Source organism: Roseateles toxinivorans (assembly GCF_004362525.1).
GTDB lineage: Bacteria > Pseudomonadota > Gammaproteobacteria > Burkholderiales > Burkholderiaceae_C > Paucibacter > Paucibacter toxinivorans.
In genome coordinates, this window is the sequence record NZ_SNXS01000018.1 from 1 (window position 1) to 56,217 (window position 56,217).

Annotated in this window: 49 protein-coding genes (1 of these 49 only partly in view); 26 read left to right on the forward strand and 23 right to left on the reverse strand. The window is 66.9% G+C overall.

Annotation, left to right across the window (positions count from 1 at the left end; genetic code table 11):
- Positions 1-91: 91 nt before the first annotated feature.
- Positions 92-1,531 carry an aminotransferase-like domain-containing protein gene (locus tag DES47_RS27855; protein ID WP_133704058.1) on the reverse strand — a complete coding sequence of 480 codons (1,440 nt, stop codon included), beginning with the start codon at positions 1,529-1,531 and terminating at the stop codon, positions 92-94.
- Between the two features lie 9 nt (positions 1,532-1,540).
- The gene (locus DES47_RS27860) at positions 1,541-2,125 is read right to left on the reverse strand and encodes a LysE family translocator (protein WP_133704059.1); all 585 of its coding nucleotides are present in this window, start codon (positions 2,123-2,125) and stop codon (positions 1,541-1,543) included.
- A 185-nt stretch (positions 2,126-2,310) separates the two neighbouring features.
- Here DES47_RS27860 and DES47_RS27865 point away from each other — a divergent pair, with 185 nt between their 5' ends.
- Positions 2,311-3,114: a PEP-CTERM sorting domain-containing protein gene (locus DES47_RS27865; protein WP_133704060.1), complete on the forward strand. Its 804-nt coding sequence runs from the start codon at positions 2,311-2,313 to the stop codon at positions 3,112-3,114.
- Here DES47_RS27865 and cueR read toward each other — a convergent pair.
- Positions 3,092-3,508: a Cu(I)-responsive transcriptional regulator gene (gene cueR, locus DES47_RS27870; RefSeq protein ID WP_208115144.1), complete on the reverse strand. Its 417-nt coding sequence runs from the start codon at positions 3,506-3,508 to the stop codon at positions 3,092-3,094. The genes DES47_RS27865 and cueR overlap by 23 nt on opposite strands.
- Before the next feature lie 19 nt (positions 3,509-3,527).
- Positions 3,528-5,774 (reverse strand): heavy metal translocating P-type ATPase, encoded by a 2,247-nt coding sequence (locus DES47_RS27875; protein ID WP_133704062.1) that lies wholly within the window; start codon positions 5,772-5,774, stop codon positions 3,528-3,530.
- Positions 5,775-5,946: 172 nt separating this feature from the next.
- Here DES47_RS27875 and DES47_RS27880 point away from each other — a divergent pair, with 172 nt between their 5' ends.
- From DES47_RS27880 to DES47_RS27925, 10 genes are all read left to right on the forward strand, one after another.
- Positions 5,947-6,147, forward strand: coding sequence for a heavy-metal-associated domain-containing protein (locus DES47_RS27880; protein WP_133704063.1), 201 nt, complete (start codon positions 5,947-5,949; stop codon positions 6,145-6,147).
- A gap of 157 nt (positions 6,148-6,304) precedes the next feature.
- On the forward strand, positions 6,305-7,420 hold the full coding sequence (ald, locus tag DES47_RS27885) for an alanine dehydrogenase (protein WP_133704064.1): 1,116 nt from the start codon (positions 6,305-6,307) through the stop codon (positions 7,418-7,420).
- 94 nt (positions 7,421-7,514) lie between these two features.
- Complete coding sequence (gene purU, locus DES47_RS27890) at positions 7,515-8,384, forward strand: formyltetrahydrofolate deformylase (protein ID WP_133704065.1); 870 nt, start codon at positions 7,515-7,517, stop codon at positions 8,382-8,384.
- On the forward strand, positions 8,384-9,196 hold the full coding sequence (locus DES47_RS27895) for a TatD family hydrolase (protein WP_133704066.1): 813 nt from the start codon (positions 8,384-8,386) through the stop codon (positions 9,194-9,196). Before purU ends, DES47_RS27895 begins: the two co-directional genes overlap by 1 nt.
- Positions 9,196-9,699 carry a DNA-deoxyinosine glycosylase gene (locus DES47_RS27900; protein WP_133704067.1) on the forward strand — a complete coding sequence of 168 codons (504 nt, stop codon included), beginning with the start codon at positions 9,196-9,198 and terminating at the stop codon, positions 9,697-9,699. The genes DES47_RS27895 and DES47_RS27900 overlap by 1 nt, the downstream gene beginning before the upstream one ends.
- 43 nt (positions 9,700-9,742) lie before the next feature.
- On the forward strand, positions 9,743-10,522 hold the full coding sequence (locus DES47_RS27905; RefSeq protein ID WP_133704068.1) for a spermine/spermidine synthase domain-containing protein: 780 nt from the start codon (positions 9,743-9,745) through the stop codon (positions 10,520-10,522).
- 18 nt (positions 10,523-10,540) lie between these two features.
- On the forward strand, positions 10,541-12,331 hold the full coding sequence (gene tfpB, locus DES47_RS27910; RefSeq protein WP_243748491.1) for a type IV pilus assembly ATPase TfpB: 1,791 nt from the start codon (positions 10,541-10,543) through the stop codon (positions 12,329-12,331).
- A gap of 108 nt (positions 12,332-12,439) precedes the next feature.
- The gene (locus DES47_RS27915; RefSeq protein WP_133704069.1) at positions 12,440-12,910 is read left to right on the forward strand and encodes a tripartite tricarboxylate transporter TctB family protein; all 471 of its coding nucleotides are present in this window, start codon (positions 12,440-12,442) and stop codon (positions 12,908-12,910) included.
- 10 nt (positions 12,911-12,920) lie between these two features.
- Positions 12,921-14,432: a tripartite tricarboxylate transporter permease gene (locus DES47_RS27920; protein WP_133704070.1), complete on the forward strand. Its 1,512-nt coding sequence runs from the start codon at positions 12,921-12,923 to the stop codon at positions 14,430-14,432.
- A 339-nt stretch (positions 14,433-14,771) separates the two neighbouring features.
- Positions 14,772-16,490 carry a 2-isopropylmalate synthase gene (locus DES47_RS27925; protein ID WP_133704109.1) on the forward strand — a complete coding sequence of 573 codons (1,719 nt, stop codon included), beginning with the start codon at positions 14,772-14,774 and terminating at the stop codon, positions 16,488-16,490.
- On the opposite strand, the gene DES47_RS27930 is transcribed toward DES47_RS27925, so the two are convergent.
- The 4 genes from DES47_RS27930 to DES47_RS27945 form a co-directional block, all read right to left on the reverse strand.
- Entirely contained in the window at positions 16,464-17,252 is a 789-nt protein-coding gene (locus DES47_RS27930; RefSeq protein ID WP_133704071.1) for a crotonase/enoyl-CoA hydratase family protein, read from the reverse strand. The genes DES47_RS27925 and DES47_RS27930 overlap by 27 nt on opposite strands.
- Positions 17,253-17,262: 10 nt before the next feature.
- On the reverse strand, positions 17,263-17,643 hold the full coding sequence (locus tag DES47_RS27935; RefSeq protein ID WP_133704072.1) for an AtuA-related protein: 381 nt from the start codon (positions 17,641-17,643) through the stop codon (positions 17,263-17,265).
- Positions 17,640-19,031, reverse strand: coding sequence for an acyclic terpene utilization AtuA family protein (locus DES47_RS27940; protein WP_133704073.1), 1,392 nt, complete (start codon positions 19,029-19,031; stop codon positions 17,640-17,642). Before DES47_RS27940 ends, DES47_RS27935 begins: the two co-directional genes overlap by 4 nt.
- Positions 19,032-19,437: 406 nt before the next feature.
- Complete coding sequence (locus DES47_RS27945; RefSeq protein WP_133704074.1) at positions 19,438-20,061, reverse strand: TetR/AcrR family transcriptional regulator; 624 nt, start codon at positions 20,059-20,061, stop codon at positions 19,438-19,440.
- Positions 20,062-20,234: 173 nt separating this feature from the next.
- On the opposite strand from DES47_RS27945, the gene DES47_RS27950 reads away from it, so the two are divergent.
- The 6 genes from DES47_RS27950 to DES47_RS27975 all read left to right on the forward strand — a co-directional run bounded on the left by DES47_RS27950 (position 20,235) and on the right by DES47_RS27975 (position 27,113).
- On the forward strand, positions 20,235-21,113 hold the full coding sequence (locus DES47_RS27950) for a branched-chain amino acid ABC transporter permease (RefSeq protein ID WP_133704075.1): 879 nt from the start codon (positions 20,235-20,237) through the stop codon (positions 21,111-21,113).
- Entirely contained in the window at positions 21,113-22,189 is a 1,077-nt protein-coding gene (locus DES47_RS27955; protein ID WP_133704076.1) for a branched-chain amino acid ABC transporter permease, read from the forward strand. The genes DES47_RS27950 and DES47_RS27955 overlap by 1 nt, the downstream gene beginning before the upstream one ends.
- A gap of 280 nt (positions 22,190-22,469) precedes the next feature.
- On the forward strand, positions 22,470-23,270 hold the full coding sequence (locus tag DES47_RS27960) for an ABC transporter ATP-binding protein (protein ID WP_133704077.1): 801 nt from the start codon (positions 22,470-22,472) through the stop codon (positions 23,268-23,270).
- A complete protein-coding gene (locus DES47_RS27965) occupies positions 23,267-24,040 on the forward strand; it encodes an ABC transporter ATP-binding protein (RefSeq protein WP_133704078.1) in 774 nt (257 codons plus the stop codon). The genes DES47_RS27960 and DES47_RS27965 overlap by 4 nt, the downstream gene beginning before the upstream one ends.
- A 7-nt stretch (positions 24,041-24,047) precedes the next feature.
- The gene (locus DES47_RS27970) at positions 24,048-25,910 is read left to right on the forward strand and encodes an AMP-dependent synthetase/ligase (protein WP_133704079.1); all 1,863 of its coding nucleotides are present in this window, start codon (positions 24,048-24,050) and stop codon (positions 25,908-25,910) included.
- Positions 25,911-25,937: 27 nt separating this feature from the next.
- The gene (locus DES47_RS27975) at positions 25,938-27,113 is read left to right on the forward strand and encodes an ABC transporter substrate-binding protein (protein WP_133704080.1); all 1,176 of its coding nucleotides are present in this window, start codon (positions 25,938-25,940) and stop codon (positions 27,111-27,113) included.
- 252 nt (positions 27,114-27,365) lie between these two features.
- Here DES47_RS27975 and DES47_RS27980 read toward each other — a convergent pair whose 3' ends face one another.
- Complete coding sequence (locus tag DES47_RS27980; protein WP_133704081.1) at positions 27,366-28,583, reverse strand: WD40/YVTN/BNR-like repeat-containing protein; 1,218 nt, start codon at positions 28,581-28,583, stop codon at positions 27,366-27,368.
- A gap of 91 nt (positions 28,584-28,674) precedes the next feature.
- Entirely contained in the window at positions 28,675-29,289 is a 615-nt protein-coding gene (locus tag DES47_RS27985; protein ID WP_133704082.1) for a LysE family transporter, read from the reverse strand.
- Between the two features lie 105 nt (positions 29,290-29,394).
- Between DES47_RS27985 and DES47_RS27990 the strand changes: the two genes are divergently transcribed.
- Genes DES47_RS27990 through DES47_RS28000 form a run of 3 tightly spaced genes read left to right on the forward strand, consistent with a single transcriptional unit; the run spans position 29,395 to position 30,874 of the window.
- A complete protein-coding gene (locus DES47_RS27990; RefSeq protein ID WP_133704083.1) occupies positions 29,395-29,784 on the forward strand; it encodes an ArsR/SmtB family transcription factor in 390 nt (129 codons plus the stop codon).
- Complete coding sequence (locus DES47_RS27995) at positions 29,777-30,295, forward strand: SRPBCC domain-containing protein (protein WP_133704084.1); 519 nt, start codon at positions 29,777-29,779, stop codon at positions 30,293-30,295. The genes DES47_RS27990 and DES47_RS27995 overlap by 8 nt, the downstream gene beginning before the upstream one ends.
- A 24-nt stretch (positions 30,296-30,319) precedes the next feature.
- The gene (locus tag DES47_RS28000) at positions 30,320-30,874 is read left to right on the forward strand and encodes a DUF5655 domain-containing protein (protein ID WP_133704085.1); all 555 of its coding nucleotides are present in this window, start codon (positions 30,320-30,322) and stop codon (positions 30,872-30,874) included.
- 4 nt (positions 30,875-30,878) lie between these two features.
- Here the strand turns inward: DES47_RS28000 and DES47_RS28005 are convergent, their stop codons facing one another.
- The 3 genes from DES47_RS28005 to DES47_RS28015 form a co-directional block, all read right to left on the reverse strand.
- Positions 30,879-34,337, reverse strand: coding sequence for a PAS domain-containing hybrid sensor histidine kinase/response regulator (locus DES47_RS28005; protein ID WP_133704086.1), 3,459 nt, complete (start codon positions 34,335-34,337; stop codon positions 30,879-30,881).
- Positions 34,334-35,206, reverse strand: coding sequence for a transporter substrate-binding domain-containing protein (locus DES47_RS28010; RefSeq protein ID WP_133704087.1), 873 nt, complete (start codon positions 35,204-35,206; stop codon positions 34,334-34,336). The genes DES47_RS28005 and DES47_RS28010 overlap by 4 nt, the downstream gene beginning before the upstream one ends.
- A gap of 153 nt (positions 35,207-35,359) precedes the next feature.
- Positions 35,360-36,316, reverse strand: a complete 957-nt coding sequence (locus tag DES47_RS28015) for a Kelch repeat-containing protein (RefSeq protein WP_166652227.1) — start codon at positions 36,314-36,316, stop codon at positions 35,360-35,362.
- A gap of 130 nt (positions 36,317-36,446) precedes the next feature.
- Here DES47_RS28015 and cuyA point away from each other — a divergent pair, with 130 nt between their 5' ends.
- The 3 genes from cuyA to DES47_RS28030 all read left to right on the forward strand — a co-directional run bounded on the left by cuyA (position 36,447) and on the right by DES47_RS28030 (position 39,104).
- Positions 36,447-37,469, forward strand: a complete 1,023-nt coding sequence (gene cuyA / locus DES47_RS28020; RefSeq protein WP_243748492.1) for a D-cysteate sulfo-lyase — start codon at positions 36,447-36,449, stop codon at positions 37,467-37,469.
- Between the two features lie 95 nt (positions 37,470-37,564).
- The gene (locus DES47_RS28025) at positions 37,565-38,644 is read left to right on the forward strand and encodes a glycerophosphodiester phosphodiesterase family protein (RefSeq protein ID WP_133704089.1); all 1,080 of its coding nucleotides are present in this window, start codon (positions 37,565-37,567) and stop codon (positions 38,642-38,644) included.
- A 97-nt stretch (positions 38,645-38,741) separates the two neighbouring features.
- Entirely contained in the window at positions 38,742-39,104 is a 363-nt protein-coding gene (locus DES47_RS28030) for a PilZ domain-containing protein (RefSeq protein WP_133704090.1), read from the forward strand.
- 90 nt (positions 39,105-39,194) lie between these two features.
- Here the strand turns inward: DES47_RS28030 and DES47_RS28035 are convergent, their stop codons facing one another.
- Together DES47_RS28035 and DES47_RS28040 are read right to left on the reverse strand one after the other, a co-directional pair.
- The gene (locus DES47_RS28035; protein WP_133704091.1) at positions 39,195-39,836 is read right to left on the reverse strand and encodes a DsbA family oxidoreductase; all 642 of its coding nucleotides are present in this window, start codon (positions 39,834-39,836) and stop codon (positions 39,195-39,197) included.
- 35 nt (positions 39,837-39,871) lie between these two features.
- A complete protein-coding gene (locus DES47_RS28040) occupies positions 39,872-40,678 on the reverse strand; it encodes a M90 family metallopeptidase (protein ID WP_133704092.1) in 807 nt (268 codons plus the stop codon).
- Between the two features lie 227 nt (positions 40,679-40,905).
- On the opposite strand from DES47_RS28040, the gene DES47_RS28045 reads away from it, so the two are divergent.
- Together DES47_RS28045 and DES47_RS28050 are read left to right on the forward strand one after the other, a co-directional pair.
- The gene (locus DES47_RS28045; RefSeq protein WP_133704093.1) at positions 40,906-42,045 is read left to right on the forward strand and encodes an efflux RND transporter periplasmic adaptor subunit; all 1,140 of its coding nucleotides are present in this window, start codon (positions 40,906-40,908) and stop codon (positions 42,043-42,045) included.
- A 1-nt stretch (position 42,046) separates the two neighbouring features.
- Positions 42,047-45,271 (forward strand): efflux RND transporter permease subunit, encoded by a 3,225-nt coding sequence (locus tag DES47_RS28050; RefSeq protein WP_133704094.1) that lies wholly within the window; start codon positions 42,047-42,049, stop codon positions 45,269-45,271.
- A gap of 19 nt (positions 45,272-45,290) precedes the next feature.
- Here the strand turns inward: DES47_RS28050 and DES47_RS28055 are convergent, their stop codons facing one another.
- From DES47_RS28055 to DES47_RS28090, 8 genes are all read right to left on the reverse strand, one after another.
- Positions 45,291-47,522 carry a sensor domain-containing protein gene (locus DES47_RS28055; RefSeq protein WP_133704095.1) on the reverse strand — a complete coding sequence of 744 codons (2,232 nt, stop codon included), beginning with the start codon at positions 47,520-47,522 and terminating at the stop codon, positions 45,291-45,293.
- Positions 47,523-47,685: 163 nt separating this feature from the next.
- Positions 47,686-48,159 (reverse strand): thioesterase family protein, encoded by a 474-nt coding sequence (locus tag DES47_RS28060; protein ID WP_133704096.1) that lies wholly within the window; start codon positions 48,157-48,159, stop codon positions 47,686-47,688.
- Between the two features lie 14 nt (positions 48,160-48,173).
- Positions 48,174-49,316, reverse strand: coding sequence for an acyl-CoA dehydrogenase family protein (locus tag DES47_RS28065; RefSeq protein ID WP_133704097.1), 1,143 nt, complete (start codon positions 49,314-49,316; stop codon positions 48,174-48,176).
- On the reverse strand, positions 49,313-51,271 hold the full coding sequence (locus tag DES47_RS28070) for an acetyl/propionyl/methylcrotonyl-CoA carboxylase subunit alpha (protein ID WP_133704098.1): 1,959 nt from the start codon (positions 51,269-51,271) through the stop codon (positions 49,313-49,315). Before DES47_RS28070 ends, DES47_RS28065 begins: the two co-directional genes overlap by 4 nt.
- Positions 51,268-52,062: an enoyl-CoA hydratase/isomerase family protein gene (locus DES47_RS28075; protein ID WP_133704099.1), complete on the reverse strand. Its 795-nt coding sequence runs from the start codon at positions 52,060-52,062 to the stop codon at positions 51,268-51,270. Before DES47_RS28075 ends, DES47_RS28070 begins: the two co-directional genes overlap by 4 nt.
- Entirely contained in the window at positions 52,059-53,213 is a 1,155-nt protein-coding gene (locus tag DES47_RS28080; protein ID WP_133704100.1) for an acyl-CoA dehydrogenase family protein, read from the reverse strand. Before DES47_RS28080 ends, DES47_RS28075 begins: the two co-directional genes overlap by 4 nt.
- Positions 53,214-53,233: 20 nt before the next feature.
- On the reverse strand, positions 53,234-54,850 hold the full coding sequence (locus DES47_RS28085; RefSeq protein WP_133704101.1) for an acyl-CoA carboxylase subunit beta: 1,617 nt from the start codon (positions 54,848-54,850) through the stop codon (positions 53,234-53,236).
- Positions 54,837-55,709, reverse strand: a complete 873-nt coding sequence (locus DES47_RS28090; RefSeq protein ID WP_133704102.1) for an SDR family oxidoreductase — start codon at positions 55,707-55,709, stop codon at positions 54,837-54,839. Before DES47_RS28090 ends, DES47_RS28085 begins: the two co-directional genes overlap by 14 nt.
- 105 nt (positions 55,710-55,814) lie before the next feature.
- Between DES47_RS28090 and DES47_RS28095 the strand changes: the two genes are divergently transcribed.
- Positions 55,815-56,217 carry the 5' end (the start) of an acetyl-CoA C-acetyltransferase gene (locus DES47_RS28095; RefSeq protein ID WP_133704103.1) on the forward strand. Its footprint extends 803 nt past the window's final position, so the window shows 403 of its 1,206 coding nt (coding positions 1-403); its start codon is at positions 55,815-55,817; its stop codon lies beyond the right edge, outside the window.

Sequence of the window (56,217 nt, forward strand, 5' to 3'; positions counted from 1 at the left end):
CAAACTCCTGCGCATCGCTTTCGCCGTCTGGACTTCAAAGAGCAGTTTTGATCCTCAACGCCTTCGCGGGGCTTGCGCTGCTCCATAGAATCTACGAACCCGAAACCACCCTTGCCAGCGCTGCACGGGCCCCCGCCAGCGCCTGCAACCGCTCCCGCAGATAGTCCGCCAGTCGCGGCTGCTGGCTGAACACGACGTTGAAGCGCAGATGCGTGCTGGCCTGCGCACTGGCCGAGAAGGTGGCGCCACGGGCCAGCAGGATCTGGTTGCGGTAGGCGTCCTGCACCAGCAGGTCCAGATCCATACCCACGGGCACCTCGCCCCATAGGAACAGGCCGCCCTCGCCGGGATGGTCGAGTCGGACGCCGGCTGCGCTGAGCTGGCGGGCGCTGACATTGCGCGCGCTCAGCAGCTTGGCATTGAGCCGCTCCAGATGCTTGCGCCAGCGGCCGGCCATCAGCACCTCCAGCAGCACGTACTCGTTCAGCGCCGGCGTCGTCAGCACCGAGTAGATCTTGGCCCGCAGCAGCGTTTTGAGCAGGGCCGGGTCGGCGGCCATATAGCCGATACGCAGGGCCGGACTCAGCGCCTTGCAGAAGCTGGAGTAGTAGATCACCCGGTCCAGGCCCGACAGGGCCGCCAGCCGTGTCGCGTGACCGGGGTGGAAGTGGCCCTGCACATCGTCTTCGGCGATCAGAAAGCCATGCTGGTGGGCCAGCATCAGCACCTTGTGCAGATTGGCCGGGCTGCTGCTCCAGCCGGTGGGGTTGTGCAGCACAGGCTGGATGAAGAGCAGGCGGGGCCGGTGCTCGCGGCAGGCGGCTTCGAGACCTTCGAGATCCAGGCCGTCCGGGCGGCGCTTGATCGCGATGATGCGCAGGCCGTCCTGGCGCAGGCGGTCGAACATCAGGAAGTAACCCGGGTCTTCGACCAGCACCGTGTCACCGGGTTGCAAAAAGGCGCGGCAGATCAGGTCGATGGCGTGCGTCCCGCCATAGGTGGTGAGGATGCGGCCGGCGTCAACCGCGATGCCGACGCCCCGCAGCATCAGCGCCAGACGTTCGCGCAGCTCCGGCAGGCCCTGAGGCGGACAGCGCGTGGCCATGCCGGCGGTGCTGCGGGCGAGGCCACGCTGCACGGCGGCCGCGGGCACGGCGTCTTCCAGCCAGGCGGGGGGCAGGGCACCGCTGCTGGCCAGCAGCATGCCGGCGCGCTGGTCGTTGGCCTGCTGGGCCAGCCAGATGCCCTCCTGCTCCTCTCCGGCCTCCAGCGCCACCGCATCGGGCACGGCGCCGCGCGATTCGCAGACGAAGAAACCGGCCGTGCCGCGCGAGTCGATCAGGCCGGCGGCGACGAGGCGGTCATAGGCCGCCACCACGGTGTTGGGGCTGACAGCAAGCTGGGCGGCCAGCTGGCGTATCGACGGCAGCCGCGCGCCGGCGGGCAGTCGGCCCGCGACGATCAACTCGCGCAGGCGTGCCTCGATCTGGTCGGCAAGGGCCGTGGATGAGGAGCGGTCTAGGGCAAACACCGGATCAGCTTAGCGCAGAAACATCAAGGCCAGCAGCACCAGCGCGGCGCCCATGGCGAGGTTGAATATGCGCTGCTTGCGCGGGTCGGTCAGCAGCCGGCGTATCGCCACGCCGAACAGCGCCCACATCGAAATGCAGGGAAAGCCCACCATCAGGCTGACCACGGCCACCAGCAGTGCGCCCGGCACCGGTTCCATGCCCGGCGGCATGAACACCGAGGCAATGGTGATGGCACGCACCCAGCTCTTCGGATTGATGGCCTGGAACAGCGCGCCCTGCAGATAGGTGGCCGGGCGCGGCGCCCGGGCCTCGCCGATGCGGGCGCCGCTGAGCTGCCAGGCCAGGAAGATCAGGTACAGCGCGCCGGCCACACGGAGCACGCTGTGTGCCATCGGATAGGCGGCGAACACGCTGCCCAGGCCCAGGCAGGTGAGCAGGGTCTGCACGAACACGCCGCTGCTGATGCCCAGGATCTGCGGCAAGGCGCCGCGGTAGCCGAAGTTGGCACCCGAGGCGGTGAGCATCATATTGTTGGGGCCGGGCGTGCCGGACATCACCATGCAGTAGGTCATCAGGGGCAGCAATTCGGTCATCACGGCGGGCTCCAGGGGGATGGCAGCCGAGCGTACGGGCCGCCGCTCCGGGCGCAAAGACACAGACCCGGCCGCTCGGCGCTGCGCTGTATCAGCGAGGCGATGACTACAGCGATATTAGGTGTTTGCATTCTGCCGGCGCTGGACTATCGTTTTCGCTGCTTTGCTGGCCAAGAGGGGACGATATGAAGCTCTTGAATCGGGTTCGCGGCGCGGCGCTGGCCGCTTCTGTCATGGTCTGCGGTGCGCCGATGGCTGCCACGGTCGATCTGGGCACCACGACGATGGGCTCGGTCACCGGCCTGTTCGGCTTCAGCAATCTGTCACCGGGCACGCTGGCATCCCAGGCCGGTGTCGTCGAGCTGGTCAACGGGCCCATGGGTATTGGCGGGTTCAAGGCCTACAGCCGCCTCTATCTGAGCTTCGACCTGAGCGGTGTGACCGACCCGGTCACCGGCGCCACGCTGAGGTTGCGCAACGGCACCTACACCTCGAAAGGGCCGAGCACCACCTTCCCGTTCACGGTCCTGACCCATGTCTCGGAGCTGTTCAACGTCTTTGATGTCAGCACCTCCTACGCGGCGCTGCAGTCACCGTTCATCAATGCCTGCGCCTGCTTTCCGCCGACCCCCAATGTGGCTGGTCTGGCCGCCTTTGCCGATCTGGGCACGGGCAGTGTCTATGGCGGCTATACGGCGACCTTGGCGAATGTCGGCGTCGATGTGGACATCGTGCTGTCGGCACAGGCCATCGCGGACATCAATGCCGCCAGCGGCGGGGGCTTCACGGTGGGCATTGCCTTCGCGGGAGTCGAGTTCAACGGCTTTGGTGGCCAGCTCGGCGCGCCCCTGGTGCAGCAGACCATAGACCTGGTGCAGGACAACACCAAGCAGCGCCTGATACTGACCACCACGCCGGTGCCCGAGCCGGCCAGCGCGGTGCTGCTGCTGGCGGGCCTGGGGCTGCTCAGGTGGGCGCGTCGCCGCTGAGATCCGGCCGTCCCGACAGCTGATCGAGGATCGGGCAGTCGGGCCTCTCGTCGCCATGGCAGCAGTGCGCCAGATGGGCCAGCGTGGCCTTCATCGCCAGCAGCTCCTGGATCTTCTGCTCCAGCTCCTTGATATGGGCCTGGGCCAGCGCCTTGACCTGGCGGCTGGGGCGCTTGCGGTCCTGCCACAGGCCGACCAGCTCGCCGATCTGGGCGATCGAGAAGCCGAGGTCGCGGGCCTGGCGTATGAAACGAAGCACATGCACCTCGGCCGGCGTGAACAGCCGGTAGCCGGACTCGCTGCGCGTCGGGCCCGGCAGCAGGCCGACCTGCTCGTAGTGGCGGATCATCTTGGCCGACACGCCCGAGGCCTTGGATGCCGCGCCTATGGTGATGGCTTGCATGCTTCGCTCCTCAATCGCTGTTGTCTGATTCGGGCTTCCAGCGCTTGAGCAGCAGCGCATTGCTGACCACGCTGACGCTGCTGAAGGCCATCGCCGCGCCGGCGATCACCGGGCTCAGCAGGCCCAGGGCGGCCAGCGGTATGCCCACCACGTTGTAGGCAAAGGCCCAGAACAGGTTCTGCTTGATCTTGGCGTAGGTGCGGCGCGAGACGTGGATGGCCTCGGCCACCAGGCGCGGGTCGCCGCGCATCAGCGTGATGGCGGCGGTTTCCATCGCCACATCGGTGCCGCTGGCCATGGCGATGCCCACATCGGCGGCGGCCAGGGCCGGCGCGTCATTGATGCCGTCACCCACCATGGCCACCACCTGGCCCTGCGCGCGCAGCGCCTGCACGGCGGCGGCCTTGTCGGCCGGCAGGACCGGGGCGTGCACCGTCTGTATGCCCAGCTGACGGGCCACGGCGCTGGCCGCGCCGAGGTTGTCGCCGCTCAACATCACCGTGGCAATGCCCAGCGCATGCAGACGGGCCACGGCCTTGGCGGCGCTGGGCTTGAGGGTGTCGCCAAAGGCGAGCAGGCCGAGGATGGACTGGCCACCGGCGGCCTGCTCGATCAGCCAGGAGACGCTTTGACCCTGTTCCTGCAGCCGCCCGGCGGCCTCGGCCAGCGCTGCGGCAGGTGTGGCGTGCAGCTCCTGCGCCAATCGGTCGCTGCCCAGGCTCAGCAGGCGGCCGTCGACCCGCCCCTGCAGTCCGCGGCCGGGCAGGGCTTGCAGATCCTGGGCCTCGGGGGCCTGCAGGCCATCGGCCTGGGCGCGTGTGGTCACGGCGCGGGCGAGCGGGTGTTCGCTCTGGCGCTGCAGCGCGGCGGCCAGGGTCAGCAGCTCGCGCTCGCTGGTGCCGTCGGCCGCCTGCAGATGGCTCAAGCGCGGATGGCCCTCGGTCAGGGTGCCGGTCTTGTCGAAGGCGACCGTTGTCACGCCGTGGGCCAGCTCCAGCGCCTGGGCGTCCTTGATCAGGATGCCGTGGCTGGCGGCCACGCCGGTGCCCACCATGATGGCCGTCGGTGTGGCCAGGCCCAGTGCACAGGGGCAGGCGATCACCAGCACCGAGACGGCATTGACCAGGGCCTGCTCCCAGTCGCCGTTGTAGAAGATCCAGCCCAGCAGCGTCAGCAGGGCCAGGCCCAGCACCACGGGCACGAAGATGGCGCTGACGCGGTCGACGATGCGCTGTATCGGCGCCTTGGCCGCCTGGGCCGACTCGACCAGCCGGATGATGCGGCCCAGCGTCGTCTCGGCACCAATGGCCAGGGTCTTGACCAGCAGCGCGCCTTCGCCGTTCAACGCACCGCCGCTGACCCGGGCGCCGACCTCCTTGGCCACCGGCAGGCTCTCTCCGGTGATCAGGGCCTCGTCCACATGGCTGCGGCCCTCCAGCACCTGGCCATCGACGGCAATGCGTTCGCCCGGGCGCACCACGACCTGGTCGCCGATGCGCACCTGGGCGATGGGCAGGTCCAGTTCCTGCCCGTCGCGGCGCACCCGGGCGGTGCTGGGGCGCAGCGCATTCAGCGCGCGCAGCGCGGCGGTGGTCTGGCGCTTGGCGCGGGCCTCCAGCCATTTGCCCAGCAGCACCAGGGTGATCACGGCGGCCGAGGCCTCGAAGTAGAGATGCATCATGCCGTGCCCGGCATGGCGCAGCAGCAGGTAGATCGACAGGCCATAGGCTGCCGAGGTGCCCAGCGCGACCAGCAGGTCCATATTGCCGGCCCCGGCGCGCGCTGCCTTGAATCCGGCGATATAGAAGCGCGCGCCGAGCCAGAACTGCACGGGCGTGGCCAGGGCCAGCTGCCACCAGCCGCCGAGCATCCATTCGATGCCCAGAGGGGCCAGCAGCATCGGCAGCATCAGCGGCAGGGTCAGCGCGCCGGCCAGTGCAACATGCCACCATTCGGGCAGGTGCAACGCGTCATCGGCTGGCGCTTCGCTGCCCTCGACCGCGGGCGCGCTGTCCTGGTAGACGCTGGCCTCATAGCCGGCCTTGGCAATGGCCGCCGTCAGCGCATCGAGAGCCACCTCGGGCCCGGCCTGCACAGTGGCCCTTTCGGTCGCCAAATTGACGCTGGCCGCGGCCACGCCGGGCACCTTGAGCAGGGCCTTTTCCACCCGCAGCACGCAGGAGGCACAGGTCATGCCGCCGATCTGCAGCTGGATGTCGGGCGCATGGGTGAGGGCGTTGGCAAGTGCGGTGCTCATGGGGACCTCGGGGAAGTGATCGGTTCGGTGATCGTGAAGCTTGCCATCATGGGAGGGTCAAGCGGCGCTGGCGATTGGCATCACCGGCTGTGTGGGCATCCTGCGCGAGCTCTTGACCTTAACCGCATGTCAAACTCGACGCTTGAGGCTTGTCAAACCCTCGGAGCCTCCGATGATTGCATTTCAAATCAAGGACCTGCGCTGTGGGCATTGCGCCAGCAAGACCAACCGCGCTCTGCGCGATGCCGATCCGCAGGCCCGCGTGTACTTCGATGTGCCCGCGCTGCGGGTCGAGATCGACGCTGGCTATGCCGACACCGCCGAGCTGAGCGAGGCCATCACCGCGGCGGGTTACACGCCGGTGCCGGTCTGAGCATCGACGCCCCAACTCGGTGCGGATCAGATATTCTCGTTGGCATGCTGCAGGGGTCTCGATCAGGCCCTGGCGGCATGGCCGAGCGAAGGCTGGGGCTTGCGCATGAATGGTGCGTCCGCGGCCCGGCACCCATCACGATCAAGGAGACAACCAGATGCTGATAGGCGTACCCAAGGAAATCAAGAACCACGAATACCGCGTCGGCATGACGCCGGGCTCGGTGCGGGAGGCGGTGACCCATGGCCATGAGGTGCTGGTGCAGACCGTGGCAGGTGCCGGCATCGGTGCCAGCGATGCCGACTACCGCGCCGCCGGCGCGCGCATTGCAGATACCGCCGCCGAGGTCTGGGCGCAGGCGCAGATGATCGTCAAGGTCAAGGAGCCGCAGGCGGTGGAGCGGGCCCAGCTGCGCGCCGGCCAGACCCTGTTCACCTACCTTCACCTGGCCCCGGACCCGGAGCAGACCAAGGACCTGGTGGCCAGCGGCGCCACCTGCATTGCCTACGAGACCGTCACCGCGGCCAATGGCGGCCTGCCGCTGCTGGCGCCGATGTCCGAGGTGGCAGGCCGTATGTCGATACAGGCCGGGGCCTCCTGCCTGGAGCGCTCCAAGGGCGGGCGCGGCCTGCTGCTGGGTGGCGTGCCGGGCGTGGAGGCCGGCAAGGTGCTGATACTGGGCGGCGGCGTGGTCGGCAGCAATGCCGCGATCATGGCCATAGGCCTGGGCGCCCAGGTGGTCGTCATCGACCGCTCGGTCGATGTGCTGCGCCGCCTGGTGGCGCAGTTCGGCACGAGCATTCAGACGGCGGTGTCCACCCGCGACAGTATCGAGCGCCATCTGGCCGACAGCGATCTGGTCATCGGCGGCGTGCTGATTCCGGGCGCCTCGGCGCCCAAGCTGGTCAGCAAGGCGATGCTCAAGCTGATGCGGCCCGGCGCGGTGATCGTCGATGTGGCCATAGACCAGGGCGGCTGCTTCGAGACCTCGCGGGCCACCACGCACGCCGAGCCGACCTACGAGGTCGATGGCATCGTCCACTACTGCGTGGCCAATATGCCCGGCGGCGTGCCGCGCACCTCGACGATGGCCCTGAACAATGTCACTCTGCCCTTCATCCTGGAGCTGGCCAACAAGGGCGCGCGCCAGGCCCTGCTGGACAACCTGCATCTGCGCGCCGGCCTGAATGTGGCCGGTGGCAAGGTGACGAATGCCGAGGTGGCCCATGCCTTGGGCTATGAGGCGGTTGATCCGCTGACCTGGTTGAAGTAGCCCGGATGGAATCCGGGGCACGGCGGCGTGGCCCCCGGATTTCATCCGGGCTACGCGGGCTTGTAGGATGCGTGCAGGAACTCCCTTGCCCAAAATGACCACCAAGCCCCGCTTCATCCTCAAACTCAGCTGCCCCGACCAGGCGGGCATCGTCCATGCCGTCAGCGCCTATCTCCTTGAGCGCGGCGGCAACATCATCACCTCGGCCCAGCATGGCGACCCGGACCACCAGCGTTTCTTCATGCGCATCGAGTTCGAATGTGCCGATGCGTCGCAGGACGCGGCCAGCCTGAAGCAGGGTTTCGAGTCACTGGCCGCGCGGCTGCAGATGGACTGGACCCTGGTCGCCAAGGAAGCCAAGGCGCGGGTGGTGATCATGGTGTCCAAGCTGGGCCACTGCCTCAACGATCTGCTGTTCCGCTGGCAGACCGGGCACCTGCCGGTGGAGATCGTGGCCATCATCTCCAACCACCGCGACTTCTACCAGCTCGCCGCCTCGCACAATATTCCCTTCCACCACCTGCCGCTGCTGAACAGCACGGCCGAGCAGAAGGCGGCCCAGGAGGCCAAGGTGCGGGAGGTGCTCACCGAGCAGCAGGTGGACCTGGTGGTGCTGGCGCGATACATGCAAGTGCTGTCCCAGGAGCTGTGTCAGTTCCTGGCCGGCCGGGCGATCAATATCCACCACTCCTTCCTGCCCAGCTTCAAGGGGGCCAAGCCCTACCACCAGGCCCATGAGCGGGGCGTCAAACTGATCGGCGCCACGGCCCACTACGTGACCTCTGACCTCGACGAGGGCCCCATCATCGAGCAGGAGGTGGCCCGCATCGACCACAGCATGGCGCCCGAGCAGCTGGTCTCCATAGGCCGCGACACCGAGTGCGTGACCCTGGCTCGGGCGATCCAGTGGCATGCCGAGCACCGGGTGCTGATGAACGGCAAAAGGACCGTGGTCTTTCGTTGATGTTCACCGACAGCCACGTTCACCTCGACGCGCCGGAGTTCGATGCCGACCGCGACGAGGTGGTGCGGCGTGCCGTGCAGGCCGGCGTGACGCAGATGGTGATTCCGGCCGTGGAGCGCAGCAACTTCGACACCGTGCGCGAGCTGGCCCACCGCCATGGCCTGAGCTATGCGCTGGGCATACATCCGCTGTACACCGGCCGCGCGACCGATGACGATCTGGTGCAGCTGGAGGCGGCCCTGCTGGCACATCGCCATGACCCGCGGCTGGTGGCCGTCGGCGAGATCGGCCTCGACTACTTCGTGCCGGGCCTGGACCCCGGCCGCCAGGAGCGCTTCTACGCGACGCAACTGCAGCTGGCCAAGCGCTTTGAGCTGCCGGTGATCCTGCATGTGCGGCGCAGCGCCGATCAGCTGCTCAAGCATCTGCGGCGCATCAAGGTGACCGGCGGCATTGCCCATGCGTTCAATGGCAGCGATCAGCAGGCCCAGGCCTTTGTCGAGCTGGGCTTCAAGCTGGGCTTTGGGGGCACCCTGACCTTCGAGCGCTCGCTGCAGATCCGCCGCTTGGCCAAAGACCTGCTCGAGACGGCCCTGGTGCTGGAGACCGATGCGCCCGACATCCCGCCGCACTGGCTCTATAAAACCGCCGAGCAGCGCGCTGCAGGTGAGGGCAGCCGCAACGAGCCGGCCGAGCTGCCGCGCATAGGTCAGCAGCTCGCCGAGCTGCGCGGCTGGAGCCTGGCTCAGACCGCTGCCATCACCAGCGCCAATGTGCAGGCGGCGCTGCCGAGGCTGGCGGCCCTGGCTTGATGAACGAGGTGACCCTGCAGCAAGGCCTGGCCCCGGTCGCCGGCCCGGACACCCGGCTGCTGGTGCTGGGCAGCTTTCCCGGCGTGGCCTCGCTCCAGGCGCAGCAGTATTACGGCCATCCGCGCAACCACTTCTGGCGCCTGATGGGCGAAGTGCTGGGTGAGCCGCTGTACGAGTTGCCCTATGCCGAGCGCCTGGCCACGCTGCATCGGCACCGGGTGGGTCTGTGGGACGTGATCACCCGGGCTCAACGCGAGGGCAGCCTGGACAGCAGCATCCGCGCCCATATCGGCAGCGATCTGCTGAATTTGCTGACCGAGCTGCCGGCCGTGACGACGCTGGCCTTCAACGGTGGCACCGCCGCGCGCATAGGCCTCAAGCAGCTGGGCAACGAGGCCGGGCGCTACCGCATCGTCGCCTTGCCCTCCAGCAGCCCCGCCTATACCCTGGCCTATGAGCACAAGCGCACGGCCTGGCTGGCCTTGCGGGCCGCCGTGACCTGAGTCTGGCGCTTATCATGGTCAGCGTTTCCCCGCTGCGAGCCCCATGAGAACAAGCAAGAAGATAGCCCTGGCCCCGGCCACCATGTCCGAATTCGACGGCGTGCGCTTTCTGCACCTGGACAGCATCTGGGTACAGGGCGCGATGCGCATACGCAAGCCTCAAGCGCTGGAGCTGGACTACATCAAGCGCATGATGGCCTGGATGCTGTGGCGGCCCGAGAACGAAATCAACCAGGGCCATGCCGTGCAGCTGGGCATGGGTGCCGCTGCGCTGACCCGCTTCACGCACAAGGTGCTGCGCATGCAAACCACGGTGGTCGAGATCAACCCCTCGGTGATTGCCGCCTGCCGCGCCTGGTTCCATCTGCCCGACGATGACAAGCGCCTGACGGTGCTGAACACCGATGCGGCGAAATGGGTGGCCGACGATGCCAACTTGCAGACCGTGCAGGTGCTCAATGTCGATCTCTACGACCAGGACGCCGCCTCGCCGGTGCTGGACGACGAGGCCTTCTACGCCGGCTGCCACCGCGTGCTCGACGATGGCGGCGTGATGACCGTCAATCTGTTCGGCCGCGACGCCAGTTTTGCCCGAACCGCCCGGCGCGTGGCGCAGATCTTCGGCTCCGACCAGGTCTGGAGCCTGACGCCCACGAAGGAGGGCAACACGATTCTGGTCGCCGCCCGTGGCGTGCAGGTGCCGGATCGTGACACCTTGGAGCGCCGCGCGGCTAATATCGAGTCGCGGTTCGAACTGCCGGCCCGCAAGTGGCTGCGCATGGTGCGGCCGCTGCCGCAGTCCATCATCAACCCCGCCAGCTGACGACCCTAACGACAAGCCATGAAATCAGCCAGCATCGCCGCGCCGCGCAAGGAAGTTCACAAGGGCCGCCTGTCCTGGCGCGAGATGCTGCGCTGGCTGCTGGAAGACGGGCTGATCGACGAGGCCCAGGTGCAGCGCACCGAACAGCGCTTTGGTGCGGCCGACACGTCCATGCATGGCCTGGTGCGCCTGTCACATGCCAATCTGACGCGGCTGGCCGATGGCAAGTCGCTGGACCTGGACCTGCTGACCGAATGGCTGGCCAGACGGGCCGGCCTGCCGCATCTGCGCATCGACCCCTTGAAGTCCGATGTGGGCCGCATCGGCGACATCATGTCGGCCGGCTATGCCGAGGCGCGCCGCAGCCTGCCGGTGCTGGTGGGCCTGACCGAGGTCACGGTGGCCACCTGCGAGCCCTTCGACCTTGACTGGGTGGGGCAGATCGAGTCGCACACGCGCAAGCGCGTGATTCTGGCCGTGGCCAATCCGCTTGAGATACAGCGCTACACGACCGAGTTCTTCACCCTGGCGCGCTCCGTGCGCGCGGCGCAGAAGAGCGGCGAGAGCAACCAGCCGGCCAGCTTTGAGCAACTGGTCGAGCTTGGCCGCAACAACAAGGCGCTCGATGCGAATGACCAGGGCGTGGTCCAGGTGGTGGATTGGTTGTGGCAATACGCCTTCGACCAGCGCGCCAGTGACATCCATCTGGAGCCGCGCCGCGACACCGGCGTGATCCGCTTCCGCATCGACGGCGTTTTGCACACCGTCTACCGCCTGCCGCCCACGGTGCTGTCGGCCATGACCTCGCGCATCAAGCTCTTGGGGCGCATGGACGTGGTCGAGAAGCGCCGCCCGCTGGACGGCCGCATCAAGACCCGCAATCCGGTTGGCGACGAGGTGGAAATGCGCCTCTCGACCCTGCCCACCGCCTTCGGCGAGAAGATGGTGATGCGGATTTTCGATCCCGACACCACGGTCAAGGACACGGCCGCGCTGGGCTTCGCCTCCCACGAGGCCAAGCGCTGGAACGAGTTGACCGCGCGGGCCCACGGCATCATCCTGGTCACCGGCCCGACGGGCTCGGGCAAGACGACCACGCTGTACTCGACGCTGAAACGACTGGCCACCGACGAGGTCAACGTCTGCACCATCGAAGACCCGATCGAGATGATTGAATCGGCCTTCAACCAGACCCAGGTGCAGAACGTCTTGGACTTCGGCTTCGCGGAAGGGTTGCGTGCGCTGATGCGGCAGGATCCGGACATCATCATGGTCGGCGAGATCCGCGATCTGGAGACGGCCGAGATGGCCATCCAGGCCGCGTTGACCGGCCACCTGGTGTTCTCGACGCTGCACACCAATGACGCCGCCTCGGCGATCACTCGTCTCACCGATCTGGGCGTGCCCGGCTATCTGATCAGCGCCACCGTCATCGGCGTGCTCGCCCAGCGCCTGGTGCGCACCCTGTGCGAGGCCTGCAAGGAGCCCGATCCCGATACCACGCGGGACTCGCTCAACGAGCTGGTCAAGCACTGGCGCATGAATGGTGGCGTCAAGCCCTACCGGCCGGTGGGTTGCATCGAGTGCCGCAACACCGGCTATCGCGGCCGCGCAGGCCTGTATGAGTTGCTGACCGTCAGCGAGGCCGTCAAGGCGACGCTGCACCCGACGCCCGACCTCACGGCCCTGCGCCGCCAGGCGATGCAGGAGGGCTTGAGGCCGTTGCGTCTGGCAGGCGCGATGAAGGTGGCCGAGGGCTTGACGACCGTGGAAGAGGTATTGCGCAGCACTCCGGGCTGGGAGGCCTAGAGTCACCCTAGGGTCATCCCTAGGTCCCGCTACGTGTAATCCACAGACGCGCCACCCCACGGCGCTCCCTAGAATCTGCTGCATCCAACAAGCTTGCAGGAGACTCAAGTGAAAATAAAAAGTCAGCGAGACTTTTTCTCCGGTCTGATGTTCGTGCTGATAGGGGTGGCCTTTGCCTGGGCCTCGACCAGCTACAGCTTCGGCAGCTCGGCTCGACCCGGTGCGGCCTACTTCCCGTTCTGGCTCGGCGTGCTGCTGGCCATCCTCGGGAGCATGGTGCTGTTCAAGGCGCTGACGATCGAATCCGAGGGGGGCGACCCTATCGGCAAGATCGCCTGGCGGCCTCTGCTGATCATCATCGGCGCCATCGTCATGTTCGGCCTCGCCCTACCTCGCCTGGGCATGGTCATCACCTTGCCGCTGCTGATCACGGTGTCGTCGCTGGCGGGGGATGAGTTCCACTGGAAGGACGCCTTGTTGAACAGCGTGATCCTGACCGTGGGCAGCTGGTTCATTTTCATCTGGGGCTTGAATCTGATCATTCCGCTCTGGCCTGCTTTCATCACCGCCGGCGCCTGAGGAGCAAAGCATGGACTTACTGAACAATCTGGCGCTTGGCTTCAGCGTGGCCTTCACGCTGCAGAACCTCTTGTATGCCTTCGGTGGCGCGATGCTGGGCACCCTGATCGGCGTGTTGCCGGGCTTGGGCCCGGTCGCGACGATTGCCATGCTGCTGCCCTCGATCTATGCGCTGGACGCCACACCCGCGCTGATCATGCTGGCGGGCATCTACTACGGCGCGCAGTATGGTGGCTCGACCACCGCCATCCTGATCAATGTGCCCGGTGAGTCGTCCTCGGTGGTGACCGCCATCGACGGCTATCAGATGGCCAGGCAGGGGCGGGCGGGGGCTGCGCTGGCGGCGGCCGGTCTGGGCTCCTTCTTTGCCGGTTGCGTGGGCACGATCGTGATCGCCGCCTTCGCGCCGCCGCTGACCGAACTGGCCTTCAAGTTCGGGCCGGCCGAGTATTTCTCGCTGATGGTGCTGGGCCTGATCGGTGCTGTGGTGCTGGCCTCGGGTTCGCTGGTCAAGGCCATCTCCATGATTCTGCTGGGCTTGCTGATGGGGCAGATCAATACCGACGTGATCTCGGGTACGCCGCGCTTTTCGTTCGACATTCCCGAGTTGACCGATGGCATCGGCTTTGTGGTCATCGCCATGGGCATCTTCGGTTTTGGCGAGATCATCGCCAACCTGGGTCAGCCGGCCGAGAGCCGCGAGGTCTTCACCAAGGACGTGAAGGGTCTGTGGCCCACCAAGCAGGACTTCAAGGAGGCCTGGCCTTCGGTGCTGCGCGGCACCGCCCTGGGTTCCATCCTGGGCGTGCTGCCCGGCGGCGGCGCCCTGCTGTCCTCGTTCGCTGCCTACACGCTCGAAAAGAAGCTCGTCAAGAACCCGCGCGTGCCCTTCGGCAAGGGTGCCATCCAGGGTGTGGCCGGCCCCGAGGCGGCCAATAACGCCGGTGCTCAGACCAGCTTCATTCCGATGCTGACCCTGGGCATTCCGCCCAATGCGGTGATGGCGCTGATGGTCGGTGCGATGACGATCAAGGGCATCCAGCCCGGCCCCCAGGTGATGACCAGCAACCCCGAGCTGTTCTGGGGTCTGATCGCGTCGATGTGGGTGGGCAACGCGATGCTGGTGATACTGAACCTGCCGCTGATCGGCATCTGGATCAAGCTGCTGACGGTGCCTTACCGCTTCCTGTTCCCGGCCATCGTCACCTTTTGCTGCATCGGCACCTACACGCTGAACAACAATAACTTTGACGTCTTCATGACGGCCATCTTCGCCCTGGTCGGCTATGTGTTCTACAAGCTGAGCTGTGAACCGGCACCGCTGCTGCTGGGCTTTATCCTCGGCCCGATGATGGAAGAGAACCTGCGCCGCGCGCTGCTGCTGTCGCGCGGTGACTGGAGCACCTTCATGACCCGCCCGCTGTCCGCCGGCCTGCTGATCGCCGCCTTCCTGATGGTGGTGGTGGTGATGCTGCCGTCTATCAAGAACAAGCGGGAGGAGGCGTTCCAGGACGCTGATTGATACAAGGCCCTTGCTTTGTTCAGAAGGCCCGGTGACCCCGGGCCTTTTTCTTGACGCGCGAGCAAACCATCGGTTAACCTGATCGCCATGCATTTCGCCGCCACCCCCATCAACGCGCTTGGTCTAGCACTACGTCTAGTACCCGGCCGGGGTCTGTGCGCTGCATCTGCATGCCTGCGCTGACTCAAGCAGTAGGACACTTCTCCCCCTGACCCCGGCCATCACAACAGCGCACTCGTGACGAGTGCGCTGCAGGGGCGAAGGCGCAACGATCTTCAATTTGTCTTGACCTGCCTCTGACGAGGGTCCAGACCCAGCCAAGTGATGGCCACCATGACGATGATTTCCAATCCCGCGACCAAATACCGCCCGGCGCCGATTGCCGGCCTGCCCGACCGCCAATGGCCCAACCGTCGCCTGCAGCAGGCACCGATCTGGCTCTCCACCGATCTGCGTGACGGCAACCAGGCCCTGTTCGAACCGATGAACCTGGCGCGCAAGCAGCGCCTGTACCAGCAGCTGGTGCAGATAGGCTTCAAGGAGATCGAGCTCGGCTTCCCGGCCGCCTCGCAGATCGACTACGACTTCGTGCGCGGCCTGATCGCCACACACCAGATCCCGACCGACGTGACGCCGATGGTGATGACGCAGATGCGCGAGGACCTGATCGCGCGCACCGTCGAGTCGCTGGTCGGCGCCAAACGGGCCATCGTGCATCTGTACAACGCCACCGCACCGCTGTGGCGCGAGGTGGTGTTCGGCATGAGTGTCGAGCAGGTGATGCAGCTGATCGAGCACCATGTGCGCTATCTGCGCCGGCTCACCGATGCCCATCCCGAGACCGAATGGATCTTGCAGTACTCGCCCGAGACCTTCTCTGCCACCGAACTCGGCGTGGCGCTGCGCGCCTGCCACACGGCCATGCATGCCTGGGGCATCAGCGAGAAGCGCAAGGTCATCATCAATCTGCCGACCACGGTCGAGGCCAGCATGCCCAATGTGTTCGCCGACCAGATCGAATGGATGAGCAGCCATCTGACGCATCGCCAGCATGTGATTCTCAGCGTGCACCCGCACAATGATCGCGGCACCAGTGTGGCGGCGGCCGAGCTGGCGATGCTGGCCGGTGCGCAGCGCGTCGAGGGCTGTCTGTTCGGCAATGGCGAGCGCTGCGGCAACGTCGACATCGTGACCCTGGCCTTGAATATGTACACCCAGGGCGTGCATCCGGGGCTGGACTTCTCCGACATCAATGCCGTGGCACGCGTGGCGGAGGAGTGCACGCAACTGCCCATCCATCCGCGCCATCCCTATGCCGGCGATCTGGTCTATACCGCCTTCTCTGGATCGCACCAGGATGCGATCAAGAAGGGCTTTGCCGCGCAGCGCCCCGACGCCCCCTGGGCCGTGCCCTATCTGCCTATCGACCCGGCGGACCTGGGCCGCAGCTATGACAGCGTGATCCGCGTCAACAGCCAGTCGGGCAAGGGTGGCATTGCCTTCTTGATGGAACGCGACAAGGGCCTGGTGATGCCGCGGCGCATGCAGGTCGAGTTCAGCGCCGTTGTGCAGCGCCTCAGCGATGCCAGCGAGGCCGAGGTCACGGTGGATCAGCTGTGGCAGTTGTTCGATCACACCTATCTGGGCGTGACGGGCCTGCTGCAGTACCACGGCCATCAGCTGTTTGACAGCGAGGGCGAGCAGGGTGTGACGCTGGACTTGAGCGTGCAGGGCCAGCGCCGCCAGATACAGGGCAGCGGCAATGGCCCGATCGCGGCCACGGTGACGGCGCTGGCCGAAGGCTTTGGCCTCGCGCTTCGCCTGGACTCGTTCGAGGAGCGCGCACTGGGCAGCGGCGCCGATGCCACCGCCCTGGCCCTGGTCGAGCTGGCCTGTGGTGGAGTCACTGGCGCGCGCTTCGGCGCCGGGCGGCACGTGAACACGGTCACTGCCAGTGTGTTGGCGGTGCTGAGCGGCTTGAACCGGCTGCTGCAGGCGCAGCCGGAGCTGCTGAGCGATCGTGTGGCTGAATCAGGCCACGCCGCCGTGCCGGCCTGAACCCGAGGCAAAGCGGCCGGCGCCTTGCAGCGTCTCGCCGCTGGCCAGGGTCGCCAGGCCCAGCCGAGTTTCCTCGGCCATCGCCGCGTCGAACGCCAGCCCGCTCTGGCCCAGCGCGCTGCGCCTGTCATTGCGCAGGCAGTGCTGGGGCAGGGCGGCCAGTTCGCGGGCCAGTTGCTGGGCGGCGATCAAGACCTGGCCCTCGGGCACCAGACGGTTGATAAGGCCGAACTGCAGCGCCTCGTCGGCGGCGACGGCGCGGCCAGTCAAGATCATGTCGAGCGCACGGCTTTCGCCGATCAGCCGCGGCAGGCGCACCGTGCCGCCATCGACCAGCGGCACGCCGAAGCGGCGGCAGAACACGCCCAGCTGGGCTGTCGGGTCGGCCACGCGCAGATCGCACCACAGCGCCAGCTCCAGGCCACCGGCGACGGCATAGCCGCTGATGGCGGCGATGACCGGCTTGCCGAGAAGCATGCGCGTCGGGCCCAGCGGACCGTGGGCGAGCATATCGGCATCGACCTTCAGCACGCGCTGCGGCTCCCCGCTGGCCAAGGCCTTCAGGTCGGCGCCGGCGCAGAAATGGCCGCCTGCGCCTGTGAGTACGGCCACATGGGCGCTGATATCGGCATCGAAGGCGGTGAACAGCTCGAGCAGGCGGCGCGCGGTGGCGCCGTCGATGGCATTGCGTGCCTCGGGCCGGTTCAGGGTCAGGGTCCAGACCGGACCATCGACCTCAAGCAGCACGCAGTCCTCTTCCATGGCAGCGCCCCTAGAAGTTCTCCAGCGCCAACTTGACGCCGGCCTGCACGAGGGCCGCCTCGTCATCGGGCAACTCGACCTCCATGCGCAGCAGCTGCGCACCCAGGGTCTTGCCCAGGTTGTCGCTGCGCAGGCTCAGCGCCGCACCACCGTTCAGCGCGCCGTTGAGCACCAGCTTGATCGCCAGCAGATTGGGCAGGAGGTAGAGGTCGACGCGGCCGGCGTCGGCGCTGCCCAGGTGATGGGCAAAGTGCGCGGCGATGCGCTCGCGGGTGATGACGCGAGAGAGCGTCGCGTAACCTGCGGCATCCCAGGCGAACAGGCCCAGGTCGGCGCGGTCGGCCTTGTCGCCGCTGCGGGCGTGGGCGATGGCTGCAAGGCGCAGCTTCATGGTTGCACCTCGCTCAGCTCGACCTTCACAAGCGGCTCGATCAGCTCACGAGCCACCTGGCTGGGCCACAGCCCCAGCAACTGGCTGGCCGGCTGGATGCCATGAAAGCCGCCCATGAAGGGTGGGCCGGACAGGGCCATCCAGGGAAAAAGCCGAGGGAAGGCGTCGGCGACGCGTTTGTCGGAGGCCCGCACCGCCATGCGCAGCCAGACCTCGTTCAGCTCGGCCTCGCGCGTGCTGTCGGCGTGCGGCCCCAGAAAGCTGTCATGGCCCAGGAACTCGACGTGCAGCTCCTCGTGGCGCATCCGTTTCTCGTCCATCTGCGTCTTGATGGAGGCGACCACGGCGCGTGCCTTGGCCATCGCGTCGGGCCAGCAAAAGCCGAGCACGGCCGAGCCCATCCAGCCGTTCTCGTAGCCGGCCACCAGCTTCAGCGTTGCCGGTGGTGCCGAGCCGCTGGCGCCGCGCAGGCGCACGCGGTTGCCACCCAGCTCGTCGAGCTGGATCGTGCTCATGTCCAGCACCACATCGGGCGACAGATAGCGCTGCGGGTTGTGCACCTCGTAGAGCAGTTGCTGGCGCACGGTATGAAAGTTGATGCGGCCGCCGGTGCCCGGCGCCTTGGTGATGATGGCGCTGCCGTTTTCGAACACCTCGGCGATGGGGTAGCCGATGTGCGTCAGGTCCGGCACCTTCTGCCAGGCACCTGCCGAGCCGAAATTGCCACCGGCACCCTGGCCCGAGCATTCCAGAAGATGACCGACGCACAGGCCTTGCGCCAGACGGCTCCAGCCTTCGGCGTCGCCGGGTTGCAGCGACCAGCCGAACTCATGTATCAAGGGCGCCAGGAACAGCGCGGCGTCGGCCACGCGGCCGGTCAGCACGATGTCGGCGCCGCTGGCCAACGCCTCGACGATGGGCGCGGCACCAAGATAGGCGTTGGCGAAGACCAGTCGCTCGTGCACCTCGTCGATAGGTGCAGCGGTGTCGAGGTGTGCCAGGTCTTGCCCCTGGGCGCGCAGGTCGTCGATGTGGTCGAGCAGGGCGTCGCCGGTGACGACGGCGATGCGTGCCGTCCAGCCCTTGGCCTTGAAGGCAGCGAGCAGCGCATCGCGGGCACCGCCGGGATTCAGGCCACCGGCATTCAGCACGAACTTGACGCCGGCCTGTTGTGCCATCGGCCACAGGGCGCTGAGCATCGGCACCAGGTCGCGGGTGAACCCTGCGGCCGGGTCTCTGGCCTGGTCCTTGCGCAGAATGGCCAGGGTCAGTTCGGCCAGATGATCGGAGCAGACGTAGTTCACTTCGCCGAACTCGATCGCCGCGCGTATCGGCTCCCAGTTGTCGCCGTAGAAGCCGAGACCTGCGGCGAGGCGGATCTTCTTCATCTCACATGCTCCCGTGCGCTTGGTGTGGCACCCGACAAATTCAGCTTGTAGCGGCTGAGATGCGGGCGCGCCGGCCGCTTCGGGCTGAAGCCTTGTCCTGTCCTGAACGGACTGGACTCCGGCTTCTTTATGCCCGCTGCGACCGGCACGCCCGCATCCCAGCTGTTGCGGCTGTGTAGGCTCGCAAGGCGGCAAGACACGGGCACTGTGCGGGTTTGGCGGCCACCAGCGCATCGTGGAGGGGTCGGGGGGCTGGCCACGGCGGGCATCAAGAAGCTGGAGGTCGGTCCGTTCAGGAACGGCCCAAGCTTCAGCCCGTCGTGGCCGGCCCCCCGGCCCCTCTGCCGCACCTTCGCAGCGAGGCGCCCAGCACACCGTGGCAAGTCGATCAGTCTCACTTCAGCTTTCAAGTCGGATGGGTGACCAGGGCCACCGTCTGCTCGGCCAGTGCGTCCAGGCTGACGGCGTTCTTGGCACGTGAGCGGGCGTGGTACCAGGTGGCCGAGAAATTGATCGCGCCCAGAATCATCAGCCGCGCCAGCTTGGCATCGGTGCGTATCAGGCCCTGGCGCTGCAAGTCTTCCAGTGTCGACTGCCAGATATCGTCATAGCGGTCCTTCAGCTCGATGATGCGGCGCTTGTACTGGTCGGGCAGCGAGCGCCAGTCGTAGAGCATGACCGGGATGAAGTCGCTGCCGGTGTCATGCAGGATGCCGTAGTGGGTGCGCACCAGGCGTTTGAAGCGTTCCATGGCCGGCAGCCCCGCATCTTCGATTACCGCCTCGCTGCGTTCCAGGCCCAGGCGCAGGCCTTCTTCCATCACCGCCATCAGGAGCTCGTGCTTGTTGGCGAAGTGGTAGAACGGGCTGCCGGAGCGCATGCCCACGGCCGTGGCGATGTCGCGCACCGTCGTGCCGTCGAAGCCCTTCTCGCGGAACAAACGGGCCGCCACGCGGACCAAGTCTTCGCGGCGATTGGCAGGGTTGTCATCGTTGCGCTCGGGCGCGGTCTTGCGGCGGGGGCCGGGCATGTCGGGTTTCTCCGGGCACACAGCAGGTGAGCCCTTCTGTACAAAGCGAACAAAGTAAACAGGAAAGCAATTGCTTGCTTGCCTTGGTGTTGCCAGCATATCAACCGGCGCCACCCAGTGCAATGCGAGCTATCCGCCAAAAGAGTTTTCGCCAGGAGACAGGCGCTTTGCAAATGGCCCAGGTACTGCAGGTCTTGATGGGGGGCGTGGCGCAAGGCTGTATCTACGGCCTGATTGCGCTGGGCTTTTGCCTGATCTACAAGGCCACCGAGACCGTCAGCTTCGCCCAGGGCGATCTGATGATGCTGGGCGCCTTTCTGGGCCTGACCCTGCTGACGGTGGCCGGCCTGCCGTTCTGGATCACCGTGCCGTCGGTGATTCTGGCCATGGGCCTGTTCGGCATGCTGCTGGAGCGGCTGGTGGTCAGCCCCATCCTCGGCCAGCCGGCGTTTTCGATCGTCATGCTGACGATAGGCATAGGTTACGTCGCGCGTGGCGCGATCACGATGATTCCCGGCATGGGCACCGACACCCGGGCGCTCGACGTGCCCTACAAGGGCGAGGTGCTGGAGTTTGGCGGCGTGGTGCTGGCGGTGGAGCAACTGGTGATTGTGGCCACGACCGCCGTGCTGTGTGCGACGCTGTTTGCCCTCTTCAAATACAGCCGGGTCGGCATTGCCATGCAGGCGGCCTCGCAGAATCAGATCGCGGCCTACTACATGGGCATTCCGGTCAAACGACTGAACGGCCTGGTCTGGGCCCTGGCCGCTGCGGTGGCGGCGCTGGCCGGCCTGTTGCTGGCGCCCATCACCTTCGTCCACGCGAACATGGGTTTCATCGGTTTGAAGGCCTTTCCTGCCGCGGTGGTCGGCGGCTTCGGTAGCCTGCCGGGCGCCATCGTCGGGGGGCTGGTGATCGGCCTGGTCGAGGCGCTGTCGGGCTTCTATCTGCCGGAGGGCTTCAAGGACGTGGCGGCCTATGTGGTGGTGCTGGTGATGCTGATGTTCAAGCCGAACGGGCTGTTCGGCGAAAGCCTGCGCAAGAAGGTCTGATGCGATTCCTCTTCAAAACCCGCTACGACCAGGACATCAACCTGGCCAAGCACGGCGGCCATATCGGCTGGTATGGCGCGCTGCTGCTGCTGCTGGTGGCGGCGCCCTGGACCTTCCCCGACTACTGGCTGGCACAGCTGACCTTCGTCTTGATCTACGGCATCGTCGGCCTGGGGCTGATGCTGCTGTCGGGCTTCACCGGGCTGTTCTCTATCGGCCATGCGGCGTTTCTGGGCGTTGGTGCCTATACCCAGGCGGTGTTGGCGGCCAAGGGCTGGCCGTTCCCTGTGTCCATGGCCGTCGCGGCCCTGCTGTCGGCCATTGTGGGCGCGATGGTGGGCCTGCCGGCGCTGCGGGTTAAGGGCATTTATCTCGGCATCGCGACGCTGTCGTTCGCGGCCATCGTCGAGGAGGTACTCGCGCGCTGGGAGAGCGTGACCGGCGGCAATGCCGGCAAGGCGGTGGCCAGCCTGCAGGCCTTCGGCTGGTCGTTCGACAGTGCCGAGGCCTTCTACTTCGTCTGTCTGGTCTGCGCCGTGGGCTGCACCCTGGCGGTGCTGAACCTGCTGCGCTCGCCGACGGGCCGGGCCTTTGTGGCGATACGCGACTCCGAGGTCTCGGCGCAGAGCATGGGCATCCACCTGGCCTATTACAAGACGCTGTCGTTCGCGCTGTCGGCCGGTATGGCCGGCATCGGCGGGGCCCTGTATGCGCACAAGATCCGCTTCCTGTCGCCCGACCAGTTCAACATCCTGCAGTCGATCGACCTGCTGTTGATGATCGTCATCGGCGGGGTCGGCTCGGTGCACGGCGCCTTTCTGGGCGCGATCTTCCTGATCACGATGCCGCAGCTGATCACGCTGGCCAAGGACTATCTGCCCGAGGCCGTCGGTCAGGCGCCTGGCCTCCAGGCGGTGGTCTATGGCCTGGTGCTGATCGTCTTCGTGCTGTTCGAGCCCTTGGGCCTGTATGGCCGCTGGCTGAAGATACGCACCTGGTTCCAGCTGTTCCCGTTCTACCGCCAGGGCCTGTTCAAGCGGCAGAAGTCGTTCCAGAAGTCGGATCGCCTGAAATGAATCTGCTCGACTTGTCATTGTGGCGGCAGAGGGGGCGCGGGGCCGGCCACCCCCTCTGCGGATGCGCTGATGGCCCGCAACCCAAATTCGTGCGCGCCGTGCACGCCGGTGCCAGCAGGGGCGAGGGTGTGCCGGTCGCGGCGGGCATAAGGAAGCCGGAGTCCGGTCCGTCCAGGGCCGGGCAAGGCTTCAGCCCGCAGCGGCCGGCGCGCCATCGTCCCTGCCGCTACACAGTTCGAATGGTGTCGCGTGTCGCTCCAAGCGCAGTGGGGCACCTGAAATGAGCGAAACACTGCTTTCCGCCCACGAGCTCAGCGTCCGCTTCGGCGGTGTGCTGGCCGTCAACAAGGTGAGCTTCGACGTGCGGCGCGGCGAGGTGTTCACCTTGATCGGCCCCAACGGTGCCGGCAAGACGACCGTCTTCAACCTGATCAGCCGCCTGTACACGCCGACCACTGGCTCGATACAGTTCGAAGGCAAGCCGCTGAGCCGCGTGCCGCCGCATCAGGTGGCCGGCCTGGGCATTGCGCGCACCTTCCAGAACATCGAGCTGTTCGAGCATGCGACGGTGCTGCAGAACCTATTGATCGGCCGCCACATCCACCATCCGCGCAGCCTGTGGCGCGAGCTGCTGTTCACGAATCGTGTGCGCGAGGCCGAGCGCCAGACCCGCCACAAGGTCGAGGAGGTGATCGACTTTCTGGACCTGGCCCACTACCGCGACACGCTGGTTGCCGGCCTGCCGTATGGCGTGCGCAAGGTGGTGGAGCTGGCCCGCGCGCTGGCCACTGAACCGAAGCTGTTGCTGCTCGACGAACCATCGTCCGGCCTGAACGCCGAGGAGACCAATGACATGGCCTTCTGGATCCAGGACATCCAGAAAGATTTGGGCATCACCGTGCTGATGGTCGAGCACGATATGTCCCTGGTGTCCAAGGTCTCGGACCGGGTGCTGGCGATGAACCAGGGCGAGCGGGTGGCGATGGGCTCGCCGGCCGAGGTGCAGGCGGATGCGGCGGTGATCGAGGCCTATCTGGGCACGGCTGATGATGCATCGTCGTTGCGGAGGCCCGTCGCATGAGCACCGTGATCCTGAAGCTGTCGAATGTGGAGAGCGCCTATGGCCCGATCAAGGCCGTCAAGGGTGTCAGCCTGCAGGTGCGCCAGGGTGAGATTGCCACCGTGCTGGGCGCAAATGGCGCGGGCAAGTCGACGATCCTGAAGACGATCTCGGGCATCCTCGATCCGCGCAAGGGCACCATCGACTTCAAGGGCGAGAACATCACCGCCATGGACCCGGCGCTGATCGTCCAGCGCGGCCTGAGCCACGTGCCGGAGGGGCGCGAGGTGTTCCCGCTGCTGTCGGTGCGCGACAACCTGGCGATGGGCGCCTACACCCGGCGCGACCCGGATGGCGTGGCGCGTGACCTGGCCCTGGTGTTCGGCTATTTCCCGATCCTGAAGGAGCGGGCGCTGCAGCCGGCCGGCCTGCTGTCGGGTGGGCAGCAGCAGATGCTGGCGATCTCGCGGGCGCTGATGGCGGCGCCCGATCTGATCTTGCTCGACGAACCCAGCCTGGGCCTGAGCCCTAAGCTGACCAAGGAGATCTTCGAGATCGTCGTGCGCATCAACCGCGAGCGCGGCACGACGATGCTGCTGGTCGAGCAGAACGCGAACATGGCCTTGAACGCGGCCGACTACGGTTATGTGCTGGAGAACGGCCGCATCGTCATGGAAGATACCTGCGCAAGGCTGCGCGAGAAGGACGACATCAAGGAGTTCTATCTGGGCATGAAGGAAACCGGCGCCCGCGAAGGCCAGCGCTGGAAGAAAAAGAAGACGTGGCGCTAGAACAGCTATGAGCAATCTATGGGATGCCAGTGAAGCGATGCCGACCAGCACACAGGGGCTGGCCGGCGAGACGCTGCCAGAGCTGTTCTGGAACGCGGTGGAGGCGCGCGGCGAGCGCGTCTTCATGCGCGAGAAGGTGCTGGGCCTGTGGCACAGCTGGAGCTGGCAGGAGACCGGCGTGGCGGTGCGCGAGATCGCCATGGGCCTGGCCGCCTTGGGCTTCGAGCCGGGCGACACGGCCTCGATACTGGCCAACACCGTGGTCGAATGGGTGCTGGTGGATGTGGCCATACAGTCGGCCGGTGGCGTGACCAATGGCATCTACCCGACCGATGCGCCGACCCAGGTGCACTATCTGTGCGAGGACTCTGCCACATCGGTGCTGTTTGTCGAAGACGAGGAGCAGCTCGACAAGGCGCTGAGCGTGCGCGCCCAGCTGCCGCTGCTGAAGAAGATCGTCGTTTTCGACATGGAGGGCCTGCACCGCTTCGAGGATCCGGGCGTGATCAGCCTGGCTGCGCTGCGCGAGCTGGGTCGTGCGCACGACCTGCAGCATCTGGGGCTGTTCGACACGCTCCGCGCCAGCCGCGGGCCCGAGGACCTGGCCATCCTGGTCTACACCTCGGGCACCACCGGCAAGCCAAAGGGCGCGATGCACAGCCATGGCGGCCTGGCGTTTTCGATGCGCCAGTCGATAGGCTGGCTGCCGCAGGACGCCCGCGACGAGCGCATGTGCTTTCTGCCGCTGTGTCATATCGCCGAGCGCATGGTCGGTGCCTATTCGGCGATCTATTCGGGCGCGGTGCTGAACTTCGTCGAGAACCCCGACACCGTGGCCGAGAACGTGCGCGAGATCGCACCGACGATCTTCTTTGCCGTGCCCCGCGTCTGGGAGAAGTTCTATTCCTCCGTGGCGATTGCCATCAAGGAAGCCACGCCGCTGCAGCAGCTGACCTACGGCTGGGCGATCGGCGTCGGCGCACGGGTGGCCGAGAAGGTGCTGGCCAACGAGCCGGTCGATGGCGGACTGAAGGCGAAGTTCACTATCGCCCGCTGGCTGGCGCTGAACAATGTGCGCAAGCTGATCGGCATCCATCGCTGCCGGGCGCTGCTCACCGGCGCGGCGCCGATCTCGCCCGAGTTGATACGCTGGTATCTGAGCCTGGGTGTGCCGATGCTGGAGGGCTGGGCGCAGACCGAGTCCTGCGCCCTGGGCACGGTGATGCTGCCCAACCAGCTGCGGCCGGGCACCATAGGCCGCGCGGCCGATGGCGTCGAGGTGCGGCTGGACCCGGCCACCTCAGAGCTGCTAATACGCGGCCGCAATGTCTTCATGGGCTATCTGAACCAGCCGCAGAAGACGGCCGAGACGATTGATGCCGACGGTTGGCTGCACACCGGCGATGTGGGCACGGTCGACGCGGAAGGGTATTTCCGCATCACCGACCGGATGAAGGACATCATCATCACCGCTGGCGGCAAGAACATCACGCCCAGCGAGCTGGAAAACGAGCTGAAGTTCTCGCCCTACATCACCGACGCGGTGGTGATTGGCGACAAGCGTGCCTACTTGACCGTGCTGATCATGATCGACCAGGAGAACGTCGAGAAATTCGCCCAGGACCATGACGTGCCCTTCTCCAACTACACCAGCCTGACGCGCACTCAAGCGGTTCAGGACCTGATACAGGCCGAGCTGGACAAGGTCAACAAGAAGTTTGCCCGCGTCGAGCAGATCAAGCAGTTCCGGCTGCTGGAGAACCAGCTCAGTGCCGAGGACGAGGAGTTGACGCCGACGATGAAACTCAAGCGCTCGTTCGTGCAGCAGAAGTACGCCGCGCTGATTGATTCGATGTACCGTGGTGCTTGATAGCCCACCCACAACAAGGAGACAGTGATGAAGCAGCAGTTCTCAGTCTTGGTATGTGCCGCCGGCTTGAGCCTGGGGTTAATGTCTGGGCTGGCGCAGGCGCAGTCCCAGGGTGTCAACAAGGACGAGATCGTCGTCGGCTCGATCCAGGATCTGTCGGGCCCGCTGGCCGGCTTCGGCAAGCAGATACGCCTGGGCATGAATCTGCGCATCGACGAGATCAACGAGCAGGGCGGCGTCAACGGCCGCAAGCTCAAGCTGGTGATCGAGGACTCCGGCTACGACCCCAAGCGCGCCGTGCTGGCCGCGCAGAAGCTGGTCAATCAGGACAAGGTCTTCGCCGTCATCGGCCATCTGGGTACGGCCGGCAATATGGCCGCCATGCCGATCCAGTTCGAGAAGGGCGTGATCAACTTCTTCCCGATCACCGCCGCGCGCGAAATGTACGAACCGCTGCACAAGCTGAAGTACTCGTTCGCCGCCACCTACTTCGACCAGATGCGCCTGGCTGTCCCGAAGCTGGTCAAGGAAAAGGCCGCCAAGAAGGTCTGCAGCATCTACCAGGACGACGAGTTCGGCCTTGAGGTGCTGCGCGGCGCCGAAGCCGGGCTGAAGACAGCCGGCATGGAGATTGCCGAGAAAACCAGCTTCAAGCGCGGCGCGACCGAGTTTTCGTCGCAGGTGGCGCGCATGAAGGCCGCCGGTTGCGACTTCGTCGTGCTGGGCACCATCATCCGCGAAACGATAGGCACCATAGGCGAGTCGCGGAAGACCGGCTTCAACCCGACCTTCCTCGGCTCCAGCGCCGCCTACACCGACCTGATACACAAGCTCGGCGGCAAGGCCATGGACGGCCTGTACGCGACCATGACGGTGCAGAACCCCTACTTGGACGAGGCCTCGCAGCCGATACGCTTCTGGGCCAACAAGTACAAGACCAAGTACAACGACGACCCGACGGTGTTCTCGATCTATGGCTACAACGCCATCGATGCCTTCATCCGCGGCGCGCAGAAGGCCGGCAAGAACCTGACCACCGACGCCTTCGTCAAGGCCATGGATTCGATGGTCATCCCGCCCGACATCTTCGGCAGCGCCGAGGGCACCTTCAGCCCCACCAAGCACCTGGGCAGCGATGTCTCGCGCTTGTCGCAACTGCAGGATGCGAAGTGGAAGGTGGTGTCGGACTACGTCAAGCCTTGAGGATTGGCGTGAACTTAGAAGAGAGCCGCCTTCGGGCGGCTTTCCTTTCTGTAGCTTGACCGCAGCCCCCGCTCTCTTGCGCATGGCGAGCCGGCGTCGCCGGTGGCACGCCACTCCCCCCACGCCACACTGCCTCCGCGCAGGCACAGCCCCGCCAGTCGACCCCCGCACTGAAGCCCGGCGGCTGGTGGGGCTGTGCCTGCGCCGCCGCCAGCCGTGATGAGCGATTTCAAACGGAATGAGAGCTGGAACTCAAAAGGCACCCAAGCTCAGCTTCAACAACCGCCCCTTGCGCCCCAGGTCCTCGTTGACCGTCAGCCAGATGCGGCCCTGGGCGTCCTCGGTCAGCGAGGTCACCTGGGAGGTGCTTTCGCTGCCGGCGGGCTTTGTATAACCCGGCAGCAGGGCGGACAGCTCGGTCCAGCGCTCGCCGCCGTCGTCGCTCCAGGTCAGATAGGGCTTGCCCGCGGCCTTGTCGAAGCCGGCGGCGATGACCCGGTTCGGCTTGCCGGCCGGAGACAGCAGGGCGGTGATGTAGGGGTAGCCGGTGCCGCCGCTCAAGGGCTGGCGCAGCACGAACTTGAAGGCCTGGCCGCCGTCGTCGCTGCGCAGCAGCCCGCCCTCGACGCCGACGAACACGCGTTGCGTGCCTGGCACCGACTCGATGAAGTGCACATTGCGGTTCTCCAGCTCGGGCAGTTGCATCGGCAGCGGGTTGGGCGAGCTCAGCTGGCCGCCATCCACGCTCAAACCGTAGGCCCGCACATAGGCCATGTCCAGCGGGCATTCGCCGCCCACCAGCACCCGCGAGCCGACGATGTGGAAGGACTGATGGGTGCAGATCATCGGATCCATCTGGCCCAGCAGCGGCCGCCAGTGCGCACCCTGATCGTCGGACACCAGCAGATTGGGCCCGGCGCCGGCATTGCTGAACAGGCGCGTGCCTACGGCTTTGAGCTCGCTGGCCCACATGGTGTCGCAATAGCCCGGGTAGCAGACCTTGAGGCCGGCGTCCTTGGGCAGCCAGCTGCTGCCGGTGCTGTCCAGCAAGCATAGCGTGTGCTGGGCGTCGCTTTGAGCCGGCCCCTGAAGAAGCCAGGTCTTGCCACCTGCGCGTTGCAGTACGCCGGCATCGAGCCGATCGCCGCTGGGGTTGGCGGGCAGGGCGCAGGCACCCATGTCCAGCGCCTGCCAGGCGGCGCCGACGGTGATGGCGGCGTCGGTGCGCATCACTCGGCTGGCCTGGGTGTCGCTGTTGGACTGCGACAGATAGGCCTGGCCCCCGTCAAAGACGATGCTCTGCAGGCCGCGGTCGGTGCTCAGCATCAGCTCGATCTTGGTGGGCTCCGGGTCGCTGGTGCTGCCGCCGCAAGCGAACAGCAGCGGGGCGATCAAGGCGACCGCGAGCCAGGGGCGAACGCGAGTTGAGGGGCAATGGCGCATGGGCGACAGCGCTCGGACGAGCGTCATATGGTTTTGATGAGTGGGATATTATCCCACTTCATCTAGCGCTTCATGACATCGTCCTGCCCTTGGGCGCATCGTGCCCGCGACGTTTCACCTACTTGCTCAACGCCAGCTTAATGCCAAACCCGATCAGGAACACGCCGGCGATTCGCTCCAGCAGCTTGGAAATAGCCGGATTGGCGCGCAGCCGCTCGGCAAGATGGTGCGTCAGCAGGGTCATCACCAGGCCGTAGGCAAAGGTCAACGCGGCGATGGTCACCGCCATCGCGGCGAAGGTGCGCAGGCCCTGGTGGCGGGCCGGATCGACGAACAGCGGGAAGAAGGCCATGTAGAACACGATCGCCTTGGGGTTGAGCAGGGTGATCAGCATGCCCTGGCGGAAGTACTGGCCGGGCCGTATGTCCAGCAGTGGCTTGGCCCCCGGCTTGGCCTTGATCATCATGAAACCCAGCCAGGCCAGATAGGCCGCACCCAGCCACTGCACGGTGGCAAACACGTCGGGATGGGCATTGAGCAGGGCGGCCACACCGGCCACGGCCAGCCACATCAGCACCTGGTCGCCGGCGATCACGCCCAGCGTCGCGGCCAGGCCGCCGGGGATGCCGCCCTTGCCGGTGGAGGTGATCAGGGCCAGGTTGCCCGGACCGGGAATCATCAGGAAGACGATGATGGCGGCGACGAAGGCGCCGTAGTCTGCGATGCCGAACATGGGGTGCTCCTGAGCCTTGCTTGCTTGGAAGCGGCCAGCTTAGCGCAAGGCCCCGAAGTCGCCGCTTGACAGCAGCCCCATCAACATGTGACCATGTTGGCACATATGAGTGCCGCACCCGACGCCGATCAACTCGATGCGCTGTTCTTTGCGCTGGCCTCCGAGCTGCGTCGACGCATGCTGGACGCGCTGAAGCAGGAGCCCGGCTGCAATGTCAACCACCTCTGCGAGTTGCTGGAGGCTGACCTGGGGCGCTTTGCCGTGATGAAGCATATCGCCACCCTGGAGCGCGCCGGCTTGGTGATCGCCGAGCGCGTGGGCCGCGAGAAGCTGCTGTGGTTCGACCCCACGCCGATCCACTGGATACATGAGCGCTGGACCACGGAATACAGCGCCTACTGGGCGGCCCAGCTGACCCAGCTCAAATACAGCGCCGAGGGGGCGCTGGTCACACCCTTGCCTAAGCGCAAGAAAGCAGGAGGCCGCCATGGCTGAACAGACCCCCGACGCGGTGTTCCGCATCCTGATCAAGGCCGACATCCAGCGCGTCTGGCATGAGCTGACCAAGACCGACGCCGCCCAGGGCGCTGTATTCAATGCCTGGCTGCACACGCGCGGCGGCCTGGTGCCGGGGGCGGCGATGCAGATGCGTACCGGCACCGGCAAGCATGTGCTGGTGGTCGGCGAGGTGGTCGAGTTCAACCCGCCGCACCGCTTCGTGCACACCCACCGCTTCACCCAGCACGACGATCCGGTCTGCCAGGTAGCCTATGAGCTGAAGCAGGTCGGTGCCAGCGTCGAGGTGACGCTGCGCGTGATCGGCATGCCGCCCGGCACGGCCACGGCCAAGAGCATGCAAGGCGGCGGCACGATGATTCTCAACAACCTCAAGTCCATTGCCGAGACCGGCAGGCCGAGCCTGGGCATTCGGCTGATGTACCTGATGTTCGATTGGCTGGAGTTTGTGCTGCCGGCCAAGACCCAGTCCCGCCATTGGCCGCTGTGAGTGGCCCAACCGGAGGAGAGCCTGATGAGCGATCCCAATGCCGCGCTGCAAACCCAGCTGCGCAATATCGAGACCAAAACCGGTCACAACCTGGCGAGCTTTCGCCAGCTGCTCGCCGCCAGCGGCCTGGCCAAGCATGGCGAGAAGCGCAACCTGCTGATGCAGACCCTGGGCCTGGGCTATGGCGATGCCAACACCGTGGTCACCCTGGCCTCGCAAGACCCGACCCCGGCTGCCGAGGCCGATCCGCTGGACGCGATCTACACCGGGCCCAAGGCCCATCTGCGGCCGCTGCACGAGGCGGTGATCGCCGCCATCAACGCCTTCGGCCCCTACGAGATTGCGCCCAAGAAGGCCAATGTGAGCCTGCGCCGCAAGAAGCAGTTCGCCACACTGGGCCCGGCCACCAAGGACGTGCTGGAGCTGGGCCTCAACGTCAAGCAGTTGCCCATCCATGCGCGGCTCAAGGTGATTCCCCCGGGCGGGATGTGCCAGTACAGCACCCGCCTGGGCAGGCCGGAGGACATCGACGCCGATCTGCTGGCCTGGTTGCGTGCGGCCTTTGACGCGGCCGGCTGAGCGGTCAACGCAGGCGCTGCTGCAGCTTCTGGACCAAGGTCTCGAGGCTCACACGCAGCTCCTTGGCTGCGTCTGCCAGCGCCAGCGCGTCGCGGCCGGGGTCCGACAACTGCTCCAGCCGCGCCGCCAGCATTTGCACGGCCGTGGCGCCAATGGCCGCACTGGCGCCACGTAACGAGTGCGCGGCCTGGCGCAGCGAGGTGGCTGTCGGCGCTTCGTCGGCCAGCTCGGGCAGGCCCGGTCCATACATCTGCACGAATTTGTGCAGCACCGTGCGGTAGAGGGGCCAGCGGCCGCCGCAGGCATGCAGGCCGGCGACGCTGTCCAGCCCTTCAATGCCGACCAGCGCCTGCGCCTCCAAGGACACGTACGCGGGTGGCAAGGACTCCGCCGCCTGCAACAGCGGCGGGGCCTGAGGCAGCCAGCGCAGCAAGGCTTCGTACAGCAGCCGGGGGTCCACGGGCTTGGCCACATGATCGTTCATGCCGGCCTGCAGGCAGGCCTCGCGGTCCTCGCCGAAGGCGTGTGCGGTCATCGCCAGAATGGGCAGCTGGCGACCCGCAGGCAGCGCGCGCAGCGCCCGGGTTGCCGCCAGGCCGTCCATCTCGGGCATCTGCACATCCATCAGCAGCAGTGCGTAGGTCTGCTGCTGCACCATGGCCAGCGCCTCGCGGCCGTTGCCGGCCACGTCCACCGCCAGGCCGACGGCCTGCAACAAGGCCGTGGCCACCTCCTGATTGATCAAATTGTCCTCGGCCAGCAAGACGCGCAGGCCCGGTGCCAGGCGACGCAGAGCCTGCTCGGTTTCGCCGCTGGCCTGGGGCTCCGACACCGTTTGGGGCAGGGCGTTGACCAGCAACTGCAGCAGCGCATCGTGCAGGCTGGAGCGCGACACGGGCTTGATCAGCAGCCTGCTCACGCCCAGCGCATGGGCCTGCCCCCAGAGCTGCGGGTCATCCTGGGCGCTGACCATCACACAGGCCGGACGCGAGTCCCAGCCACCGGGCACCTGGCGCAGTCGCCGCACCATATCCAGACCGTCCATGCCCGGCATCAACCAGTCCAGCACCAGCACGTCATAGGGATGACCGCTGCCCCCGGCCAGGGCCAGCAAGTCCAGCGCCTGCGTGCCCGACTCGGCCGTATCGGTGTGCAGGCCCAGCCCGCGCAGCATCTCGCTCAAGGCTTCCCGTGCCTCGGGAAGATCGTCCACCACCAGGCCACGCAGACCCGTCATCAGGGCGTTGCGCAGCGGCGGCTGGCCCCCGCTGGCATGGGCCAGCTGAATCTCCAGCCAGAACTGGCTGCCCTGACCTGGCACGCTATGGGCACCGGCCGTACCGCCCATCAGTTCGGCCAGTTGGCGGGTGATGGCCAGGCCCAGACCGGTGCCGCCAAAGCGGCGGGTGGTCGAGCTGTCGGCCTGCTCGAAGGCGTTGAACAGGCCGCCCAGCTTGTCTGCGGCAATGCCGATGCCGGTGTCGCGCACTCCGAAGCGCACGCGCAGGCCGGCGGGCGTGTCGCTGAGCAGATCTGCCCGCAGGGTGATCGAGCCGCTCTCGGTGAACTTGACCGCATTGCTGAGCAGGTTCAGCAGCGCCTGCGACAGCCGGGTCGGGTCGCCGCGCAGCAGGCCGGGCATGTGGTCGGTGTCGACCACCAGTTCGAGGCCTTTCTCGTGGGCCTTGTCGGCCACCAGGGCCAGGGCGCGGGTGAGCATGGAGTCGAGCGAGAAATCCACCTGCTCCAGCCTCAGCTTGCCGGCCTCGATCTTGGACAGGTCGAGGATGTCGTTGATCAGGTTCAGCAGGTGCTGGGCGGCGTCGGCCACCTTGCTCAGGCGCTCGCGCTGCTGGGGCAGCGGCTGCTCGCGCAGCAGCAGATGGGTCAGGCCGATGATGGCATTCATCGGCGTGCGGATCTCGTGGCTCATATTGGCCAGGAAGGCGCTCTTGGTGCGGGTCGCCTGCTCGGCCCGGTCCAGCGCCTCAGTTAGCGCCTGATTGAGCTGCTGCAGGCGCTGCTCGGCGGCCTTGGCGGCGGTGACGTCGATGGTGTGCACGAAGAAGCCCTGCACCTGGCCTTCGCGCAGGTCGGGGATGTAGTGCAGGCGGGTGATGGCCGGCGTGCCGCCCGGGCCCTGCTCCTCGCGCTCGAAGGTCTGGGCCTCGCCGTTCAGCGTGGCCTCGATCCGCTGCGCCTGCAGGCGCCTGCGCTCGTGGCCGAAGATCTCCTCGGCGGTTCGGCCCAGCACCTGCTCCGGCGTCTTGCCGAACCACTCGAAGAAGGTGCGGTTGGCAAAGCGGCAGCGCATCTCGCGGTCCCAGTAGACGATGCGGCCGGGGCTGTTGTCGGCGATGGTGCGCATGAACTGCTCGGCCTGGGTCAGCGCCGCGTTGAGCTCTGCGACCCGGCGTTCGGACTGCTTGACCTCGCTGACGTCGGTGGCAAAGAAGAAGTAGCCGCGCACCTGGCCCTCGCGCACATCGGGCAGGCGGTAGCTCCAGAAGTGGCCTTGCCTGCCGCCGGCACCGGGCATGTCGTAGCTGCCCGCCAAGGTCTCGCCGGCCAGCAGCTTGGCGATGCTGGCCTGCTGGCGCTCGAAGAAGGCCTCGCCCAGCACCTCGGGGATGCGCAGCCCCAGCACCTCGTCGCGGCTGCGGCCGAACCAGGCCAGATAGGCGCGGTTGGCAAAACGCAGACGTAGATCGCGATCCCAGTAGGCGATCAAGGTGGGCTGGTTGTCGGACACGGTGCGCACAAAGGCGTCGCTCTCCTCGCGCTCCTGCAGCGCCTGCTGCAGGGCCTGGGTTCGCGAATCCACCAGCTCCTGCAGATGGTGGCGGTGGCGATCAAGTTCACGGTCGGCCCGGGCGCGGGCCCGCTCGGCCCGATAGACGGCGGCGCAGATCGCGCCCAGCAGCAGCACCGACAGCGCCAGGCCGACGCGGAAGACCAGGTCCAGGTGGGCGGCCAGTGCCGACAGTTCATGCCTGACCCTCTTGTCCAGCTGCGCCGCCGTCTGGTTCAGCTGGTACATGGCCAGGCGCATGTCGAGCTTCAGGTCGTAGATCGAGCCACCGTCCTCGGCATCGGTCTGGCGCAGCATGCGACGCATCGCATCCACCCGAGCGCGCAGGGCTTGCGACTCCGGGATGTCGGCGTCCAGCGACCTGGCATTCCGCTCATAGGCATCCAGCGCCTGGGCCAGCAGGGCCAGGCCTTGATCGCGCTGCCAGGGCTCGTCGGCCGAACCGCCGAGGGATACGTGCAAGAAACCGGTGGCCAGGTCGTCACCGGCACGGCCCAGGTCCTGCACCAGGGCGGTCGCACGTTCCATCCGGTCACGCTGGTAGAAGTGAAGCCCCGCGATCAGCCCCGAGACCAGCAGCGCGCTGGCCAGGCTGATCCAGATCCAGGCGCTGCGCCGGTGCGCCGCCGGCAAGGAGGACGTGGCACTCATCGCTTGAGCAGTTCCTCAACACGCACCTCGCCGCCGAGGTCGTCGCGGGCAAAGCCGAAACGGCGCACCAGGCGGGCGTGTTCGGCGCTGCCGATCCAGCCGCGCTGGGCCTGGTTCCAGGCCTGCTGCAGGCCGAGGTCCTCGCGGTGGAAGGCGAATGCCACCCAGTCGGCCCGGGCGGCGTGACTCTCGGCCGCCAGGTCCGGCAGGGCCTCGAAGGTCTCGGGGCTGCTGTTGGCGATCCAGCGGGTGGTCGGCAGTGACAGGGCCAGCGCATCGGCCGCGCCCTTGGCCAGGGCAGAGCGGCCTGCCTGGGCATCGGGCACGGCCAGCATCAAGGTCTTGGGCAGGCCCAGCTCGCCCAGCCGCTGCTGCTCGACGGAGCCCTGCAGGACCGCGATCATCACGTCGCGGCGGCCGGCCGCGGCGCGATAGGAGCTGAGGCCCTTGGGATTGCCCTTGCGTACCAGCCAGCCTGGCAGCACGCGCACGCTGGGGTCGGCATAGCGGAGCTTGTCGGCACGCTCGGCGGTGACGAACAGGCCGGCGGCAATCATGTCGAAGCGACGCTCGTTGAGGCTGGGGATCAGCTCACCGAAGGGCACCTGCACCCACTCGATCCGGTTCAGGCCCAGGCGTGCGGCGATGCGACGGGCTGTTTCGGGTGACTCCCCGGTGACCTCGGCGCCGGGCCCGACCAGAGCATAGGGGGCCTCGACGGCATAGCCGACGCGCAGCACGCCGCGCTCCTGTAGACGCTCCAGTGAGGCGTCATGTGCGCGACCCAGCACCAGCCAGGTCAGCGCCGGCGACAAGACCCCCAACAGCAGCAGGATCAGCAGGCGCGGCCAGCTCCAGGCCCCCTTCATGAGTCGGCCTCGCACCGCGGCCGCACGCTCAAATGGCTGTCCACCATATCGACGGCTCCCTGATATTTTGTGTCGATGGGGCAGATTAGCAGAGGGTTCCCCCACTGGGGCGAAAAACTGCGGGCTGTGGCATCGGCGCCCCGCCCGGTCCCCTCAAGGGGGGCAGGGCAGGTCCAGGCGCTCCACCACGGCGCTGCCGGCTGACTCGTGGCTGCTGCCCGCCGTGGGCGAGCCGCCAACCACATAGATCGCAGCTCCGAATGGCAGGGCACGGGCGAAGTTGCGCGGCGTGGGCATGGGGTTCAGCGCCTCCCATTGCCGGCTCTCCGGACGCAATCGCAAGACCTCGCCCAGGCTGGTGTGGCTGGCCTGGGACTCGCCGCCGAACAGCAGCAGGCCACCGCAATGACTCACGGCGCCGGCGGTGCCGCGCGGCGAGATGTCCGGGCCGCGGCTCCAGCTGTCGGTGGCCGGCTCGTAGACATGGACCTCGCCAAAGTCCTGATGGCCGCTGCGCCCTCCAATGGCGTAGAGCCGGCCGCCCTGCACGGCCACCGCCGGGCTGCCCTGGGCCCGCGGCAGTGGCGCCAGGTCTTGCCAGCGCTGCGTCGCCGGGTCATAGCGCGTGTGCAGGTTCAGTGTGCGTTCGGAGTTGCCGCCGCCGATGATGTGGATGCGCCCGTCCAGCACCGCCGCGCCATGACCGCCGCGTGGGGCCGGCAGCGGTGGGGCCTCGCTCCACTGCGCAGTCTTGATGTCGTAGCGCAGCACCTGGCTGCTGGGCAGATTGCTGCTGCTGCCGAAGCCGCCGATCAGATAGATCTGGCCCTGAAGCAGGACCGCCGCCGGAGCGTTCAAGCCCTGGCCCGGCAGGCGTCCGATCACTTGCCACCGGCTGCCATCGAAACGTTCGATCTCCAGCACCGGGCGTCCGCCGGCCCCGGTACCGGCAAGCGCGAACAGGGCCTGCTCGTCGCCGACCACCGCATGGGCGGCGCGCGATTGCAGCATCGGTGGCGCTGCGCTCCAGCTGCCCCTGGGGTCCGGCGCGGCATGGGCCGGGCTCAGCAGGACAGTCAGGGCAAGCAGCAGCAAGCGTGCGGGCATCATGTGGCACTCCGTGAGCAGATCGCGACAGCAGGATTTTGCTCGGTCGCCGCGAGCGATGCGCGATTCGCACCGTTTCGAGGCACTCCGTTCGCCCGTTGCTTCACAATCGTCTGCCAACGGAGAACTGACCATGACGACCCTGGACCTGAGCCGCTTTCCCCGCCGCATCTACAGCCATGGCGCGACGCCGATCGAGGCGCTGCCGCGCTTCAGCGCCGCGCTCAATGAGGGCCGGCCCGGCCCCGAGATCTGGCTCAAGCGCGACGACATGCTGGGCCTGGCGCCCGGCGGCAACAAGACGCGCAAGCTGGAGTTTCTGGTCGCCGAGGCGCTGGCCCAGGGGGCCGATACGCTGATCACCTGCGGCGCGCCGCAGTCCAACCACTGCCGCATCACCCTGGCCGCCGCCGCCAAGGAGGGCCTGCGCTGCCGCTTCGTGATCGAGGAGCGGGTGGCCAACAGCTACCGAAAAGAGGCCAGCGGCAACAACTTCCTGTTCGAGTTGATGGGTGTGGAGGCGATTACCGTGCTGCCCGGCGGCAGCGCGATGGGGCCGGCCATGCAGGCGGTGGCCGACGAGCTGGCGACACAGGGTCGCAAGGGCTACATCATCCCGGGCGGCGGCTCCAATGCGTTGGGCGGCCTGGGCTATGTGGTCTGCGCCCGGGAGCTGCAGCAGCAATGGGCGGAGCAGGGCCTGCAGTTCGACCATGTGGTGCTGGCCTCGGGCAGCTCGGGCACCCATGGCGGCCTGCTGGCGGGCTTTGCCGCACTGGGCATAGCGACGCCCATCCTCGGCATAGGCACCAGCCGCGATCCGGTCGATCAGGACCCACTGGTACACAAGGAGGCCCAGGCGGTGGCCGACCTGCTGGGGTCAGGGCTGAATATTCCGCGAGAGGCGGTGGTGACGGTGGGCGGCTACTGGCAGCCCAAGTATTCGGTGCCCACACCGGCCATGGTCGAGGCGGTACGGCTGATGGCTCGCAGCGAGGGCGTGCTGATCGACCCGGTCTATACCGGCAAGGCGATGGCCGGCCTGATGGACCTGGTGCGCAAGCAGCGCTTCAAGCCCAGTGACCGCATCCTGTTCCTGCACACCGGCGGCGCGCCGGCCCTGCATGCCTATGAGGATGTCTTGCTGAGTCGCTGAGCGCACAAGTCACCGGGAGGTCATGCCCCTGTCAAACGGTCTGGCGAGCATCATCTGTCGGCCCCCTCGGGGCTACAACAACAGGAGACTTCGCCATGTCCATTTTGAAATTGCGTTTGACCGGCTGCGCCAGCGCCGTCGTGCTGGCTTTGGCCGGCGTGCTGGCCACCGCGCCGGCCTTTGCCGCCGACCCCATCGTCATCGCCCACCGCGGCGCCAGCGGCTATTTGCCCGAGCACACCTTGGCCGGCTACGAGCTGGCCGTCAAGCTGGGCGCCGATTACATCGAACCCGATCTGCAGCTGACCCAGGATGGCGTGTTGGTCGCCATCCATGACGACACGCTGGATCGCACCACCAATGTGGCCAGCCTTTTCGCCAAGCGCAATGGCGGCTACAAGGTGGCCGACTTCACGCTGGCCGAGGTCCGCACCCTGACCGTCAAGCCCACCGGCACCGGCAAGACCAGCTATCCCGGCTTCACGCCCACCGACGCCAGCTTCAAGATCCCGACTTTCCAGGAGGTGATCACCCTGGCCAAGCAGCAAAGCCTGTTGGCCGGACGCACGGTCGGCATCTATCCGGAGGCCAAGCAGGCCGATCCGGTGATGGAGAACAAGATCCTGTCCACGCTGATACTGAACGACTATGCCGGCAAGTCCGACAAGGTCTTCATCCAGTCCTTCAGCGACGCGACCGTGCGCAGCCTGGACGTCAAGCAGCAGGCGCTGGGCCTGGACATGGCCCTGGTGCAGCTGGGCGTGGCCGTGACCGGCGCCGACGGCGTGGCCCGCGTGGGCGTGCTGGGCGGCCCCGGCGGCCTGACCATCCTGTCGCTCAGCGACGTCGCCTCGTTTGCCGATGGCCTGGGCCTGTTGATCAACAACGGCACCTATGCCGTGACCAAGAGCTTCATCGACCAGGCGCACACCGCCGGCCTGGTGGTGCATGGCTGGACCTTTGCCAAGGCCGATGCCGGCCCGGCCGACACCGAGTACCAGAAGTACCTGGCCATGGGCATGGACGGCATGTTCAGCAACTATGCGGACCTGGCCACGGCCTCACGCGACAAGTTCATCAGTGCCGTGCCCGAGCCCGAAAGCTATGCCCTGATGCTGGCCGGCCTGGCCGTGGTTGGCGGTCTCGCGCGCCGCCGCGCCCGCGCACTGGCCTGATGTCACGGGCCGCCCTGATTCACCTCAGGTCGGCCCGCGATCTGGCCCGGGAGTTGGGATAGCATGGGGGCAGCCCCCAACCTCCACGAAGGTCGTCATGAACACCGAACGCCGACACTTTGTGCGCATCGCCTTTGATGCGCCGGCCCAGCTGACGACCACCCAACACCGTTTCGAGGCCAAGGTGCTGGACCTGTCCTTCAAGGGTGCGCTGCTGAACCTGCCGCCGGAGGCCCAGGTGCCGGTGGGCGCGCCCTGCCTGCTGAGCGTGCGCCTCAACGACATGGAAGAGAGCATCGCCATGGCCGCCGAGGTGGCCTATGTGCAGGGCCACCATGTCGGCCTGCTGTGCCGCAGCATAGACATCGACAGCATCACCCATCTGCGCCGCCTGATCGAAGTCAACCTCGGCGAGCCGCATCTGCTGGAGCGGGAGCTGAAGGCCTTGATCTCCGCGTAGCCTGCCGCGCTTGCCCCCGTGTAGCCCGGATGTCAATCCGGGGCCGGCGGGGGCGTTGCCACAAGCCCCGGATTGGCATCCGGGCTACGATCAACCCTCCGCGGCAATCTGCCGCAGCGCCTGCTCGAACACCTCGGGCGGCTGGCCGCCGGAGATCAAGTGGCGGTTGTTGATGATCACCGCCGGCACCGAATTGATGCCCTGCTGCAGATAGAACTGCTGGCGCTCGCGCACCTCGGCGGTGAATTTGTCCGAGGCCAGGATGGCGCGGGCTCGCTCCACATCGAGGCCGACCTGGGCCACCTTGCTCAGCAGCAGGGCGTGGTCGCTGGGGTTCTGGTCCTCGGTGAAATAGGCGCTGAGCAGCGCATGCTTGAGCGCCGCCTGCTTGCCTTCGCCTTCGCCCTCGGCCCAGTGCAGCAGCCGGTGTGCGTCGAAGGTGTTGTAGATGCGGCTGCGCCCGCCCTGGCTGAACTCGAAACCGACGGCCGCGCCGCGGGCCCGGATGGCCTCGCGGTTCTGCGCGATCTGGGCCGGCGAGATGCCGTACTTCTGGCTCAGGTGTTCGGTGATGTCCTGGCCCTCGGGGGCCATCTTGGGGTTCAGCTCGAAGGGCTGGAAGTGCAGCTCGGCCTTGATATCACCGCCGACCCGCTCAAGCGCGGTTTCCAGTGATTTGAGGCCGATGGCGCACCAGGGGCAGGAGACGTCGGAGACGAAATCGATCTTCATGGGCAATGCTTTCAAACGGTGGGCAGGGTGTCGGTCTACCAGCTTAGCGGGTTGACACGGTAGTAGCGGCTCAGCTGCTCATACAGCGCCGGATGGGTCTCAGCCAGCGGCAGCGGCTGCTCGAAGAACACCTCGCTGGCCACGGCAAAGAACTCGGCCGGGTCGGTGGCACCATAGTGGCTCAGCAGCGACTCCTGGCCCTGCCGGGCCTCCCATTGCAGCTGCTGGAACTCGGCCTGCATGACCCGCGACCAGGCCTTGTACTGCGTGCGGGGCAGGGTGGGTGCGCCATTGGCATGGCCTTTTTCCTGGTCCAACTGGTGGGCGAACTCATGGATCACCACATTGCGGCCGTCGTCGGCTATCGCCGCGCCTTCCAGTGCGTCCTGCCAGGACAAGATCACCTGACCCTGGGTCCAGGACTCGCCGGCCAGCACCTGGCGCTGCTCCTGCAGCACGCCCGCGCCATCGGTGGCCGGGCGATTGACTATGAAGGCGCCCGGGTAGACGAGGATCTGGCGCAGCTTGGGGAAGTAGCGAGGCCGGCGGCGGTTCAGCAGCAGCAGGCAGGCCTGGGCGGCGATGGTCACCCGCATCTCCGGCGTGACGACCAGGCCGTCGCACCCGATGAAGGCCTTTTCGGCCAGAAACACCTGCATATGGCGCTTGAGCTGCAGCTGCAGGTCCACCGGCATGCTCCTTACCTGGGGCACGCGACGCTTCAGGATCTCGCGCCATTCATTGGGGAAGGGCTGGCGGCGCAGGCGCTCACGGCGCTTTTCGGTCCACCAGGGTTCGCCCAGCAGCCAGGCCAGCGGCAGCAGGGTCAGCAGGCCAAGCATCAGAATAGGCACAGGGATTCCCGTCGTTCGTCTTGACAACCCAAGTGGGTGCCGGTCCCCGGCATTTCAATAGCGCTGATTCAAGAAATCGACGCCTGCTTGCCGCCCAGGCCGGAATTCCTGCGATTCGTCGGCCTTGGCTGCCGGCGAGCGCATGGTCTCTTGCATCTGCGGCCAGGGCGGTTAAGCTGCGCGCCTTCAACCGACCACCGTTCCCGGAGATGCCGATGTTGCGCCAGACCGTACTTGCCCTCGTTGTTGCGACCCTGCTTGCGGCCTGTGGCAAGACCCCCCCCGACGCCAAGGTCAAGGCTGACAAGGAGGTGGCCGCCCAGCCGCTGCTGATCGCGCCGGAAGACCTGAGCCGCCTCAGCATCGGCTCTTACGATTCGGGCCCGGTGATCACCGGTTCGATCCAGCCCGAGAAGCGCGCCGACCTGCGCGCCGAGGTGTCGGCCGTAGTGCTGCAGGTGCTGAAGGAGAACGGCGAGAAGGTGCGTCGCGGCGATCTGATCGCCCGGCTGGACGACAGCGCCATCCGCGAGAGCCTGTCTTCCGCCGAAGAGGCCGCCCGTGCCTCAGGCCAGAGCTTCGAGCAGGCCGAGCGCCAGTACCAGCGCCTGCGCACCCTGCAGGCCCAGGGCATGAGCTCGATGCAGGCGATGGAAGACGCCGAGGTGCGCCGCAACAATGCGCAGAGCGATCTGGTCGCGGCCAAGGCCCGGGTGGCCACGGCCCGCCAGCAGATCCAGCGCACCGAGGTGCGCGCCCCGTTCGACGGCGTGGTCAGCGACCGCAAGGTCTCGCCCGGTGACACGGCCCAGATCGGCAAGGAGCTGGTCAAGGTCATAGACCCGACCAGCATGCGCTTCGAGGGCCTGGTGTCGGCGGACCGAATGTCCGAGCTGAAGGTGGGCGAAACGGTGTTCTTCCGCGTCAACGGCTATGCCGACACCGATTTCCAGGGCAAGGTGCGCCGCATAGCCGCCGCCGCCAATGCCGCGACCCGCCAGGTCGAGGTGCTGGTGGACTTCGCCGGCAAGGAGGCCCCGGCCGTGGCCGGCTTGTATGCGGAGGGCCGCGTGCAGACGCAGACCGTCAGCGCGCTGATGCTGCCCGAGGCCTCGATCCAGCGCCAGGGCGACGAGGCTTTCGCCTGGCGGGTCAAGGATGGCCAGATCGCCAAGACCCCCCTCAAGCTCGGTGCGCGCGACGAGCGCCAGGGCCTGTATGTGGTCGCCAGCGGTCTGGCCGCCGGCGATGTGGTGCTGCGCCGCCCGACCAGCGCGTTGCAGGATGGCCGCAAGGTTGAGATGGCGAAGGCGGCAGCCGCATCGGCGGCTTCGGTTGCCAAGACTGGAGGCTGATATGTTTTTGTCCAATTTCAGCGTCAAGAAGCCGGTCGCGACGATCGTCATCATCATCAGCCTGATGTGCCTGGGCCTGCTGGCCCTGAAGAAGCTGCGCGTCAACCAGATACCGGACGTCGAGCAGCCGCTGATGGTGGTCAATATCGCCTATCCGGGCGCCTCGCCCGAGACGGCCGAACGCGAAATCATCAACCGCATCGAAAAGTCCCTGCTGAGCATCAACGGTGTGTCCGAGGTTCGCTCGACGGCGAGCGAGGGCAACGCCCAGTTCTTCATGGTCTTCAACTTCAACAAGAACATGATCGAGGCGGCGGACGATATCCGCAACGCCATCGGCGCGGTGCGCTACAAGCTGCCGCTGGAGATGCGCGAGCCGGTGCTGCGCCGCATCGACCCTGCCGCCCAGCCCATCATGCAGCTGGCGCTGTCCAGCAAGAGCCAGACCCATGCCGAGATCTCGCGCGTGGCAGAGGACCAGATCGCCGACAAGCTGCGCGGCATCAATGGCGTGGCCACCGTCAACGTCGATGGCGCGCTGACCCGTGAACTGAGTGTGCTGCTGCGGGCGCAGAAGCTGCGCGAGTTCAATGTCTCGGTGACCGAGGTCGTCAACGCGCTGCGCAGCCAGAACACCACCGCGCCGGTGGGTAAGGTGCGCGGCGCGATGGAGGACCAGAGCATCCGCCTGCTGGGCCGGATCGAGAACCCGGCCGAGTTCGAGCAGATCGTCGTCAAGCGCATGGGTGCCGAGCTGGTCCGGCTGGGCCAGGTCGCGACGATACAGGACGGCTTTGCCGAGCGCACCAGCGTCAGCGTGCGCAATGGCTCGCCGAACGTGGGCCTGTCGGTGACCCGCGCGCGCGATGCGTCTACCGTGTCCGTGGCCAATGAAGTGCGCAAGATGGTGGCCGAGATCCAGAAGACCCTGCCCGCCGGCAGCACGCTGGAGGTGACGCAGGACGGCGGCAAGGACGCGCAGAACAGTCTCGACAATGTGATCCATGCGCTGGTCTTCGGCGCCGGCCTGACCATCCTGGTCGTCTATGTATTCCTGAACTCCTGGCGCTCGACGCTGATCACCGCCCTGAGCCTGCCAACCTCGGTGATCGCTGCCTTCATCGCCGTCTGGCTGTGCGGCTTCACCCTGAATTTCATGAGCCTGCTGGGCCTGTCGCTGGCTATCGGCGTGCTGATCGACGACGCGATCGTCGTGCGCGAGAACATCGTGCGCCATATGGAGCGGGGCGCCGATCGCGTCACCGCGGCGCTGAACGGCACGGCCGAGATCGGCCTGGCCGTGGCCGCGACGACCTTCTCCATCGTCGCGGTGTTCGTGCCGGTGGCCTTCATGCCCGGCGTCTCGGGCGAATGGTTCCGGCCCTTCGGCCTGACCGTGGTGGCCTCGGTGCTGGTGAGCCTGTTCATCTCGTTCACGCTGGACCCGATGTTGTCGGCCTTCTGGGGCGACCCACCCGGACACCACCTGGCGCCGAAGAAGGGCATCTCCAAGTGGCTGCAGCGTTTCAATGAGTGGTTTGACCATCAGGCCGACCGCTACGGCAATGTGATTGCCTGGGCGCTGCACCATCGGATCTGGATGGCCATCTTTGCCGTCATGAGCTTCGTGCTGGCGATCTTCCTGCAGATGACCTTTGGTGGCTCCAGTTTCCTGCCGTCAAGCGACTACGGCACCATCGCCATCGAGGTGCGCACGCCCGCCAGCGCCAGCCTTGAGTACTCGAAGCTGAAGATGGCCGCGGCCGCAGCCCAGGCCTTCGAGATCAAGGAGACCAAGGCGACCAACAGCTATGTCAATGTCAGCGGTGGCCGCATCTATGTGGACCTGGGCAAGAGCTATGAGCGCACGCGCTCGGCCACCGAGATCGCCAAGGAGCTGCGCGAGAAGGTCTCGCGCCTGGTCGGCGCCGAATATGTGGTGCTCGACGACCTGAACAACGGCGCGCAGAAGCCGGTGCAGATCCGCTTCCACGGCGCCGACTCGCGCAAGCTGCTGGAGATCACCAACGACTACATGGCCCAGCTGCGCCAGGTCAAGGGCGCGGTCGATGTGGGCCTGTCCGAGCAGGACCCGCAGGACGAGCTGCAGATCGAGCTGAACCGCGGCCTGGCCAACTCGCTGGGCATCTCGGTCGGCGATGCGGCGACGGCGCTGCGCGTGGCCTTTGCCGGCGTCGAGGTCGGCGACTGGGTGGACCCGAGCGGCGAGACCCGCGACGTGGCCGTTCGCCTGCATCCGGCCGACCGCGTGGACGCCAGCAATATCGAGCGTCTGCCCATCACCGTGGCCGGCAGCGGCACCATGGTGCCGCTGGAGCAGATTGCCACCGTGACGATGGGCAAGGGCCCGGCCAAGATCCAGCACTCGGACGGCAAGCGCATGATCGCCGTTTCGGCCAATGTGCAGGGCCGCTCGCCCGGCGAGGTGACAGCCGAGGCCAAGAAGCTGGCCGCCGCGATTCCGTTCCCGCCCGGCTACGGCATCGAGCTGGCGGGCGCGTCCAAGGACCAGGAAGAGGTGTTCGGCGCGATGGCCGTGGCCCTGGCCTCGGGCATAGGCCTGATGTACCTGATACTGGTGATGCAGTTCGGCTCGTTCACCGCGCCGCTGGGCGTGATGCTGTCGCAGCCGCTGTCGCTGATCGGCGTGGTCGTGGCGCTGCTGCTGACCAAGGGCACGCTGAACCTGATGAGCTTTATCGGCATCATCATGCTGGCCGGCCTGGTGGCAAAGAACGCGATCCTCCTGCTCGACGCCGCGCGTGCCGAAGAGGCCAACGGCGTGCCACGCGAGGAGGCGCTGATGCATGCGGGCCGCAAGCGCTTCCGGCCCATCCTGATGACGACCTTCGCGTTGATCGCCGGCATGCTGCCGGTGGCCATTGGCATAGGCGAGGGCGGCGAGTTCTACCGTCCGATGGCCGTGGCCATCATCGGCGGCACGATCACCTCCACCTTCCTGACTCTGCTGATGGTGCCCAGCTTCTACGACAGCATCGAGATCGCGCGCGAGCGCATGGTCGCCAAGTTCGGGCGCCGGCAGCTGCGCTGGAACGCCTTTGTCGCCTTTGCGCTGACCTTTGGCGAGGCCATCCTGACGCTGCTGCTGCTGCGCTTCCTGTTCCGCACGCTGAAGCGGGGCGTGGGCCTTGTGCAGCGCCGTGGCGTCGCGGTGGCCAAGCCGGGGGTGGTGGGGGGCGAGTAAGAGCGCCGGCCCCAGCGATTCAGCGCAGGGCCGCCTGCACGAAGGCGGCAAACGCGTCCGCCGGCACCGGCCTGCTGAAGTGAAAGCCCTGGACCTCGTCGCAGCCCATGGCGCGCAGATGGTCCAGCTGACCGGCGGTTTCAACGCCCTCGGCAATGGTCTGCAGGCCCAGGCTGGCGGCCATGCCGATGATGGCGCTGACGATGGCCTTGTCCTCGGGGTCATCGGTGATGTCGCGCACAAAGGACTGGTCGATCTTCAGCTTGTAGATGCGGAACTTCTTCAGGTAGCTCAAGGACGAGTAGCCGGTGCCGAAGTCGTCGATCGACATGCGCACACCGCGGTCATGCAGGTCGTTCATCACCGCGATGGCGCCCAGCGGGTCCACCATCGCCACGCCCTCGGTCAGCTCCAGCTCCAGCAGATTCGGCGGCAGCCGGGTCTCGTCGAGGATGCGGCTGACCAGGGCCGGCAGATCGGCATGGCGGAACTGCACCGAGGACAGATTGACCGACATCGTGATCGGCGCCATACCCGCCTCCATCCAGGCCTTGAGCTGCAGGGCGGCGCTACGCAGCACCCATTCGCCTATGGGCAATATCAGGCCACTGGTCTCGGCCAACGGGATGAACTCGGCCGGCGAGACCTGACCCAACTCGGGGTGCTGCCAGCGCAGCAGCGCCTCGGCGCCTATCACCCGGCCGGTCTGCAGGCTGACCTGGGGCTGGTAGTGCAGGCTCAGCTGTTCTCGTTCCAGCGCACGGCGCAGCGCGTTCTCCAGCTGTAGCGCGCGCACCGACTGGGCCTGCATCTCGCCGGTGAAGAAGCGGAAGTTGTTGCGGCCGTCGTGCTTGGCCCGGTACATGGCAATGTCGGCGCAGCGGCACAGGGTATCGAAGTCCGCGCCGTCGCCCGGGTACAGCGCGATGCCGATCGACGGCGTGACGGTGAGCTCGTTGTGCTCGATGTGAAAAGCCTGCGCGGCCAGCGCCATCACCTTGGTGGCCACATGGGCGGCGCCCTGGGCATCGGTGCCCGGCAGCACCAGGATGAATTCGTCGCCTCCCAGCCGGGAGACCGTGTCCTGCTCGCGCACGGCGGTCTTCAGGCGTTGGGCCAGCAGGGCCAGCAACTCGTCGCCAACGCGGTGGCCCAGCGAGTCATTGACGTTCTTGAAGTGATCCAGATCCAGAAACAGCAGGGCCAGCGGTTCCTGCTGGCGGCGCGAAATTTCGAGCGCCTGGCTCGCACGATCGCTCAGAAGCAGCCGGTTGGGCAGGCCGGTCAGCGAGTCGTAGTGGGCCAGCTGCTGGATATGGGCCTCGGCCTGCTGCTGCTCAAGCACCTTTTGCTGCAGCGCGTTGACGGTCAGCTTCAGCTGCTGCGTGCGTTCATCGACCAGGTGCTCCAACTCGTCCTTGGCCTTGACCAGCGCGCTCTCGGCATTCTTGCGCGCGGTGATGTCCATGGTGATCCAGATCGAGCCCTGCGACAGGTCGTGCGGATCGATGGCCTTGCTGCGCACCTCGCAGTGCACAGCGGTGCCGTCCTTCTTGCGCAGCAGCATCTCGCCCTCGAAGGCCAGGCCCTTGGAGAAGGGCTCGTAGCAGCGGCGGCCGGCCTCGTTCCAGTCCTCGTCGGTCAGGTACCACTGGCGCGAGGAGCTGCCCGCCAGCTCGCCCGGGGCGTAGCCGAACAGGGCCTCGAAGCTGCGGTTGCACTGGGTGACCTTGCGGTCCCGCAGGAACACGATGCCCACCATCGAGTGGTCGAGTATCAGGCGCTGCTGGTGGGTAACGGTCTGCAGCTCGCTCTGCGCCTGCTTCTGCTCGTCGATGTCATCGACAATCCAGATCGAGCCATCCGCCGGATCGTCGGCATTGATCAGCCGGCCGGTCAGGCTGCACCAGAACAGTTCGCCGCTGCGGCGCCTCATCAGCCGCTCGGTCTTGTAGGTCTGGCCGGTGGCGAGTATCGGGTAGGCCTCGGCGCCGAGCTGCTTGAAGTCCCGCTCGCTGGGATAGATCTCGATGCTGCTGGTGCCGATGGGGCCTAGCGGGTCGTCGAAGCCGTAGATCTCGGCATAGCGCTGGTTGCAGCGCACGGTGGTGCGTTGCTTGATGAACACGATGCCCACGCCGGCGTTCTCGAGAATGATGTCGCGCTCGCGCAGGGCATGCAGCAGCTGCGCATTGACATCGGTGGCCGCTCGCGCCGGGGCGGGGGCCGTTCTCTCGGGTGGCGTGGCCATGAAGTCTCTCGTGGCTCTCTGCATGCTGGGCAGGCGCCGGTGGGCTCGGGGCGAGTCTTTACCTGGGCATTCTGGCCCAGATGGGGCCGCAACGTCGTGTGCAGGGTTGAATCACGGCGGGCCGGGGCGTGCCAAAGTGGACAGCGGCCCGCCCCTTGGAGCCTCAGCTCACGATATAGGCTCCGGCGCCCACGCTGAGCAGCTTGCCGTCCTGGTCGAAGAACTCCATCCGGGTGGACGCCACGCGGCTGCCCAGGCGCAGCACCTCGGCCCGGGCGCTGAAGGTGGCGCCGGTGGCGGGGCGCAGGTAGTCGATGCGCAGATCGATGGTGCCCAGCTTGCCGAAGCGGGCCAGGCGGGCGTTCACCGGCTCGTCCATATGGCGCGCGCCGATGGCCGCCATCGCGGCCAGGCCGCCCATCGCGTCCAGGGTGGCGCTGATCACGCCGCCGTGCAGGCGCTGGTGCGTGTAGTGGCCGATCAGCTCCGGCTTCATCGCGATATGGGCCAGCACGTGGTCGGCCTCCAGCGCGTCGATGCGCAGGCCCAGCACACGGTTGAAGACGATCTTGTCCTCGAAGATCTCGCACAGCAGGCGCTGGAACTCGGGTTCGAACAGGGTGGAGGTGCAGGTCATGAGGGCATTGTCGGTCAGCATTGCCCCAACTGCCGCGCGGCCAGCTCTTTCATGATCTCCTCGGCGCCGCCGCCAATCATCATCACCTTGACCTCGCGGTAGATGCGTTCGCTCTTGCACCCACGCATGAAGCCCATGCCGCCGAGTATCTGCACGGCCTGGTCGGCGCAGTGCTGCATCGTCTGCGTGGCCTGGTTCTTCAGCAGGCACAGATCGGCCACCCACTCGGGTGTGGTCGGTCCAGCTTCCTGCTGGGCGATCAGTGCGTCTATCCAGGCGCGGGTGGTCTGTACGCGCATGCGCATGTCCATCAGCTTGTGGCGTATCACCTGGTGCTGGATCAGGGGCTGCCCAAAGGTCTGGCGCTGGCGGGCCCAGTCCAGCGCCTCGTCGAGGCAGACCTGGGCAAAGGCATTGGCGCCCACCGCCAGCATCAGGCGCTCACCGTTGAAGTTCTCCATGATGGCGCGAAAGCCGCTGTTCTCGGCGCCGATCAGGTTCGCCGCCGGCACGCGGCAGCCGTTGAAGTGCAGCAGTGCGGTGTCGCTGGCCCACCAGCCCATCTTCTGCAGCGGGCTGCGGGTCAGGCCGGGGGTGTCGCCGGGGATGGCCAGCAGCGAGATGCCGCCCGCGCCCGGCCCGCCGGTGCGCACGGCCACCGTCAGCCAGTCGGCGCGCATGCCGGAGGTGATGAAGACCTTTTCTCCGTTGACGATGTAGTTGCTGCCGGCCAGCCGGGCCGTGGTGCGCAGCCGCGCGACGTCGGAGCCGCCCGAGGGTTCGGTGATGGCCAGTGCGGCGATCTTGGCGCCGCTCAAGACATCGGGCAGCACGCGTTGCTGCAGCTCGGCGCTGGCCTGTGCCAGCAGCGGTGGCAAGGCAATATTGTGCGAGAACAGGCTGGCCATCAGGCCACCACTACCGGCACGAGCGATCTCCTCGGTGGCGATCAGGCGCAGCCGGGCGTCTTGCGGCGTGATGCCTAGCCCGCCGAGCTCCGCCGGATAGCCGATGCCCAGCAGGCCCATCTCGGCGGCGCGGACGTACAGCTCGCGCGGAAACGTTCCAGCTTCGTCCCATGCGCCGACATGCGGCGCGATCTCGCGCGCAACGAACTGGCGCAGCCCATCGCGAAAGGCTTGCAGTTCGGCGCTCATGGGGGCATGACCTCCAGCAGCAGCTTGCGTGCCGCCACTTGCTCGCCCAAGCGAATGTGGACCGCGCCCACGACGCCGCTGATCGGCGCCGTCAGCTGATGCTCCATCTTCATCGCCTCCATCACGGCCATCAGCGCGCCGGCCTGGACCGTGTCGCCGGCGCGCACGTTCAATTGCACCAAGCGGCCATGCATCGGTGCGAGCACGGCACCGGTGGCCAGGGCCCGGGCCTGTGGCGCGGGGCTCAGGCGGTGGTCCTCGACGGCGAGCTCCACGCCATCGGCCATCAGCCACAGTGTGTTGCCGTCCCGCACTCGGGTGGCGCGCAGCGGGCGGCCGTTCAGCGTGGCGCTGAGCTGCTGCGGACCGGTCAGGCGCAGATCGGTGATCCGATGCGTTTCATCACCACAGCTGGCGGTGAAGCTTGAGCCGATGCCCAGGAGCTGCCAGCGCTTGTGCACCAGAGGCACCTGCTGATCCACCGCCTTGGCTCGTGACCAGTCGGCCCACAGATCGGGCAGTGGCGTGGCCGGCAGCAGCGCAACGGCGGCGGCGGCGAGGGCCTGCAGCCCCCCTGGGAGCGGCGTCTGGCGCGCCACGTCGTCGGGGAAGCGCCGGGCGAGCAGGGCGGTGCTGAAGTCGCCGCTCAGGAACTCATCGTCACGCAGGATGCGCGCCAGCAGGCCGCGGTTGGTGGCCAGGCCCAGGCACAGCGTTCGGTCCAGCGCATCGGCCAGCTTGGCTGCGGCGGCGATGCGTGTCGGCGCATGTGCAATCAGCTTGGCCAGCATCGAATCGTAAAACGGCGCGATGTCCAGGCCGTCGGCCAGCGCATGGTCGCAGCGAATGCCCGATGGCGGCTGCCAGCGCAGCAGGCGGCCGGCCTGGGGCAGGTAGTCGCGGCCCGGGTCTTCGGCACACAGCCGCACCTCGATGGCATGGCCGCCGGCTTCGAAGCGGCGCAGCAACTCGTCCTGGTCCAGCGGCAGCGGCTCGCCCTGGGCGATGCGCAGCTGCCATTCGACCAGATCGATGCCGGTCAGCGCCTCGGTCACCGGATGCTCGACCTGCAGCCGGGTGTTCATCTCCATGAACCAGTAGCTGCCGTCGGTGTCGAGCAGGAACTCGACCGTGCCGGCGCCGACGTAGCCTATGCTGCGTGCCACCTGCACCGCCGCCTCGCCCATGGACCGGCGCAGTGCCGGCGTGACGGCCGGCGACGGCGCTTCTTCCACGACCTTCTGGTGGCGGCGCTGCACCGAGCAGTCGCGTTCGCCCAGGTGCACGACCTGACCTTGCTGGTCGGCAAAGATCTGGATCTCGACATGGCGCGGTGCCAGCAGCGCGCGCTCCAGCAGCAGCTGGCCATCACCGAAGGCGGCCACTGCCTCCGAGCCGGCCGATTGCAGCGCAGCCTCCAGCTGATCGGCCTGCAGCACCAGGCGCATGCCCCGGCCGCCGCCGCCGGACGCGGCCTTGACCATCAGCGGGAAGCCGATGCGCAGCGCATGGCCGGCCAGCAGGGACAGGTCTTGCTCTGAGCCGTCATAGCCGGGCAGCACCGGTACGCCGGCCTGACCGATCGCCTGGCGTGCAGCGGATTTGTTGCCCATCGCCGCCATCGCGGCAGGCGGCGGGCCGACCCAGACCAGTCCGGCATCCAGCACCGCCTGGGCAAACACGGCATTCTCGGACAGAAAGCCATAGCCCGGATGGACGGCCTGGGCGCCGCTGGCGCGCGCCGCTTCCAGCAGCTTGGGTATGCTCAGATAGCTGTCGGCCGGCCGTTCGCCGCCGATGGCGACGGCGCTGTCGCACAGGCCTGGGTGAACGGCATTGCGGTCCGCATCAGAATAGACGGCGATGGTGTGAACACCCATGGCCTTGGCCGTGCGCGCCACGCGGGCGACGATCTCGCCGCGGTTGGCAACCATGAGTCGGGCGATGCGGGTCATGGCTTGTCTGCCTCCAAAGCCCACAGCGGCGAACGCTTGGCGCTGAAGGCGGCAAGACCTTCGGCCGCTGTACCGCTGCGCAAGGCCAGTGCAAACAGCTCGGCGGCCCGATCCAGTGTGGCGCCACGGCCCGCGGCGCTGCGCACGATCTGCAGGGTATGGCGCAGGCATTGCGGCTCGGCCTTCTGCAGCAGCTTCAGCCAGTGCTGCAGCCGAGCATCCAGATGGTCGCCGGTCAGCATCTCGTCGCACAGACCCAGGGCCATCGCCTCGGCGGCGCTGATGCGCCGGCCGGTCAGCATCAGGCGCAGCGCCGGCCCGGCGCCAATCCGGTTGGCGACAAACGGCGCGATCTGTGCGGGCGGCAGGCCCAGGGTGACCTCGGGCATGCCGAAGCCGGCGGTGTCGGACGCCAGCACAACGGTGCAGGCGGCGGCCAGGCCGACACCGCCACCGATGGCCGCACCTTCGACGACGGCGATCGTTGGCACCGGGCAGGCGGCCAGCTGCTCCAGCAGCGCGCCGAAGCGGCGGTTGGCCACAGCAATCGGGTCCGGACCGACCTCGGGACGGGGGACGGCGATCAATCGCTTGAAGCCGCTGAAGTCGCCGCCCGCACAGAAGTGCCCACCGGCGCCGCGCAGGACGACTGCCCGCAGGTCTTCGATCTGCACGGCCTGCGCCAAGGCCTCGCTCAACACCTGCACCATCGCATCGCTCAAGGCATTGCGCGTGACCGGTGCATTCAGCGTGAGTATCAGGGCCGAGCCCTGCTGCATCAGGTCAATCATCGCCGTGCCGGCAGCGTGTGCATGTACTTGGCGATGATGCCCAGCATCACCTCGTCGGCGCCGCCGCCGATCGAGCCCAGGCGGCCGTCGCGATACATGCGCGAGACCAGGTTGTCCCAGGTGTAGCCCATGCCGCCCCAGTATTGCAGGCAGGCGTCGGGCACCTCGCGCAGCAGGCGGCCGGCCTTCAGCTTGGCCATCGAGGCCCACTCGGTCACGTCCTTGCCGGCGACGTAGTGCTCGGTGGCCAGATAGGTGAGGGCGCGCAGCGCCTCGACCTCGGTCTTCAGCTCGGCAAGGCGGAAGTGCACGACCTGGTTGTCCAGCACAGCCTGGCCGAAGGCCTTGCGCTCCCTCGTGTACTCGATGGTCTGAGCGATGCAGTTGCTCAGGCCCTGTACCGCATTCGCCGCGGCCCACAGGCGCTCCTCCTGGAACTGCATCATCTGGTAGGTGAAGCCCATGCCTTCCTCGCCGATGCGGTTGGCCTGCGGCACGCGCACATCGTCGAAGTGGATCAGCCCGGTGTCGCTGCTCATCATGCCGATCTTGCGTATCTTCTTGGCGCGGGTCACGCCGGGTGTGTTCATCGGTACGACGATCAGGCTCTTGTTCTTGTGCGGCGCGCCCTCGCTGGTGTTGCACAGCACCACCATGAAGTCGGCCTGCAGGCTGTTGGTGATCCACATCTTGCCGCCGTTGATGATGTAGTCGCCGCCATCCTTGCGCGCCGTGGTCTTGATCGCCGCCACGTCCGACCCCGCGCCGGGCTCGGAGACACCAATGCAGGCCACCATGTCGCCGGCAATCGCCGGCACCAGGAACTCGCGCTTCAGCGCATCGCTGCCAAAGCGGGCCAGCGCCGGGGTGGACATATCGGTCTGCACTCCTATGGCCATCGGGATCGCGCCGCAGTGCACATGGCCCAGCGTCTCGGCCATGGCGACCGAGTAGGAGTAGTCCAGACCGAGGCCGCCGTACTCGACCGGCTTGCACAGGCCCAGCAGGCCCAGGTCACCGAGCTGCTTGAACACCTGGTGAGCGGGGAAGATCTCCTCGGCCTCCCAGGCGTCGACGTGGGGGTTGATCTGCTCGTCGATGAAGCGCTTCAGGGTGCGCTGCAGCTCTTCGTGTTCGTGGGTGAATTGCATGTCTGTCTCCTGGTGGTTCTTCAGGGCCTGGCGACGCCGAACTGCATGGGGCGCAGCTCGCGCTCGCGCGCTTCGGCGCACAGCTGCAGTGCCAGCGCCAGCACGCGGCGGGTGTCGCGCGGGTCGATCACGCCGTCGTCCAGCAACTGGCCCGAGGTGTAGAAGGCGCTCATCTGGCGCTCGAAGGTGGTGATGATCTGCTGCTTCAGGCCGGCGATCTGCGCCTCGTCCACGGCCAAGCCCTTGCGCGCCGCGCCCTCGCGCATGACGATTTCCATCGTGTCGGCGGCCTGTTGCGGGCCCATCACGGCGGTGCGTGCATTGGGCCAGCTGAACACGAAGCGGGGATGAAAGCCGCGCCCGCACATGCCGTAGTTGCCGGCGCCGAACGAGGCCCCGCACATCACGGTGATCTGCGGCACGGTGGCGTTGCTCAAGGCCTGGATCTGCTTGGCACCGTGCTTGATCATGCCGGCCCGCTCGGCCTCCGTGCCGACGATGAAGCCGGTGGTGTTCTGCAGATAGATCAAGGGCAGGCCGCTTTGCTCTGCAGCCTGGATGAAGTGGGTGATCTTGGTGCTGCCAGCCGGGTCCAGCGGGCCGTTGTTCGTGATGATGCCGACGCGGTGGCCCGCTATCCCGGCATGGCCGCAGATCGTGGCCAGACCGTAGTCGGGCTTGAAGTCCAGGAACTCGGACTGGTCAACGAGGCGGGCGATCAGGTCATGCATGTCCACCGGCTTCTTGGCGTCAGGCCCCATCAGGCCCAGCAACTCTTCCGCCGAGTGCTGCGGCGCGGGCCCGTCGGGCCAGAGATCGCCTTTGCCGGCCCAGCCCAGCGAGGCAATCAGCTCGCGGCAGATGGCCAGCGCATGGGCATCGTCCTCGGCCACGTACTCGGCCAGGCCTGACACGCCGGCATGCATCTCGGCACCGCCCAGGTCCTCGTCATTGGCGATCTCGCCGGTGGCAGCCTTCAGCAGCGGCGGGCCGGCCAGAAAGGCGCGGGCACGCTTCTTCACCATCACCACATAGTCGGCCAGGCCCGTCATATAGGCGCCGCCTGCGGTCGATGCGCCGTGCACGACCGAGATGACTGGCAGTCCCGCGGCCGACAAGCGGGCCAGCCACCAGAAGCCGCTGCCGCCCAGCACGAACTGCTCGACGCGGTACTTCAGCAGGTTCGCCCCGGCCGACTCGACCAGATGCACAAAGGGCAGGCGGTTCTGCAGCGCGATCTCCTGCGCCCGCTGCAGCTTCTCCAGTCCCTTGGCCTGCAGGGCGCCGGCCTCGATGCCGGCGTCGTCGGCGACCAGCAGCACGCGAGTGCCGGATACCACACCGACGCCGGCGATGAAGCCACCGCCGGCGATCGACGCGTCCGGGTCGGGTTGGTCCTGCAGATAGCCAGCCAGCGAGGACAGCTCCAGAAACGGTGTGCCCGGGTCGAGCAGCCGCGCCACCCGTTCCCGCGGCAGCAACTGGCCGCGCTTGTCGAACAGCGGTTTGCTCTGCGCGCTGCGGCCGGCGGTGCGGGCCTCCAGTGCGCGCAGCTGGGCGATCAGGCCCAGCTGATAGGCACGGTTCTCGGCGAAGCTCGCGCTGCCGGTGTCCAACTGCGATTCAATCCTGGGCATCGCTGAGTACCTTGGGCGTCGTCGCGAGATGGAAACCATCGAACTGAGCCGGGCTCTTGCCGCTGCCGACCTGGGGCCAGATGCGCTTGGCGTTCGGTGCGCCGCCGTCGATGCGCAGGCAGGCACCGCTGATGAACGCGGCGGCCGGCGACAGCAGAAAGACGATGGCCGCGGCCACTTCACTCTCGCTGCCCATGCGGCAGGCCGGTGTCATCCGGGCCATATTGCGTATCAGCGGGCCCATCTCGGGCGGGTACTGGTCCATGCCGCTCGAGGCGATCCAGCCCGGCGCCACCGCATTGCTGCGCACCGGCGCCCATTCCAGCGCCGCCGTCTCGGTGAAGTTCAGCATGCCGGCCCGCGCCGCACCGCTGTGGCCCATGCCGGGCATGCCCATCCAGATGTCGGCAATGATGTTGACGATTGATCCGCCGTTGGCTTCGAGGTACTGCGTGTAGCACTCCCGCGCCATCAGAAAACCGCCGGTCAGGTTGTTGCGTACCACGGCATCCCAGCCCTTGGCCTTGATATCGCGCAGCGGCGAGGGGTATTGGCCGCCGGCGTTGTTGACCAGACCGTCGATGCGACCGTGCCGCGCCAGCACCTCGGCCACCGTGGCGGCAACGATGCTCTCTTCGCGGATGTCGCAGGCATGACCGCTGGCCTTGCCACCTGCGGCCTCGATCTCGGCCTGCACCGCCGCCAGCTTTTCCGGCTTGCGGCCCACCAGGGCCACGGTCGCTCCCAGCGCGGCCAGCTCGTGCGCGGTGCAGCGGCCTATGCCCGAGCCGCCGCCGGTGACGATGACCACCTGGCCGGCGAACAGCCTGGGCCTGAAAACACTGGCATAGCCACTCATCTCAATCCTTCTTTCAACCAAGCACTTGCTTGGTAAGTGTGCTGCGCTTCATAATCGCTTGTCAATCGGCAGCGCCCGCGCGCGAGCCGTGCATTGGAGACACCCATGGCGCAAGCATTGATTTATGAAGCCCTGCGCACGCCGCGCGGCAAGGGCAAGAAGGACGGCAGCCTGCATGAGGTGAAGCCAGTCGATCTGCTGGCCGGCCTGTTGGGCCAGCTGCAGCAGCGTCTGGACTTCGATCCGGCCCTGGTGGACGACGTGGTGATGGGCTGCGTCACGCCGGTGGGCGAGCAGGGGGCGGTGATACCGAAGACGGCGGTGCTGAAGGCGGGCTGGGACTTCCGCGTCGCCGGCGTGCAGATCAACCGCTTCTGCGCCTCGGGCCTGGAGGCCGTCAATCTGGCCGCGCAGAAGGTCGCCAGCGGCTGGGAGGATCTGGTCATCGCCGGTGGCGTCGAGAGCATGTCGCGGGTGCCCATGGGCAGCGACGGCGGCGCCTGGGCAC

What these genes read in the sequence shown, in the direction of transcription:
- DES47_RS27860 (WP_133704059.1), bottom strand. Translation starts at nt 2,125, where the DNA reads ATGACCGAATTGCTGCCCCTGATGACCTACTGCATGGTGATGTCCGGC.
- DES47_RS27865 (WP_133704060.1), top strand. Translation starts at nt 2,311, where the DNA reads ATGAAGCTCTTGAATCGGGTTCGCGGCGCGGCGCTGGCCGCTTCTGTC.
- DES47_RS27875 (WP_133704062.1), bottom strand. Translation starts at nt 5,774, where the DNA reads ATGAGCACCGCACTTGCCAACGCCCTCACCCATGCGCCCGACATCCAG.
- DES47_RS27880 (WP_133704063.1), top strand. Translation starts at nt 5,947, where the DNA reads ATGATTGCATTTCAAATCAAGGACCTGCGCTGTGGGCATTGCGCCAGC.
- ald (WP_133704064.1), top strand. Translation starts at nt 6,305, where the DNA reads ATGCTGATAGGCGTACCCAAGGAAATCAAGAACCACGAATACCGCGTC.
- purU (WP_133704065.1), top strand. Translation starts at nt 7,515, where the DNA reads ATGACCACCAAGCCCCGCTTCATCCTCAAACTCAGCTGCCCCGACCAG.
- DES47_RS27895 (WP_133704066.1), top strand. Translation starts at nt 8,384, where the DNA reads ATGTTCACCGACAGCCACGTTCACCTCGACGCGCCGGAGTTCGATGCC.
- DES47_RS27900 (WP_133704067.1), top strand. Translation starts at nt 9,196, where the DNA reads ATGAACGAGGTGACCCTGCAGCAAGGCCTGGCCCCGGTCGCCGGCCCG.
- DES47_RS27905 (WP_133704068.1), top strand. Translation starts at nt 9,743, where the DNA reads ATGAGAACAAGCAAGAAGATAGCCCTGGCCCCGGCCACCATGTCCGAA.
- tfpB (WP_243748491.1), top strand. Translation starts at nt 10,541, where the DNA reads ATGAAATCAGCCAGCATCGCCGCGCCGCGCAAGGAAGTTCACAAGGGC.
- DES47_RS27920 (WP_133704070.1), top strand. Translation starts at nt 12,921, where the DNA reads ATGGACTTACTGAACAATCTGGCGCTTGGCTTCAGCGTGGCCTTCACG.
- DES47_RS27925 (WP_133704109.1), top strand. Translation starts at nt 14,772, where the DNA reads ATGATTTCCAATCCCGCGACCAAATACCGCCCGGCGCCGATTGCCGGC.
- DES47_RS27930 (WP_133704071.1), bottom strand. Translation starts at nt 17,252, where the DNA reads ATGGAAGAGGACTGCGTGCTGCTTGAGGTCGATGGTCCGGTCTGGACC.
- DES47_RS27935 (WP_133704072.1), bottom strand. Translation starts at nt 17,643, where the DNA reads ATGAAGCTGCGCCTTGCAGCCATCGCCCACGCCCGCAGCGGCGACAAG.
- DES47_RS27940 (WP_133704073.1), bottom strand. Translation starts at nt 19,031, where the DNA reads ATGAAGAAGATCCGCCTCGCCGCAGGTCTCGGCTTCTACGGCGACAAC.
- DES47_RS27945 (WP_133704074.1), bottom strand. Translation starts at nt 20,061, where the DNA reads ATGCCCGGCCCCCGCCGCAAGACCGCGCCCGAGCGCAACGATGACAAC.
- DES47_RS27950 (WP_133704075.1), top strand. Translation starts at nt 20,235, where the DNA reads ATGGCCCAGGTACTGCAGGTCTTGATGGGGGGCGTGGCGCAAGGCTGT.
- DES47_RS27955 (WP_133704076.1), top strand. Translation starts at nt 21,113, where the DNA reads ATGCGATTCCTCTTCAAAACCCGCTACGACCAGGACATCAACCTGGCC.
- DES47_RS27960 (WP_133704077.1), top strand. Translation starts at nt 22,470, where the DNA reads ATGAGCGAAACACTGCTTTCCGCCCACGAGCTCAGCGTCCGCTTCGGC.
- DES47_RS27965 (WP_133704078.1), top strand. Translation starts at nt 23,267, where the DNA reads ATGAGCACCGTGATCCTGAAGCTGTCGAATGTGGAGAGCGCCTATGGC.
- DES47_RS27970 (WP_133704079.1), top strand. Translation starts at nt 24,048, where the DNA reads ATGAGCAATCTATGGGATGCCAGTGAAGCGATGCCGACCAGCACACAG.
- DES47_RS27975 (WP_133704080.1), top strand. Translation starts at nt 25,938, where the DNA reads ATGAAGCAGCAGTTCTCAGTCTTGGTATGTGCCGCCGGCTTGAGCCTG.
- DES47_RS27980 (WP_133704081.1), bottom strand. Translation starts at nt 28,583, where the DNA reads ATGACGCTCGTCCGAGCGCTGTCGCCCATGCGCCATTGCCCCTCAACT.
- DES47_RS27985 (WP_133704082.1), bottom strand. Translation starts at nt 29,289, where the DNA reads ATGTTCGGCATCGCAGACTACGGCGCCTTCGTCGCCGCCATCATCGTC.
- DES47_RS27990 (WP_133704083.1), top strand. Translation starts at nt 29,395, where the DNA reads ATGAGTGCCGCACCCGACGCCGATCAACTCGATGCGCTGTTCTTTGCG.
- DES47_RS27995 (WP_133704084.1), top strand. Translation starts at nt 29,777, where the DNA reads ATGGCTGAACAGACCCCCGACGCGGTGTTCCGCATCCTGATCAAGGCC.
- DES47_RS28000 (WP_133704085.1), top strand. Translation starts at nt 30,320, where the DNA reads ATGAGCGATCCCAATGCCGCGCTGCAAACCCAGCTGCGCAATATCGAG.
- DES47_RS28005 (WP_133704086.1), bottom strand. Translation starts at nt 34,337, where the DNA reads ATGAGTGCCACGTCCTCCTTGCCGGCGGCGCACCGGCGCAGCGCCTGG.
- DES47_RS28010 (WP_133704087.1), bottom strand. Translation starts at nt 35,206, where the DNA reads ATGAAGGGGGCCTGGAGCTGGCCGCGCCTGCTGATCCTGCTGCTGTTG.
- DES47_RS28015 (WP_166652227.1), bottom strand. Translation starts at nt 36,316, where the DNA reads ATGATGCCCGCACGCTTGCTGCTGCTTGCCCTGACTGTCCTGCTGAGC.
- cuyA (WP_243748492.1), top strand. Translation starts at nt 36,447, where the DNA reads ATGACGACCCTGGACCTGAGCCGCTTTCCCCGCCGCATCTACAGCCAT.
- DES47_RS28025 (WP_133704089.1), top strand. Translation starts at nt 37,565, where the DNA reads ATGTCCATTTTGAAATTGCGTTTGACCGGCTGCGCCAGCGCCGTCGTG.
- DES47_RS28030 (WP_133704090.1), top strand. Translation starts at nt 38,742, where the DNA reads ATGAACACCGAACGCCGACACTTTGTGCGCATCGCCTTTGATGCGCCG.
- DES47_RS28035 (WP_133704091.1), bottom strand. Translation starts at nt 39,836, where the DNA reads ATGAAGATCGATTTCGTCTCCGACGTCTCCTGCCCCTGGTGCGCCATC.
- DES47_RS28040 (WP_133704092.1), bottom strand. Translation starts at nt 40,678, where the DNA reads ATGCTTGGCCTGCTGACCCTGCTGCCGCTGGCCTGGCTGCTGGGCGAA.
- DES47_RS28045 (WP_133704093.1), top strand. Translation starts at nt 40,906, where the DNA reads ATGTTGCGCCAGACCGTACTTGCCCTCGTTGTTGCGACCCTGCTTGCG.
- DES47_RS28050 (WP_133704094.1), top strand. Translation starts at nt 42,047, where the DNA reads ATGTTTTTGTCCAATTTCAGCGTCAAGAAGCCGGTCGCGACGATCGTC.
- DES47_RS28055 (WP_133704095.1), bottom strand. Translation starts at nt 47,522, where the DNA reads ATGGCCACGCCACCCGAGAGAACGGCCCCCGCCCCGGCGCGAGCGGCC.
- DES47_RS28060 (WP_133704096.1), bottom strand. Translation starts at nt 48,159, where the DNA reads ATGACCTGCACCTCCACCCTGTTCGAACCCGAGTTCCAGCGCCTGCTG.
- DES47_RS28065 (WP_133704097.1), bottom strand. Translation starts at nt 49,316, where the DNA reads ATGAGCGCCGAACTGCAAGCCTTTCGCGATGGGCTGCGCCAGTTCGTT.
- DES47_RS28070 (WP_133704098.1), bottom strand. Translation starts at nt 51,271, where the DNA reads ATGACCCGCATCGCCCGACTCATGGTTGCCAACCGCGGCGAGATCGTC.
- DES47_RS28075 (WP_133704099.1), bottom strand. Translation starts at nt 52,062, where the DNA reads ATGATTGACCTGATGCAGCAGGGCTCGGCCCTGATACTCACGCTGAAT.
- DES47_RS28080 (WP_133704100.1), bottom strand. Translation starts at nt 53,213, where the DNA reads ATGCAATTCACCCACGAACACGAAGAGCTGCAGCGCACCCTGAAGCGC.
- DES47_RS28085 (WP_133704101.1), bottom strand. Translation starts at nt 54,850, where the DNA reads ATGCCCAGGATTGAATCGCAGTTGGACACCGGCAGCGCGAGCTTCGCC.
- DES47_RS28090 (WP_133704102.1), bottom strand. Translation starts at nt 55,709, where the DNA reads ATGAGTGGCTATGCCAGTGTTTTCAGGCCCAGGCTGTTCGCCGGCCAG.